The following is a 54,732-nucleotide window of genomic DNA, read 5'->3' as shown; positions in this document are numbered from 1 at the left end:
TGGCGTCGGGCCTGGGATCGCGTGATCCCCTTCTTCGCGTTTCCGCCAGCGGTTCGCAAGGTGATCTACACGACCAATGCCATCGAAAGTGTCAATGCCCGGCTACGCAAGATCGTCAAGACGCGTGGGCACTTCCCGACGGACGAGGCCGCGACCAAACTGCTATGGCTGGCCTTGCGCAATATCACGGCTGACTGGAGCCGTGCCGCGCATGACTGGAAAGCCGCGATGAACCAGTTCGCGATCCTCTACGAGGATCGCTTCACAAGGAATCATTTGTAGAATGCAATTGACGAGCCTGCCAGATGGCAGGCTTTTATCTGCCTTGCACACAAAAATTCAGACACTCCCCCCCGCACAGGGGCGACGCGTGAAACAGGCTAACAAATCGCGGATGCCAGCGAAAACACTAGCAAACCAAACCGCCTCCGGCATAAAAGCATCAAACCCGGATGCCACCGCAAAGGCAGAAAAACCCAAACCGCAAATGCCATTGCGAAACGGCAAAAAAACTCAGCGCCGCAGGCACATCACTCCGCCGCATAAGTCTTCTGTTGCTGCTCCCCGAGCCCTTCAATCCCGAGCTTCACAGTCTGCCCCGGCTTCAAATAAACAGCCTCGGGCTTCACACCCATCCCAACCCCCGGCGGCGTGCCCGTAGAAATCACATCCCCCGGCTGCAAGCTCATACACTGCGACAGATAAGAAACAAGCTTCGCGACACCAAACACCATGGTCTTGGTGCTGCCATTCTGATACCGATGCCCATCCACCTCGAGCCACAGCTTCAGATTCTGCGGATCCGCAACCTCATCACGCGTAACAACCCAAGGCCCGATCGGCCCAAACGTATCGAACCCCTTGCCCTTATCCCATTGCCCGGCGCGCTCGATCTGCCACTCACGCTCGGACACGTCATTGATCACGCAATAACCCGCCACATAGTCGAGCGCATTCGCCTCATCGACATACTTCGCTTCCTTGCCGATCACGACGCCCAGTTCCACTTCCCAATCGGTCTTCTTCGAGCCACGCGGAATTTCAATCCCGTCGTTCGGACCGACAATCGCGCTAGTCCACTTGTTGAAAACAACAGGCTCGCTCGGCACGGGCAGATTCGACTCGGCGGCATGGTCCGCATAGTTCAGCCCGATACACACGAACTTCCCGATCTTGCCGACACACGGCCCAATGCGCGGATTGCCTTCGACAACCGGCAGCGTCGCCGGATCGATCGCGCGCAATTTGCCAAGCGCCACATCCGTCAACGTGCTGCCGTCGATATCGCCGACCACTTTCGACAGATCGCGAATCTTGCCTTGCGCATCCAGCAAGCCCGGCTTTTCCTGGCCCTTCGGTCCATAACGAAGCAGTTTCATCGCTGCAGTTTCCTCTGTTCAGTGATTCCGTGGTTCATAAACGTGGTCCGTGCTTCACGCACGCGCTGCGTGGCTCAGTTCGACCAGCCGCCGTCGATCACATGCGCCTGGCCCGTCGTGAACCCCGACTCGTCCGACGCGAGATACAAGGCCAGCGCCGCAATCTCCTCCGGCTTGCCGACACGGCCCATCGGCTGACGCGCGACGAACGCGGCATGCACCGCTTCGACCGTCGCGCCCTGCGCCTTCGCCTGCTCGGCGATCCGCTGCTCGAGCGAAGGCGAGTGTACCGTGCCCGGGCAGATCGCGTTACAGCGTACGCCCCGCGTGACAAAATCCGCGGCGATGGCCTTGGTCAGACCGATGACGGCGGCTTTCGATGCGCCATACACGAAGCGATTCGGCACGCCCTTAATGCTCGACGCCGCCGACGACATGTTGATGATCGACCCGCCGCCCTCCTCCAGCATCGCAGGCAAAAACGCGCGGATCATCCGGTACATCGCCTTCGCGTTCAGATCGAATGCGAAGTCCCAGTCTTCCTCGCTCGCTTCGAGAATCGAGCCCGCATGCACGTAGCCCGCGCAATTGAACAACACGTCGATGGGACCGAGTTCCTGCGCAAGCGCCTTGATCGCCGCGCCGTCGAGCACATCGAGCTGGCGCGCTTCGACGGGCTTGTCCTTGAGCGCGTCGATGCGGATGTCGGTGGCGATGACGCGCGCGCCTTCACGCGCGAAAAGCTCGGCCGTCGCAAGGCCGATGCCCTGTCCCGCTGCCGTGATCAAGGCCGTCTTGCCGGCCAGTCTTTGTACCATTTAAGGCTCCCGTTGGATTGGCGTTTGGGTCATACCGGGTATTGCAACGGCTGCTCACCGGCGCGAATGTTGAATTCCAGTTGAACCGTCACAACCGGTAGAACGCCGCCGCATTGCCGCCGAAAACCGCATCGCGTTCGGCATCGGATATCGATGCAAGCAGCTCTGTCGCAATCGAATGCCACAGCAGGTAGTCGCCGTTCAGGTTCAGCACCGGCCAGTCGCTGCCCCACATCAGGCGCTTCGGCCCGAACGCGGCAAGCAGATGATCGACGTAGGGACGCAGCGTCGCTTCCGTCCAGCCTTGCGCGGCTTCCGTCGCGAGGCCCGACAGCTTGCAATGCACATGCGGCAGTTGCGCGAGCCGCGTGATGCCTTCGGCCCATGCGTGCCAGCCCGCGCTGCCGTCGCGGATCGGCGGCTTCGCGCCGTGATCGATCACGACGCGCAGTTGCGGAAAGCGCTTGATGAATGTTTCCAGCGCATCGACGTGACGCGTAAAAATCAGCGCATCGAATGCGAGGTCGTGGGCGATCAACGCATCGACGGCGGGCTTCAGCGCGGGGTTGGCAATCCAGTTGTCGTCGGGCAGGTCTTGCAGCATCGGCCGTACGCCCTTGAATTTCGGATCACGCGCGAGTTCAGCGATCAATGCGGGCGCGCCTGCATCGAGCATCGGCACCCAGCCGACGACGCCCGCAATCGACGCTTCATTGCGCGCGAGATCGAGCAGATAGCGCGTCTCGTCGACAGTCTGCGCGGCCTGCACGACGACCGTGCGCGACACGCCCGCACGTTCGCGCAGCGGCGCGAGATCGTCGGGACCGAACGTGCGGTAGAGCAGCGCGAGATCGGGCGTCAGCCAGCCGTAGTCGCCACGCTCGGGGTTCCAGTAATGCTGGTGTGCGTCGATTTGCATGATGTGATCGAACCGCTAGTCCTTCGGCACGGGCGCGCGTGGATCGAGCAAGCCTTTGTCGCGCAGCGCCTGCCAGAGTTCGGCGGGAATCGGCTTGTCGAACGAAGCCACATTCTCGCGCAGTTCGCCCGCGTTGCGCGCGCCCGTCAACACCGTCGCGATGGCGGGGTGCGCATACGGAAACTGCAACGCGGCAGCAGCCAGCGGCACGCCATGCACCTTGCACACCGCTTCCAGACGCGCGACGCGCTCGATCACTTCCTTCGGCGCCTCGCCATAGTTGAACTTCAGATCGCCTTCGACGCCGCGCGCGAGAATCCCCGAATTGAACGCGCCGCCCAACAGAATGCTGACGTTGCGCTTTTCGCATTCGGGCAGCAGGTCGTTGAGCGTCGCCTGTTCGAGCAGCGTGTAGCGGCCCGCGAGCAACGCGCAATCAATGTCGAATTCGCGCATCGCGTCGAGGATCGCCGCGCCTTCGTTGACGCCGAGACCGACGGCTTTCACAGCGCCTTGCGAGCGCAGATCGTCGAGCGCGCGGAAGCCGCCGCCTTGCGTGAGCTGTTGCCAGTAGTACGCGTTGCGCTCGCCATGCGTGACGACGCCGATGTCGTGAATGAGCAGAATGTCGATATCGACGATGCCCATGCGCTGCTGGCTGTCTTCGAACGAACGCAGAATGCCGTCGTGCGTGTAGTCGTAGATCGCTTCAAACGGCAGCGGGTTTTGCCAACCTTCGCTGCCGTCATACGGGTTCTTGCGCGGCACGAAGTGACGGCCGACCTTGGTCGACAGCACGAACTCGTTGCGCGGATAGCGCCGCAGCGCATCGCCCAAGCGATGCTCAGCCTTCGTGTGTCCATAGTGCGGCGCGGTGTCGAAGAAGCGCACGCCCGCGTCCCACGCGGCCTGAACCGCGCCGAACGCTTCTTCATCGGACAGATCGCGATAAAGTCCGCCGAGCGGCGCGGTGCCGAGCCCCAGCCCCGTGACTTCGAGTGCGCGGCCGCCGATGCGGCGCCGCTTGCGCACGTTTGAACCCGCCGCGTCCGTCATCGTCTCGCTCTCCATGTTGTGTTTTATGTTCAACCCAGCGCTCACCGCAACGTTCACTGCGCGGCCACGCTGACCACCCGATGCGGCAGCGCCGCATTCGACGGCAAGCACGCCGGCCCGACGGGCTCGAACGTCTTGTACGTAAGGATAAACTCCTGATGCCCAAGCGACTCCGATTTCGACGCCGCGCCCTGCGCCACGGCGAGTGTGACGTCGAACACTTCGCGGCCCACTTCGTCGAGCGTCGCGCGGCCTTCAAGGATACGCCCTGCGTCGACATCCATGTCGCCGGACAGGTTGCGGTAAGTATTCGGATTCGCGCAGACCTTGATGACGGGCGAAATCGCCGAGCCGACCACCGAGCCGCGTCCTGTCGTAAACAAAATCACATGCGCGCCGCACGCGATCAGTTCCGCGATCTCCGCGTTGTCGCTGATGTTCGGAAAGCCGAAACGCGGCTCGCCATCCGGCACGACGTCGAGCAGATAGAGACCGCCCGTGGGCGGGACATCACCGGGCTTCACGATGCCGACGATCGGCGACGCCCCGCTCTTCGCATACGCGCCGAGCGACTTCTCTTCCTGCGTCGTCAGGCCGCCGTCCGCGTTGCCGACGGCGAAGCTGCCGTGGCCGAGTATCGAGTAATAGCGCGCGGCCTTCGCGACGCACGCAACGAGTTCATCGCCGAGATCGTCGCGCGCCGCGCGGCTTTTCATATGAAACTCGCAGCCGACCAGTTCGCCCGTCTCCTCGAAGATGCAGGTCGCGTCATGCTCGATGAAGTGATCGAACGCGCGGCCCACGGCGGGATTCGCCGTGATGCCGCTGGTGCCGTCCGAGCCGCCGCAGATCGTGCCGATCACGAGTTCCGACAGCGCCATGGGCACTTTCTTTTGCTTCGCGAGTTCGCCTCGCGCTTCGCGCACCCAGTCGACGCCGTATTGAATCGTGCTGCGCGTGCCGCCCTTTTCCTGGATCGTCAGCACGTGTACCGGGCGGCCGCTCGCGCGCACCACATCGACGAGGTAATGCTTGTTCATGCTCTCGCAACCGAGCGACACGAACAGCACCGCGCCGACATTCGGATGCGTCGTCAGCTGTTCCATCATCTTTTCGGCGTAGCTGTTCGGATAGCAGCCCGGAAAGCCGATCAGATGAACGGGCGCTTCCAGCTCTGCGGAAGCGTCGTCGAACGCATCGAACGAAGGGCGGAACTGCGCAACGATCTCGCGCGCCACGTGATGCGCGCATTCGACCAGATAGGCGACGGCGACCACGTTGCGGATGCCCTTGCGTCCATCGCTGCGCAGATAGCCCTGCAGCACGGGCAGCATGGCTGATTGCGCGGTATTTGCTACGGAAATGTCGGTCATGTTCTGTTGGCCCGCGTCAGTGATGGACGAATGCGTGGCCTGCGTCGTGCGTATAAGTGGGCAGGTAATCGCTTTCGAGGTTGTGCGTATGCAGATGCTCGCCGCGCGCGACATCCGTCGTCACGTGGCCGATCACTGCGCCGTAACGCAGCACCTTCTCTTCGCTGCGCAGTGCATGGCGCGCGACCTTGTGGCCGAGCTCGATCGTCTTCGCGAGCGTCACGTGCTCGCCTTCGATCTCGATTCGCGTGCCGGCTTCGAGCCGCGCGCCAGCGATCAGGCAGTTGTCTTCGGGACTGAGCAGAATCAGGCGGTGGTCCGTCATATGCGTCATGTCAGTTTTGTCCTTCGCCGCTGGCGAGGCGCGCCACCATCAGCGAGCCGAGAATGATCGCGCCGTAGATCGCCTGAATCCAGAACGACGGCACCTGTGCGAGCGTCAGCAGGTTCTGCACGACGCCGAGCAGCAGCACGCCGGACAGCGCGCCGAGCATCGTGCCCTTGCCGCCATCGAGCGAAATGCCGCCGATCACGGCCGCAGCGAACACGGTGAAGATCATGCCGTTGCCCTGGTTCGCGTTGATCGCGCCCACATAGCCCGTCACGACGAGGCCGCCAATCGAAGCGAGCACGCTGCCGAGCACGAACACGCCCCAAGTGATGCGCTCGACACGAATGCCCGCCGCGCGCGCCGCTTCCGGATTGCCGCCGATCGCATACAGCGCGCGGCCCAGGCGGTGATAGCGCAGCATGAACGCCGCGATGCCGAACGCCACAGCCGCCAGCCACACCGACAACGGCAAGCCGAGCACAATCGTGGTCGCGAGTTCGAAGAACGACGGCGGCATGTCGAACAGCGTGCCGCCCTTCGTCGCGCCGACCAGCATGCCACGCAGCACGATCAGCATCGCGAGCGTGACGATGAACGCGTTCAGGCGCAGCCGCACGACCAGAAAGCCGTTGATGAAACCGATCACTGCGCCGACCACGAGGATCGCGAGCAGGCCCGCCGCAGCCGGCCATTCGAACCCGAAGCCCGCGGAAGCCGCAGGCATCACGAGCATCGCGCCGACAGCGGGCGCGATGCCGACCGTCGATTCGAGCGAAAGATCGAACTTGCCCGTCAGAACGATCAGCGATTCGGCCAGCACGACAAGCGCCAATGCCGCCGATGCGCCCAGCACGCTGATCAGATTCGCCTTCGTCAGAAAGCTCGGGCTGACGAACGCGCCGATCACGATCAGCAATGCAAGCGCGGGCACCAGCGCGAGATCGCGCAAACGCGCGAACTCGATGCGCGGACGCGCGGCGCTCGAGCCCATTCCTTGAGCCGATTGAGCCGACGCAAACGCAGGCACACTATTCTTCATGGAGACTGACTCCTTCAACGGATGCGATCAGGTCGTTGTCTTCCCAACCTGCCGGAAACTCGGCCGCGATGCGGCCACGGAACATCACGAGCACGCGATCGCAGACGCGCAGATCGTCGAGTTCGCCCGAAGCGACGATCACCGACTTGCCCTCTTCGCGCACGCGATCGACAACGGCCAACAGCGCTTCTTTCGATTTCACGTCGACGCCCGCCGTCGGATCGATCAGCACGAGCACGTCGGGATCGGTTGCCAACGCGCGGGCCATCACGACCTTCTGCTGATTGCCGCCCGACAGCCCCGACACGACTTGCTCCGGCCCCTGCGTAGCGATGCCGAGCGCGTCAATCATCTTCTTGCCGAATGCATTCTTCTTCGCGGGCGGCGCGATGCCGAACTTGCCGAGCATGCGTGCGATCGTCATCGACGCGTTTTCCGCGACTGATTGCGTGAGCACCAGTCCTTCGTGATGACGGTCCTTCGGCACGCAGCCGATGCCGCGCTTTAATGCAGCGGGCACGTCGCCGAGCGGCAACGCTTCGCCGTCGACGCGAATGCCGCCGCGCTGTGGCTTGCGCAGCCCCGCAATCGCTTCGGCGACGCTCGTGCGTCCACTGCTCGTTGCGCCCGTGAGTCCGATGACTTCGCCGCGCTTCACTGCAAAGGTGACGTCTTCGTAGTCCGCACCCGTGAGCGCTTCGACCTGCAACGCGACGGCCGTCGCAGGAGGTAGAGGTTGGCGGGAAGCCGCGTCGGTGACATTGAGGCCGCCGCGCTCGCCCGTCATTGCTTCGATCAGCTGCTCGCGCGGCAACGCCGACACAGGCGCGCTGACGATATGCCTTGCATCGCGCAGCACGGTGACGGCCTGGCAAATCTCGTACACCTCCTGCAAGTGATGCGAGATGAACAGGAACGTCACGCCTTCGCGCTGCAATTCCTCGATGCGCCTGAAGAGCCGCTTGATTTCGTCGCCGTCGAGTTGCGCCGTCGGTTCGTCGAGAATGATGAAGCGCGCGCCATACGACAGCGCCCGCGCGATCTCGACGAGTTGCCGCGCTTCGACGGTGAGGTCGCCGGCGCGCGCGTCTTCGCGCACGTCGATCTTCCAGTGATCGAGCAGCGCGCGCGCCTCGCGGCGCATGGTGCGCCAGTCAATCACGCCGTTGCGCGTCTGCTGCCGGTTGATGAACAGGTTCTCCGCGACGGACAGTTCGCGGATGATCGTCGAATGCTGATAGACGCACGCGACGCGCTCGCGCCACGCGTCGCGGTCGGCGATGGGCGGCGCAAGCTCGCCGCCGAATCGCACTTCGCCCGTGTCGGACTTGCGCAGGCCGGTGAGAATCGACACCAGCGTCGATTTTCCCGCGCCGTTGCGCCCGACGAGCGCATGCGACTCGCCGGGCAACACGCGCATGCTGACGTCTCTCAGCGCCGCGTGGCTGCCGAAGCGCTTGCCTACGCCAAGCGCCTCGACGACCGCGCGCGTGGATGCGTTCGCGTCGTGGGTCATTTGCTCGCTCACTTGCTTGCTCACTTAGGCGCTCATTTGAGCGTGTTGCCCCAGAGGTTCTTGTCGTCGACATTCGCCTTCGTCACGAGCGGCGCCGGCAACTGGTCTTCGAGAACACCAGGTTGCAACTGCACGATGTTGCTGCCGTGATCGGTGGGACCCGGCTTGAACGTCTGCCCGGCGAGCGCGGCCTTCATGTAGTAGAGGCCGTACTTCGCGTAGAGATCGGCGGGCTGCGAAATGGTCGCGTCGATTTCGCCCTTGCGGATCGCGTCGAACTCTTGCGGAATACCGTCGTTGCTGACGATCACGACATGCTTCGCGTCGCCTGCGGGGAACAGCATCTGCTTGCGGCGCAGCGTCTGCAGCGTCGGCGACAGATAGACACCGCCCGCCTGCATGTAGATCGCCTTCACATCGGGATTCGCGGTCAACAGGCTATCCAGCGAGCTTGCCGCGACATCACCCTTCCAGCCCGCCGGAATCTCCAGCAGCGACAGCGCCGGATAGTTCTTCAGGCACGCGCGGAATGCTTCCGAGCGGTCGCGACCGTTGACGGACGCCAGATCGCCCATGATCTGCACGACCTTGCCCGACTTCACGTGCTCGCCGATGTACTTGCACGCATTCGTGCCGTACGCGCGGTTGTCGGCGCGCACGACCATCGCGACCTTGCCTTGCGTCGGCGCGACGTCGACGGCGACCACGGCCACGTTCTTCGCCGATGCCGAGTCGAGCGCACGGCTGATCGCCGCCGAATCGATCGGCCCGACGACGATGCCCTTCGCGCCCAGATTCACCATGTTGTTCATGTCGGTGATCTGCTGCGCGGGGTCGTTGTTCGAATTGACGGGCGCGAGGATGTCGATGCCCATTTCCTTCGCGTACTTCGGCAGATAGTTGTTGTACGACTGCCAGAACGGCGACGTGAGAAGCGGCAGGCCGAGACCGACCTTGCCTGTGTCAGCCGCCTGCGCGGCCGTGCTGAACGTGATGCCAGCGATGCACGTCGCGGCCACGGCGGCCGTCAGCGCGTTCTGAACGATACGGCGAGCCGCGCGCGGCTCCTTGGCGAAACCCATGCTTGTCTCCTGTGTCGATGGGAGTTAGCGCTTCAGCGCTTACTCCCATCCCATGCACGTTAGTGCGATGGATCGGAGTTGCGCTTGAGCGCTGATCCGCATCCATCTGCGTTGTGGGAAGAGGAACCGGCGAACCGGGTGCATCGACCTTTCACTTTCTTATGGGCATTGGTGCATGCATTCACCAATGAACGTATTATTCATATACGAACATTGACAAGTCAACGTGACACGCGTGGGTGTTTTCCCTGGAGCCGTGCGCCCTGTGTGACAGTCCTCTGACAGCCGATAATCAAATGCGAACGTCAAACACGAACCGACTGCCGACGATGGATGTAGAAGACAAGGACGACGCCGACCGTTATCGCGCGCCTGCGCTGGACAAGGGTCTGGACATACTCGAACTGCTTGCCGAGCAGAAGAGCGGCTTGACGCGTGCCGAGATCACGAAGCTACTGGGGCGCAACGCGAGCGAGATGTACCGGATGCTTGAGCGTCTGGTGGCGCGTCAATACGTGGTGCGGTCGGCGGGGGGCGACCGGTATTCGCTGAGCCTGAAGTTGTATGCGCTTGCGCATCGGCATCCGCCGATGAACCGGCTGATTTCCGAGGCGTTACCGTTGATGCAGCGCTTTGCTGCCGATGCTGAGCAGTCGTGTCATCTTGCTGTCTATGACCGTGGCAATCTGCTTGTGATCGCACAGGTGGATGGGCCGGGCACTTGGGGCATTTCCGTGCGGCTCGGGTCGCGGGTGGGTTTGATCGATACGAGTTCGGGGCGCACGATGCTCGCTTTCCAGACGCCTGAGCAGCGGGAGCATATGCTCGCCGAGCACACCAAGGTCAAAGGCGAAGTGACGATCGATCATGGCGCGCTCGAAAGTGCGTGCGAGACCATTCGCGCGGCTGGGTTTTCGCAGAAGGACAGTCAGCAGATTTTTGGTGTCACCGATTTGACTTTTCCTGTGCTGACGGCGTCAGGGCAGGCGATTGCTGCGATGACTTGTCCTTTCCTTAAGCGGATTGATGAGTATGTGGCGCCTTCGCTGGATCAGGTTACGCAGATGCTGCGGGAGATTGTGCAGGGGTTGTCGATGTTTGCTGAGCCTGAGGTGAGGTCGTAGGTCGGGGTTTTGGTTCTTGCGCTTGCGCAGCGCGGGCGGTTTGGTTGTTCTGGCCTTTGCGCTGGCATCCGCGTTTTGCCTTCGTGGCGCAGCCGGTTTGGTTTGCTTGTGTTTGCGCTGGCATCCGCGTTATGCCTTCGCGCTTCAAGCGTCGCCGTTCAGTGTTTTGCCTTTGCGCTGGCATCCGCGTTTTGTTAGCGTGCTTCAAGCGTCGCCCCTGTGCGGGGCGGCACCTACTTTTCTTTGCCGCCGCAAAGAAAAGTAGGCAAAAGAAAGCGGCTAACACCGCTAATTCTTGTGTTTGCCTGAGGGCCCCCAAAGGTTCTTACGCTTCACACGGCGACCACGTGACCCACGTTCGTTGCCAGCGCTCTTGCGGTGCGCCTCACCCGCTTCGCCCGCCCGTGCTGCACCATGCCGTGCCAGATAGTCCACGGCCGCCCAGGTGGCAAACTGTGTGTAGGCCGTAGTGCTTCGCACGCCTCACTTCGAATCGATAGCGCATGCGTTCCACCCTGTAAGAGCGCTACCCTGTACGACGCGACAACCTACACACTGTTTGCCACCTGAGCGGCACATACCATTCGCTGCCGCTTGCCCGTGCAAATGCATTTGAAGCGGGTGAGGCATTCATTCGAAGCGTTGGCAACGAACGCGAACAGAAATGCTGCCGTGTGAAGCGTAAGACCCTTTGGGGGCCCTCAGGCAAGAAGAAATGTTGGCGGTGTTAGCCGCTTTCTTTTGCCTACTTTTCTTTGCGGTGTGGGGGCCCTCAGGCAAGAAGAAATGTTGGCGGTGTTAGCCGCTTTCTTTTGCCTACTTTTCTTTGCGGCACACAAGAACTGGCGGTGTTAGCCGCTTTCTTTTGCCTACTTTTCTTTGCGGCGGCAAAGAAAAGTAGGTGCCGCCCCCACAGGGGCGACGCCTGAAGCACGAAGGCAACACGCGGATGCCAGCGCAAGGACCGGCAAACCAAACGAGCCCCGCCACGAAGACAAAACACAAACGCAGGCACAAAGCCCCAAACCTCAAACCTCAATGCGATAGAATGTCGCCCCTTCCCAAACCCCAAAGTCCCCTTGCGCCCACGCGCAACCCAAACCTTTATGGCCAAACTTCTGTCCGACCTCGAATTCCAGCGTTTTTCCGAACTCCAGCAGAAGCAGGCAAGCTTCACCATCTCCGGCGAAGAAGCCGACGAGCTCCGTGAAATCGTCTCCCGCGCACAGCAAAAACGCGACGACCGGTCCGCGGCAATGAAGCAGATCGAAACCTTCATCACGCAATTCGACATCACGCCCGACGAACTCTTCTCGGCCGATCAGATCGGCGACGCCGCCCGCAACTTCGGCCTGATTCCGGCCGCAAAGAAAGAACGCATGCTGCCGCCGACAGTCACGTTCAACGGCAAGCCATATCAATGGACGCGCGCGCTGCCCGACGAAGTCCGCGTGCCGCTGTTCGAAGCCTTCACGGCAGGACAATCGGTGAAACCGTTCATCGCGACACCGAAGGACGCAGTGCGCTGTGCAGCAACGATCGCGCGCCTCGAACGCGAAACGGGCGCGACGTACGCCCCCGAGTGGCTCGAAGAACTCTCCGTGTCACGCGAACAGGTAGACGCGGCAGCGATGAAGCTCGCGGCTTAAACACACGCTCAGCTACGCGTAGTACTAGTAGTAGTAGGGGCAGAGGCAGAACACGCAGGCGACGCGCCGAACCCCACGGCGCCCCGTTCATCCGGCTGATCGAGCGCCATCCTGAAGCCGACCACGCCCGGGTCCTCCGTACGCGTCGTCGTGAAGCCGACAGCCGTCGCCAGCCCGATCATCGCCGAGTTCTCGCGCAACGCCTCGCCGATGATCCAGTGCGTGCCACGCGAGCGCGAATACGCGATGATCCGCTCCATCAACAGACGCCCTAGCCCCTTGCCCTTCTGATCCGAACGCACGGCCATCGCGAACTCGGCCGTTTCGTTGTCCGGGTCCGCGACGGCGCGCACGACGCCAAGCGTGTGCGTCGAACCGTCGTCGTTCTGTGTCGTCGCGATCAGCGCCATCTCGCGGTCGTAGTCGATCTGCGTCATACGCGCGAGCTGCGAATGATCGAAGCTGCCGACCGCGCCGAAAAAGCGCAGGCGCAGATCGTCGGGCGTCATCGATTCGACGAAGTCCCGATGCGCCGCTTCGTCTTCCGGGCGAATCGGCCGCACCGTGATGCGCTGGCCGCGCCAGTCGAGTGTCTCTTCGTAGCGCCGCGGATACGGCATGATCGCGAAACGCGTGCGGTTCGCCGATAGCCACAGACGCGGCGCGACGATCGCCGCGCCGTTTCTCATCACGCGCAACGCAAGCTTCAGCGAAACGATCTCGCGTATCTCCGACACCGCCTGCGAAATCGACGTCAGCGTAGTCAGAACGGGCTCGGGCGAGACTTCGCGCGAATACGCCGAGTTCGACAGTATGTCGCCCGATAGCACGGGGTTCAGCGGCGGCAGGCCGAACACGCACATCGGCCGCGCTTCGTCGTGCTCGGGTGGCGCGGTGAAACGGAACACTGGGCCGAAGTTGGCGTCGTCGCGCAGCTCGACCGCGATATCGACTACGGCACCGTCACGCGCTTCGTCGGGCACCGTGCGCACGCCGAAGTGCGCGAGCAGCCGCGCCGCGTCATCCCCTTCAAGTAACGTCACGCCCGACGAGAGCGCCGCGCAAGCCTGCGCCTGCGCAGCGTCAATCGCTTCGGGCACGCGCGCGGGTTGACCTTCGGGTGTCTGCATCAACAGTTCGCGCACGAGCCGATACTCGACGAGACGCTCGAACGCGCGCGCAAGCCGCTGCGGCGTGGTGTGCACAGGGATGCCGTGCTCGTGCAACGCATCGCGCGTCTCGCGCTTCACGCCGCCGAAAAAGCACGCCAGCAGCCCGCGATACGCGTAGCGCTGATTCGCGATCAACGCCTGCGCGACTTCCTCGACGGGCGCGCCGTGCGTCGACGCGTGTACGACGAATGCCGTCCCCGTCAAACGCTGATCGGCGAGCACCTTCAGCGCCGTGCCGAAATGCTCGGCGCGTGCGTCGCTGCCAAGCAGCAGCGGATTGCCCGGCACGGCGCGCGGCAATGCTTGTGCAAGCGCATCGACGGCGCCTGACGGGCACGGCGCTAGCGTGTCGCCGGCGGCCTTGAACGCGTCGGTGGCGAGCGTCGCGACGCCGCGGTCGCTCGTGATCAGCGTCGCCGTTGCGCCCGCCGCGACGCGGCCCACGCCAAGCGTTTCGATTTCATCGAGCAGATCGTCGAGCGCATCGACGCGCACCACGCCCGCGCGGCGGAACGCGCCCGTGTAGAGCGCGTCGTTGGGATCGCTGCGGCCCGAGCGCAACGCCAGCACCGGCTTGTTGCGCGACGCCGCCCGCGCCGCCGACATGAACTTGCGCGCCGCCTTCACGGAATCCACTTCGAGCAGGATCGCGCGCGTGCCGGGATCGCTCGCGAGATAGTCGAGCACGTCGCCGGCATCGACGTCGGCTTCGTCGCCGAGCGCCATCGCGTGCGAAAAGCCCAGGCCGCGCGCATGCGCCCAGCCGAGCACCGCGTTGGTCAACGCGTTCGACTGCGACACCCACGCGACGCCGCCCGAGCGTACCGTCACGGAAGGCGCGCCGAGATGCGCCTTGAGCGCGGGCGTGATGACGCCGAGGCTGCCCGGCCCGACGATACGCAGCAGATGCGGCCGCGCGGCGGCGAGCGTGTGGCGCACGTCGGCGCGGTCGTCATCGCAGCGCGCCTCGCCGACGATGATCGCCGCGCGCGTGCCGCGCCCGCCGAGCGTGTGGACGATGGCGGGCCACGTCGAAGGCGGCGTGCAGATGATCGCAACGGTCGGCGCGTCGGGCAAATCGCCCGCGTTGCCGACGCAGGCGTGGCCGTCGAGCATGTCGTACTTCGGATTGACGGCCCAGACGGGGCCGTCGAAACCGCCTTCGATCAACCGCTTCCATACCATTGCGCCCGTGCTGCCCTCGCGCTTCGAGGCGCCGATCACGGCAATGGATTTTGGGCGAAACAACGCGTCGAGATTGCGTACGGTCACGGGCGCTCCGCGAATGAGTGGGTGCGCGGTCGAGGCGCGCGATTTCATCAGGATAGGCGATGAGCGGGGCGCTGTGGGACGGGTTCGTCGAAGGCAGCGGGGTTCGTCTGACGTTAGCCCGCGCTATAGGCCAAACGGAGCGCTGGCGGACTCGACCGTCGCGCAGGCGCGCCATGCGTCCGCCCACTCCCGCCCTGCGCACCATGTAGAATCGCCTCCACGGCTCGCGGCGCGGCTTTCCGGCTGCGGCGCCGCCTCCGGCTCGCCACGTTCCGCGAATCGATCAAGAAAGCGCATGCGGGTGTAACAGAGAAGAACGATGAGACTGAAGGAAGAGTTATGCGGCGTCTGCCCTCGCTGATCGCGTTGCGCTTTTTCGAAGAGACGGCACGGCACATGAGTTTCAACCGCGCTGCCGTCGCGCTGTGCGTCACGCAGGGCGCCGTCAGCCGGCAGATCAAGATTCTCGAAGAATCGCTTGGCGCGAAGCTTTTCGAGCGCGATCACAAAGGCATCCGCCTGACGAAGGCGGGACAGCAGTTGCTGCCGTGCGTGTCCGAAGCGTTCGACACGCTCGAACGCGGCACGCGCCAGGTCACGACGGCCAAAGGCCGCCGGCGCCTCGTGCTGTCAGTGCCGCCCACGTTTGCCACGCAATGGTTTTCGCCGCGGCTCGGCTCGCTCGCTGTCGAATTGCCGGACGTCGAGTTGTCCGTGCGCACAGGACCCACCGACGACTGCCACTGCAACATCCGCTTCGGCCGCGACGCGCTGCCCGGTGCCCATTCCGAGCTGCTGATGATCGAGCGGCATACGCTGGTCGGCGCGCCTCGCCTTGGCGGCGAGCCGCTGGACAAACTGCTGGAAACGCTGCCCGCGCTGCACGTGCTGCACAACGACGCGCGCCTGAACCTGTGGCCCGACTGGCTCGACAAGGCCGGCCTGCCGGCGCATTACGCCGACAACGGCATCGAGTTCTCGACGCTCGAACAGGCCATCCACGCGGCGCGCAAAGGCGTGGGCCTCGCGATCGTCGATCGCAACATGATCATCGAGGAACTGGGCGAAGGCAGCCTCGCGCCGATGTCGGATATCGAGGTGAGCGGGCCTTATGGCTACTGGCTCGATATCGCCGAGCGGCATGCAACGCTCGAACACGTGCAGGCGTTTGCGAGCTGGATGCGGGAGCAGGTGCTGGGGATGTCGTAAGGCTCGCGATTCGCGGATCGCCTCAAAGCGAAAGGCCGTGTTCGTTGGAACACGGCCTTTTTTTATGGCGAGGAAGCGCGGTTTGTTACATCGCCTTCCTGAACGGCGCACCCGAATGCTCGCGCAGTTCGTTGAACACGATCTTCGGCCACGCCTTTTGCGCGACTTCGATCTCGGAGATGTGCGATGCGAGATACGTCGGCGCATCGGCGGCATCGTAGGCAATACGCTGCGCGTATGAATCGCAGAAGCGGCGCAACTCGGCGGCATCGTCGCAAGTCACCCAGCGCGACATCCGGTAGCGCGCGGGCGCCATCCGCACATCGACCTTGTATTCCGTCGACAGGCGGTGCGACACCACTTCGAACTGCAGTTGCCCAACCGCGCCCAGAATCGTCAACCCGCCCATGACCGGCTTGAACACCTGGATCGCGCCTTCTTCGCCGAGCTGCTTCAGCGCTTCGCCGAGCTGCTTGGAGCGCATCGGATCGACCACTTCGACCGTCTGGAAAATTTCCGGCGCAAAGAACGGCAAACCGACGAATTGCAGCATTTCGCCTTCCGTCAGCGTATCGCCGAGACTCAGCGTGCCGTGATTCGGGATACCGATGATGTCGCCCGCGTACGCTTCGCTGACCGTCTCGCGGCGCTGCGACAGAAACGTCACAACGTTGTTCGCGCGGAACGTTTTATTGTTGCGTGTAACCTTCAGCGCCATGCCGCGCTCGAAGCGACCCGAGCACACGCGAATGAACGCGACGCGGTCGCGGTGCGCCAGGTCCATGTTCGCCTGCACCTTGAACACGACGCCCGTGAATTTCGGCTCTTCCGGCAGCACCGGGCGCTGCACGGTCAGTCGCGCGGACGGCGGCGGCGCGAGATCGACGAGCGCGTCGAGAATTTCCTTCACGCCGAAGTTGTTGATCGCCGAGCCGAACAGCACGGGCGACTGCTGGCCCGCGAGGAATTCGTCGCGATCGAACGAGGGCGTTGCGCCCGTGATCAGGTCGATCTCTTCTTTCGCGCGCACCCATGCGTGGCCGAAACGGCGCTCGCCCTCCTCGTCGCCCGGCGCGCGCAGCGTTTCGACTTCGCCGCCGAGCGTGTCCTGACCCGCGCGGAACACGCGCACCTGATCGTTCTGGATGTCGTAGACGCCCTGGAAGTCCTTGCCCATACCGATCGGCCAGGTGAACGGCACGGCCGACACGCCCAGATGCTGTTCGATTTCGTCGAGCAGATCGAGCGGCTCGCGCACTTCGCGGTCGAGCTTGTTGATGAACGTGACGATCGGCGTCTTGCGGCTGCGGCACACTTCGAGCAGCTTGAGCGTCTGCGCTTCGACGCCGTTCGCGCCGTCGATCACCATCACGGCGGCATCGACGGCCGTCAGCACGCGGTACGTGTCTTCCGAGAAGTCCTCGTGGCCCGGCGTGTCGAGCAGGTTGATCACGCAGTCGCCGTACTCGAACTGCATCACCGAGCTCGCGACGGAAATGCCGCGCTGCTTTTCGATCTCCATCCAGTCGGACGTCGCGTAGCGGTTGCTCTTGCGGCCCTTCACGGTGCCCGCGATCTGGATCGCGCCCGAGAACAGCAGCAGCTTTTCCGTGAGCGTGGTTTTACCCGCGTCCGGGTGGGAAATGACCGCGAACGTGCGGCGGCGTTTGAGTTCGGAGACTGACATTGGCAATTAGGGTCATGGCGCACGCCCTTCTGGCAGGCGGCGATACGGCAACCGGGCGCGGCGACATGCCGGACAGGCCCGCGAGAACCGGCAAAGCCGCGATGATACACGTGCCGGGGCAACCTATAAGTATAGCTGGCGCGAGCCGATGCTTCCCGGGCGGCCAGTGAAGTCCGCCGCGTCTGGCCGGATAAGACGACGACTATTGATAGGACATCGTAAACGTGGCCTTCGCGTTGGCGGACCCCGGATTCATTGCGCCTGTACGGATATAGCTCGCTTTCAGCGGCACAGAATAAACGCCGCCCGTGGTCGGCGACGACGACACCGAAATCTGGTTCACGGTTCCGGCAGCGGAAGAATCCGGCCCGTACAGTATTGGCGTGCCTGCATATGAGAGCTGATACGCAATGCCTTTTGCGGTCGAATCAGCCGTCAACGAAAGCGTGCTGCTTCGGTTCGACGGCGTCGTCAGGTCCGATACTGTCACTGCGACGCGCACACCGGGATCGCAGTTCAGCGACAGACTGAACGGCGTGCTTCCCGTCGTTGCGCCAACCGAAGCGAGATCCTTTGTGTTTGCCTGCGGCATCGTCACCTGGACAGCCGACTGGGTTACCGAGCAGGCAATGCTGGAGAAGTTCCCGCTGGCCGTCCCCGTGAACGCATTGCCCCAAGGAAACGTTCCGCTCTGATTGTTGATGGCATTCGTGATCGACAACGCCGGTATGGTGGTGAGCGTACCTGGCGCAACGGCGCCCGTCTTGACGAACTGCGCGGAAATCGTGACGTTGAAGTCGTAACCGGGCGTTGCACTTGCCCAGATCTGATGACATATAACCTGCCGATACCCATTGGGCACCGTCAACGGCAAGCTGTTGCATGTCGTCGAAGGTCCGTTCGATACGGTGAATCGCACACCGATGCCCGAAAGGTTGGTCGGATAGACATCGCTGTAACCGGCGACGAGCGCCGTCGGCGCTGCATTGAAGTACAAATATATGTCGCGATCACAACAAGGGTCACCCGGACAGTGGAAGCTCAAGGTGTTCGAATAAGCCGGCGTCGTGCTTCCGATGGGCGCATCGCGGCCGAAGCTGGCGGCACCCACGGCGGGAGGATTGCTGGTCTGTCCCGTCACGTTGCATGAGATCGTCCCGGCATATGCCTGAGAGCCGGCTGCGAACAAGGCGATGAACGCGCCCAGCATCAGGACGCTGTGCAGCCGCAGTTTCAACACTACAAGAATCGTGTTCGGTTTCATTGTGTTCTCCCCTTCATCAATCCACTTTGTCGCACTTCTTCTTTACAGCACCGTCGGCGCCGTCACGCTGCAAGATTCTGCGTGGTCGACATCGCCCGGCTCCTTTTCTCTTAACCCGCGCTTGCGCCGGCCGCGGGCACAACTGCCACTGGCGCGATGGAGGAGCCGGTGGCGCAATGCCCTTCCACCGACGTATAAGCATCCGCCTTATCACCCTTCACTGGCAATGCGTACTGAATCCGGCAGATGTCGCCTTCGTTTTCACCAAGCTTTACGACAAGCGTCCCCTTATCCTCGATACCGCGCGCAAAGATCCGGCTGTCCTGAGCGACCACGCCAACGTGATTGCCGTTCGCATCCAGCACATCCGCACCGAACGGCAACGGTGCGCCGTCCATCTGCGGTGCGCGGATCAACGCCGCGCGCCCCGTCACCGTCTTGTACTTCAGCATCACAACCGAGCCCAGCCGCGGCGCAACACGCTCCGACGTCGACACGAACTCGACATCGCTCGACGAACCCTTCGGGTCGATATCCACCGTGTTCATCCCGTATGCCGTGAGGAGCGGCACGACCGCGTAGCCGTGCGAATCCACCTTCACGCCCGACGCGCTCGACACCGTTGCGCCTTCCGCACCTTTCGCCTCGACGATGCCGAACGTATCGCCAACCGTCTGCGAGAACGTCACGCCGCCCGGATGCGCGACGACCGAGCCGCTCACGCCTGCCGAGACCTGCGCCGAATGCGCGCCGCCGCTGGCTGACGCCGTCACCTGCGCAACCGGCGCACGCCAGGTGCCGCTCGCGCCGGCGCTCGCATTGACGCCGCCCGACGAAGCCTGCCCGACCGTGTCGTACACGTTATAAGAATACTGATTGCGCTCACCCGCGGCACCGCCCAGGCTGGTCTGCATGCTCGATGCGCCCTTGCCCGCATTGAGGTTGGTCGACAGCATCGGCGAGTGCTGCGTATGACCGAGCGGAATCGACGTGCTCAGCATCACTTCGTTCGACAGCGTGCCGTCCGCGCTGCGAGTACGGCCTGCCGTAACACTATAGGTGCCATATTTGAAGCCGTTCGAGTAGCCCAACTGATAAAACATGTCGCGTCCCGGCCGGTTCCAGTAGTGCTGCGACGAAACGTTCGCGAACACCGCGCCGCGATCCTTCAGCGTCTGATTGACAGTCAGTTGCAGACGGCCGCGTTCGCGGTCGGCCGCGTTGATGTCGCTGCCATGCAGCGCGGCGTCGCGCAGCCGGGCGGCATCAGCGAGGCCGAGATAGCCGCTGTCCGAGTACCGGTACGCGCCAAGCGCGATGTTGGTATTGGTTGAATCGATGAACTTGCTGTAGCCGATGTGCAGACTTTGACCTTGCTGCGAACCAGCGCCGGGCAACTGCGTGCGCGCCGTCGTGAGGTCGCTCGCGAGCGCGCCGTACTTCGTATTCAATGCCGCGCCGAGATTCGCCGCAACATAGCCGTTCGACGCGATAGCGCCGCCGTAGAGCGTGACGAGATTTGTCAGCCCGCGCTGCACCGTGAACTGTGTGAAGCCGGGTTTCGTCTGCAACGATTCGTCGCGCAGTTGACCGGCCGTGAAGGCGAAGCGTGTCGTGCCCGCGCGCAGCGACTGCGCGACGGCCGCGTAAGGCACGGTGAAGCGCTTCGTGCGGCCATCGGCTTCCGTCACCGTCACGTCGAGGTTGCCGCCGTAGCCGGTTGCGTAGAGATCGTTGATTTCGAACGGTCCCGGCGACACGTTCGTTTCATAGATAACCTGACCATTCTGGCGCACCGTCACGCGCGCGTTCGAATCGGCCGTGCCGCGCACGACGGGCGCATAACCGCGCAGCGATTCCGGCAGCATGCGGTCGTCGGTGGCGATCTGCGCGCCGCGAAACGCGATGCTGTCGAACACGTCGCCTGTAGTTTGCGCGTCTCCGAGCGTGACCTGCGAGCGCAGCTTCGTCACGTCGTGCTGAACGTAGGTGGCGATATTGTCGAGCTGGATCGACTGGCCCGTGCCCGCCGTCACCGACGACTGATGCCGGAAGTGCCATGCGCCAATGTTCACGCCGGCGTTCAGGCCCAGATATTCCTGTGACGCTTGCGTGCCGCCGCTCGCCGTCCGGTAGGCGTTCGCGTTGTAGCTGAGAAAACCCGCGTTGACGCCGTTGTCCCACAGTTCCGGCGCGACGTAGCCGCGCGCCAGGTTGTGCATGTACTTCTGCGGGATCGTGATGTTTAGCTTCTGCTCGTTGAAGTCGAATTCAACCGTTGCGTCCGGCACGCTCGCGCTGACATCGACACATGCGTCTGCGCCCTGATCCGCTGCGTTCGCCAGCTTCGTGAAGTCGACGCCGTATGCTTCGAGCATCTTGCGCGTGAGACAGGCGCGCGCGTTCTCGCCTTCATGCGCGGCGGTGAAGCGCACGCTCTCGCGCGCGACGTGGTTGTCGTTGATCGAGATATCGACCGTATAGGCGCCGGGCGACACGATGTTGCCGCGGCCAAGGCGCGCGACGTCGACCCGTTGCGAGTCGATCTGCAGGAAAGTCGTATCGAACTCGACAGCACCGCCCGCTTCGGCCGCACACGCGGCGCCTGAGCTCATGAAACCCGCCATCGCGAACACCGACAGCACGACGGCCGTGACGGGATTCAGCATGAACGAGCCGGCTGTTGCACTAGCCGGGCGTTGCGATTGGCGTTGGAGTGAGGGTTTCATGATCCGATAACTTCGATTGGCCTGTCGATCAGGCATGAATCGATGTTATGGATTTACGAGATAGGAGTACCTCAGACGATTCCTAATTTTGAGATACTCAAGACCCGCACGCGCAAAGGCTCAGCGCGTGCCAGACGGCATCACGCGGCTACGTTTTTGAGATTCGGGAGAGGGAAAAGCGGCCGGCGGACCCAGCGCCTCAAAGTGAAGGCGAGACGTGTTAAGGAGCGATGTCCGCATCGCCTTCGATCGCACCGCCGAAGTCGTTGATCGCGACGTAGTGAACCTTGCCGGACTTCACGCCGTTCATCTGCGGCACGGCGATGATCTCCTTGCCGCGCGGCGCGACCATGCCGCCGCGGTCGTTTTTGTAAGTGGCGCCATTGGACGACACCCTGATCTCGCTGAACGACACGTGATACGCAGTCGGATTCGACACGGCGAGCGCCTGGCCCTTGCCTTCCGGCGCCGGGACGACCTTCCAGTCAAGCTGGCGCGGCGCCTCGTCCGGCGTGCCCTGCAGCTTCGGCGGCCGCACGAAGACCTTGATCCGCGTGCGATACGCGAATTGCAGCGTATTCGCATCGGCTTTCGCGTCGGCTTTGGGCGGCACGTCAAGCACGTTGAGCCAATACACCGACTCGCGATCCTGCGGCAGGCGATCCTGCGGCAGCGCGTCGCCGCTGTACATGACACGCAGCGTCTGCGACTTGCCCGCGTCCATGCGGAAGATGGGCGGCGTGATGACGAACGGCGCCTTGCTGTCGCCCGGCTTCGTGTCGACGTTGCCGTCGTCCATCCAGACCTGCACCAACGAAGGCGCACGGCTGTCGTTGTTCAGCTTGACGGTCACTTCGCGCTGATCCAGTGGATACACGACCCGTGTGCCGCCAATCGTCACGCTCGCCTGAGCCACGCTTGCGAACAGCGCACATGCCAGACCCACACCAGCCAGCAACCGAGCCATCGTCTTCATCGCCTTCACCTTTACTTATGCGTTAATCGAAACAATGTTGCTGAAGAAGGCGTTTTCCGAAACAAACGCCCCCTTCGATGCCGCTTACTGGTACTGCATTGTGTATTGGACCGACGTGGTGACGCTACCCGGCTGCGCCTTGCCCGTTGCGTAGTACTGCGCGAAGTAGTTCAGCATCGCCGCGCCGCCGGAGATCACCGCGCCGTTCGCGGCTGCGTCGTTGTTCGCGTTGGTCAGGATGTTGATCGGCTGCATCTGGGCGTTCAGCAGGCGCACTTCAACGTTCTGCGCTGGCGAAGCCGATGCCTTGTTCAACAGGTAGCCGCTGCTCTGATCGACGTTCGGGCCGTTTTCGAAGCGTGCGACTGCCTTCGTCGCCGTGCCCGAGCAGCCGCTCAGCGAAAGCTGGATGTCGCCGAAGTTCGACGTGCCGGCCGTCGCGCCAGCCGAGGACAGCGAACCAGCCTGGACGGTCGGCAGCGTCACCGACACATCGGCGGGCGAACCGGCTGCGACACCGTTGATCGAGCAGGTCGTGTCCGACACTGCGCCGTTGATGGTGATCGTGCCGTCGGCGGCGTGCGCCTTCATCGACTGAAGACCGACGATGCCCATTGCGACGATGACGACTGCGGGGATGATGCGCTTTTGCATGTTGATGCTCCTAAAGATCTGATGAACGAATAAAGTCTGCTATGTAAAACCAGCGGCGCTTTCATCTCGTGATGCCGCACCGCTTACGCTGATCGTTGCTGTCCGGTCCGTTGCTTCGTTTGACCGCGTTGTCGCTCAGCACAGAAGCAATCTTAAAATTCGCTCGCTTAGGAATATCTAAGACAACTCCCAAAATAATGAGATGGACGCGCGGTTCGCCTTTCCGGGCAAAGTCAGTCGGCGCAACGGTCCAAAGGCGAACACCCACCTTTCTGAGAGAAGGTACTCATTTTTGAGATCGACTAGATGCATCGCGGCCGTCGCTCCCATTTCTCAAAATTGGAGAATCAGCGGGCTCAAATAGAAAAAGCCCGAAGCACCCTCACGGGCGCTTCGGGCTTCAACCGAAGAATGCGTTCTCTTCTCGATGCGACAGCCGCTACGCCCCGCTCGCCTGATTCAACGTCAGATGCTTCGTCTCCGGCGCCCACGCGATCGAAACGATCATCCCGACCAGCAACACGGCGGACAGCGCGAGCATCGTCGAATGAAAACCGAGTTGCGCGATGCCGAGCGGCAGCAGGAACGTGCCGACGGCCGAACCCAGGCGGCTGCATGCAATCGCGAGTCCGACGCCGCACGCGCGCACTTCCGTCGGAAAACACTCGGGCGGAAACACGCCGACGAGATTCGAGAATGCCGACATCGTCAGCGTGAACACGGCGAAGGCAACGGTCATCCACAGCGCCGCCGATTCCGGCAGCACGCTCAGCGCAAGCAGCGACAGGCACGTCACCGCGAACGAACCGATCAGAAACGCGCGGCGCGACAGCACGATCGTCAGCCAGATACCGAGCAGCGCGCCGACCACGAGAAAGCCGTTGAGCAGGAAATCCGCGCCCGAACCGTTGTCGAGATGAATCGCCTTGAGGATCGACGGAAGGAACGTGTAGATCGCGAAGTACGGAATCACGAGGCACACGAAGAACGCGCAGTTGAAGATCGTGCGGCGGATCAGATCGCGTTTGAAAAGACGCGCAAAACCGCCTTGAGCGCCATGTGCATGGTCGTCATGCGCGCCGTCGATCGTCACGTTCGGCCCGAAGTATTTCAGCACGATGGCCTGCGCTTCCGCCACGCGTCCCTTGCCGTGCAGCCAGCGCGGCGATTCCGGCGTTCCGATCCGCATGACCAGCACCGCGAGTGCAGGCACACCCGCCGACGCGAGCAGCCAGCGCCATGCATCGGGCGACGCATCCGCGTAACACAGGCCGAGCACGTTCGCGACCACATAGCCGATCGTCCAGATCACGCTGAACGAGCCGAGCAGCGTGCCGCGATGCTTGCGCGGCGAGAACTCCGCGAGGATCGCGTGACCGACGGCGAAATCGCCGCCCATGCCGAAGCCGATCAGCACCCGCAACGCGCAGAGCATTGCCGGCGACGACACATAGAACTGCGCGAAAGCCGCGAGCGTGATGATCAGAAAGCTCAGCAGGAAAATGCGCTGGCGGCCCATACGGTCCGACAGCCAGCCAAACACCAGGCTGCCGACGAAAATCCCCATCAGCGCGGAACTGCCGATCATGCCTTGCCAGAACGCATCGAGCGGCATCTGCTTGTTGAGCGACGCGAGCGCATAGCCGATCGTGCCGAGCGCGAAGCCTTCCGTGAAGTGCGCGCCGAACGTCAGCCCGGCGATCTTGATGTGGAAGCCGTTCAGCGGCACATCGTCGAGCGAGACGGTGTTGCGGTTCGTGTGTTGCGAGGTTTTAGATTGGGCCGGCGCTGAAACGCGCGGGGACGGGGATGCGGGGCCGGACGGCCGCGCAAGCAGGTCTTGATCGCTCAAGATGTCTCCTTGTTATCGCGTCCCGTGGTGCGCGCCGGGACGCGTACTTCCTTGCTTTTCCGCCGCGCGTGGCGGACGAAGCATCGACGACTAGCGGCCCAGACCGCCCATCATCATGTACTTCAGTTCGACGTATTCATCCATGCCGTACTTCGAGCCTTCGCGGCCGAGGCCCGACTGCTTGACGCCGCCGAACGGCGCGACTTCCGTCGAGATGATGCCTTCGTTGATGCCGACCATGCCGCTTTCCAGCGCCTCCGCGACGCGCCAGGCACGCCCCAGATCGCGCGTGTAGAAGTACGCGGACAGACCGAACGGCGTGTCGTTCGCGGCCTTGACCGCTTCGTCTTCCGTCTTGAAGCGGAAGCACGCGGCCACCGGGCCGAACGTTTCTTCTTCGGCGATCAGCATCGGTTGCGTTGCGTCGACGAGTACCGTCGGCTCGTAGAACGTGCCGCCCAGCGCGTGACGCTTGCCGCCTGTCAGCGCCTTCGCGCCGTGCTGGAACGCATCGGCAACATGCGCTTCGACTTTCAGCAGCGCGGCTTCGTTGATCAGCGGACCTTGCTCGACCTCGCCCTTCAGCGCATCGCCGACGCGCATCTTCTTCACGGCTTCCGTCAGCGCTTTGGTGAACGCATCGTAGATGCCGTCCTGAACGTAGAAGCGGTTGACGCACACACAGGTCTGCCCTGTGTTGCGGAACTTCGACGCCATCGCGCCCTGCACGGCGGCGTCGATGTCGGCATCGTCGAACACGATGAACGGCGCGTTGCCACCCAATTCCAGCGACAGCTTCTTCAGCGTATCCGCCGACTGCTTGGCGAGCAGCTTGCCGACGCGCGTCGATCCCGTGAACGACAGCTTGCGCACGACGGGTGATTCCGTCAGCGCGCCGCCGATTGCCACGGCATTGCCGGAAACGATGTTGAACACGCCCGCCGGAATGCCCGCGCGCTCGGCGAGCACGGCCAGCGCGAACGCTGACAGCGGCGTTTCTTCCGAAGGCTTGAGCACCATCGTGCAACCGGCTGCAATCGCGGGGCCGGCCTTGCGCGTGATCATCGCGAGCGGGAAGTTCCACGGCGTGATCGCCGCGACCACGCCAACCGGTTCACGCGTGACGATGATCTTCGAATCGGGCTTCGGGCTCGGAATCACGTCGCCGTAGCTGCGCTTCGCTTCTTCGGCGAACCATTCGAAGAAGCTCGCCGCGTAGCCCACTTCGCCCTTCGCTTCGGCGAGCGGCTTGCCTTGCTCGCGCGTCAGCAGTTCGGCCAGTGCGTCGCGATGCTCGAGCATCAGTTCGCCCCAACGCTTGACACGTGCGCCGCGTTCCTTCGCGGTCAGCGCGCGCCAGGCGGGGAACGCGCGCTCGGCGGCGTCGATGGCTTGCGCCGTTTCCTGCGCGCCGCCCTTCGCGACATTGGCGATTACCTCGCCCGTTGCCGGATTGCGAACGGGGTACGTGTTCGCGCTTTCGTACCACTCGCCGTTGATGTAGTGGCCTGTGCGGAGAAATTCACTCATGCTGCTTTGTCCAGATTGCTTGCCACGTCGGCGAACGCGCCTTGTGCGGCACGCGCTTCGCGCGCGATGCGCTTGCCCGCCGTGTAGTCGTTGATCAGATCGCACGGCGTGTAGTTGCGCTCCAGCTCGTGCAGTTCTTCCGCTTCGAGCTTCGTGCCCAATGCGGCCAGCGCGCTGTCGAACTGCGCCGGCGTATCCGCGCCGACCAGCATGCTCGAGATGCCGTCACGTTGCAGCACCCACGCCTGCGCGATCTGCGCTGCGGAGACACCACGCTTCGCCGCCACGCGCGCCACCGATGCCGCGATCTCGCGCGACGCCGTGTCGCCATACATCTGCGCGGTGAAGAAGTCGGTCTGGTTGCGCGTCGATTGCGCGTCGCTCGTCAGAAGACCGCGTGCGAGCGGGCTGAACACTGACACGCCGACGCCCTGATCCTGGCAATACGGAATCATTTCGCGCTCTTCCTCGCGATACGCGAGGTTCAGTTGCAGCTGCATGTTGATCGGCTTGTGCCAGCCGTTGCGCTCGCACACCTGCATGATCTTCGCGAACTGCCACGTGTACATCGTCGATACGCCGATGTAGCGCGCCTTGCCTGCGCGCACGATGTCGTTCAACGCGCCCATCGTTTCTTCGACGGGCGTGTTCACGTCGAAGTAGTGCAGCATGTAGATATCGACGTAATCCATGCCCAGACGCGACAGCGAGCCGTCGATGCCGTCCATGATGTGCTTGCGCGAATGGCCACCCGCGTTCTGATACGTGCCCATGTCATAGCCGACCTTGGTCGTCACGACGATCTCTTCGCGGCGCGCGAGGCGCTTCAGGATGCGGCCGACCACTTCTTCGCCGACGCCCGTCGAGTAGAAGTCGGCGAGGTCGATGAAGTTGACGCCGGCTTCGAGCGCGTGACGCACGATCGGCTCGCTTTGCGCTTCATCGAAAATCCACGGCTTCCATTGCGGCGTGCCCATGTTCATCGTGCCGAGGCACAGACGCGAAACCTTCAGGCCCGACTGGCCGAGGCGAATGTATTCCATTTGCGTGCTTCCTTGATTGCTGACAGGCGTCGGTTGGCTTAGCGCTGCTTCGGCGTATAGAACGGGTTCGACACTTCACGCGCGGCGGCGAACACTTCTTCCTTGTGCGGCAGGCCCTTCATCGCCGCGAGGATCGCGTTCTTGCATGCGCGGTAGTTGTTCTCGAACACGGCGTCGAGATCGTCGGTCTTCGGGTTGACCCAGTTCGCCGACACGACGACCCAGTCGTTCTCCGCTTCGGGCGGCAGCGTGCCGTTCTCCAGCGACTCGGCAACCGCCTTCGCGATACCCGCCTGCGATGCGCCCCACGTCGCGTTGCCGTGGAAGTCGCCTTCAATCTGCGCCTTGTTCACATACAGCGTCAGCGGCTTGGTCGGCACGCCGGGACGCGCGATCACGACGAACGGCGCGTGGCCGGCAGAAGGTGTCGACAGCGCGGTGGCGAATGCCTGGCCAGCGGGGCCGTTGCGCGGACCGACCAGCACGTTGATGTGCGCGAGGTTCACGCCTGGGCCTTCGAATCCTTCGCCGATATACAGTTGCTTCTCAGTGGTGCTCATCTGTCCAGTTCCATCAGGTTGAGTGGGATGGGCTGATTGTGCTGGCCGAAAAGCAGGACGATGAAGCGATGTTTTTTGATCCGGGGTATGAGGCGCACTCAACTCCGGGTTTCCACTGAGTCGTGGCCGCTGACGCAAAAACGCTGAGGTGAGGGTTTTCGGGAGGAGGGAAAATCGGCCGCGAATCACGCTTTAAGCAATGGCGCAGCGTTCTTAAGATACGCGCCAGCAAGGCACGCGAAAAGCGCGTCGGCGTTCCGCGCGGAATGCCACAAACCCTTTATACATAAGGCTTTCACGGCGAACGCCGCAATCATAAGAACGCACGCGCCGCAACGCCGTCAAGCGAATCGCAGGCAAGCGATAGCGAATCCGGCACCCCGCTTCGAACGGGCAGCGCCAGCTAAAGGTGAGAGTTTTCGGGACTCCCGCGACGGTGCGCCTGGCGGCTGCGCTTTCGCTCACTGTACGGTGTACCGGTCAAAGGCCGGCACCGCTGCGGGATGAGAAAAACAGGAAGGAAGCGCAAGCGCACTTATCGGCTAACGGCGACGCGCGCTTGCGCCAGTCTCATTCGTCGATCAGAAACTTGTCGCGATTCTTACCCGCGAGCCAACCCGGCGCACGGCCACGGCCGCTCCAGGTTTCGCCTGTCTTGGGGTTGCGGTATTTCGGAGGCAGCGCAGCTTTGCGCCCCGCCGCGCGCACCTTGCTCGAGAAGCCAAGCTCCTCAGCGGTGATGCCGTAATCGGCGATCTTCTGTTTGATGTCAGCGATCGCCTGAGTCACTTCCTGTTCACGTGCTTGTTCCATCTCCTTCTGAAGCTTTTCGAGTTGGGCGGTCAGCTGTCTGTATGTGGCCATCTGGCGAAGTCTCCTTGCAAAGCTGTACGGCAACTCAGACCGTACCAGACCTAAAAAGTGCCGGGTAGCAGTGTAGTGCTGTCAGAGATCCACGAGCACTGCGCACCGTCAACAAACGTGCGATCAGATTCACGACGGGATCGCGGAACCAGCGGGTGCCGAAGGCGCCTGGCCATCCGAACGATTCGATCGACAGGACGAAGCCGAAGGCTTGCCTCGACCATTGAACGTGTCCGATGGAAGGTATACGAAGCGGGTCGCACGCGCATCGATGCGACCGATCGCGCCGTTGGGCCATGCGAGCGTCACGACGCGAGCCACTGCGCCGCGTTCGACATCGCCTTGCATTGCATCCGTCGAACGCGCGAGACGCGCGGCCGGGAATCCTGCTCTGTCCATGAACGAGTCCTGTGGGCAAGGCCGGGCGCGCGCAAGGTGGCGGCGCTTAGCGCTTGTAACGAACTTCGAGTGCGTGCAACGCGTCGATGAGCCGCTGGACGCGCTTGATCTGAGACGGCACCAGCGTGGCAACCAACACCGATTCGATACGGCTGCGCCAGTATGACAGCGGAATGCCGTCGGCAGCGGAGATGCGCGAGATGACGTGTTCCAGGTGCTCAATATCCTTTTCTATCTGCTCGTGATTCATTGCCTTCCCCGTCGTCCCTCGCAAGGCGCCATCGGTTAGCACGAAATGTGCCGCGGGAAATCGACTGCCGCTCTCTCAATGTCGTTGTATTGCCTGCACACGCTTCCCGGAATCGGATGGACAGCGCATGTCCCTTGCCACGCGACCTCACCCGCTATCAGAAATCTATACGAGGATATCGATGTGTTCCGTTGGGCGGCGCACGGAATCGCCTTGCGCGATGCGCCAGCGCAACGCTCGCGGGCCGCGCGCAGCCATGATGACGAGTGGTTGTTCAGAGCGGTCGAGAAATCCGCCGATGCATGCTTCGATCTGCGCGAATGCTGCAACTAAGACGCAACGGTTCAGGTCGATGCATGTGCATCAACCGCGACATGCAGCGCGCGATATATCGGCGTGACGTGCTTCAGGAAGTCAGCGGGCCGCAAGCGCGGCCCGGCCATGGCGGCAACGCTGCTTACTTTCCGCGGCAGGCGTAGAGCAGGCTGCGCACGCCGTTCTGGGTCGTCGTGCGTATCGTGTCGAACGCGCCGCCACACATCGCTTGCGCCTGCTGATCGCAGTTGTCGGAGCCTGCGGGGCATTGAACGAGCGTGGTGGGCTGGCCATCCGGCGCGAAGAGCGGCGGCGCGCTGCTGCACGCGGCGAGCGCGCCCGTCATCGCGACGACGACAGGAAGCGCCGCGCCGCGAACCCAATGCATGACGCGCGCCGTGGATGTTTGACTGCGTTTCATGGAAAACCCCGTTGGCCACTTGTTTTTCGACGAACGCGATTGTGCCATGGCCGAGTTGCGTTGCGTTTATCGTGTTATTGAGTCTGTGGCTTCGGTTCAGTTATCGGCTCTGCTATCGGCTGTCTGTCGGGTTCCGCAAGCGTCTTGTAGGGCATCGGTCCATGCGTGCTTGCGGCGATGCGCATGAACACCTGCTCGACGTCGGCGATCGCTTCGAGTTGCTGCTGAAACGCGTGCCTGTCGAACGATGCGGGCGCGCAGCCTTCCGCATAGACGAAGCGGCGCTGCACCGTGATCCACACGCTCGTGCCGTCGAATGCATGCGGGTTCGTAAAGCGCGCGTGGATCGCGCTGGCGATGTCCGCGTCGTACAGATAGGAGTTCGGCTTCGTGCATTTGTGCGCGAGCCAGCAGGTCGTGCCTCGCTCCACGCGATAGTGCGCGTCGTCTTCCATCTGTGCGTGCGTCATCATCGGGCCGAGCGGCACGGGGCAGTCGGCGATCGCGTGCGAAAGCGTGAAGAACGGATCGTTGTACCAGTTGCGCCGTTCGCCTGGCGGCGCCGCCGATGACGCCTCTTGCGCATGCAGCACATTGCAGGCGGCGCTCGCGATAACCAGCATGATCCAAACGATCCAGCGTGTCATGGCCAGGTCTCCTTTGGGTTTGCGTTGCTGCCAGCATCACGATCGTACTGCGCGGCGGCGTTGCCCGGCGACGCTCACACTTCGATGCCGTACGCAGCGATCTTCTTGTACAGCGTCGCGCGTCCCATGCCGATGCGCGCGGCCGCTTCCGTGACGCGTCCTTCGCACGCGCGCAACGCCTCGTCGATAAAACGCTTTTCGAACGCGGCCATCGCGTCCGCCCACTGTTGCGGCTGCGCTTCGTCCGATAGTCTGGCCGCCGTTGTCTGCACGTAAGCCGGGGCATCGAACGCGACCTGTCCGCGCACGGGCCCGATGAACGGCGCAAGCGAGCGAGCGTCGATGCGCTCGCTGTCCGACAGCATCACCGCGCGCTCCAGCGTGTTGTGCAGCTCGCGCACATTGCCTGGCCAGCCGTACGAGCACAACAGCCGCAACGCGTCGTCCTGCAGTTCAAAGTGACCGCCGGGCACCTGCGTCGACAGATCTTCGAGGATCGTATAGGCGAGCGCCTCGATATCCGTTTGCCGCTCGCGCAACGGCGGCGCATGAATGGTGAGCACGTTGAGGCGATAGAACAGGTCTGGGCGGAAGCGCCCCGCGGCAACAAGCGCGGGCAGATCGGCCGATGTCGCCGCGATGATCCGTACGTCGGCGCGCACTATCCGGTTCGAGCCGAGCGGCTCGAACTCGCGATCCTGCAGCACGCGCAACAGTTTGCCTTGCAGCGGCAAAGGCATGTCGCCGATCTCGTCGAGAAACAGCGTGCCGCCATCGGCGAGTTCGAACTTGCCGACGCGTCCCTTGCGGTCCGCGCCGGTGTACGCGCCCGCCGCCGCGCCGAAGAACTCGACTTCGAGCAGAGTATCGGGAATGGCCGCGACGTTGACGGTGACGAGCGGCCTGGTCGAGCGCGCGGACGCGCCGTGGATCGCGTGCGCAAGCAGTTCCTTGCCGGTGCCCGTTTCGCCGAGCAACAGCACGGGCGAATCGACTTGCGATGCGCGCCGCGCCTGACGCTTCACTTCGAGACTGGCTGCACTCGTGCCGACGAAGCTCGCGAAGGTGTACTTCGCGCGGCGCGCCTGCGCGAGCGACTGGCGCGTCGCGATCAGTTCCTGTTGCACGCGCGAGTAGTGGGAGAAGAGCGGCGTGAGCGCCTTCATCTCGTCGAACAGCGCAAAGCCGACGGCGCCGACCGTCTTGCCCGCGTCATCCTTCAACGGCAGACGCGTGACGACGAGCGGCTCGCGGTCGGTTTCGAGAATGTCGAGCAGGATCGGTTTGCCCGTCATCACGACTTCGCGCATCAGGCTATTCGGGATCACGGCTTCGCAGTCGCGGCCGATCGCCTGTTGCGGATCGGCAAAACCAAAGCGTGCCGCGTAGCGTTTATTGATCCACACGACGCGCGCGTCGGCATCGACGATGAAGGTGCCTTCGCTGAAGTTCTCGAACGTGCGGAAGAGCGAGTCCATTGCGCGGCGCAGGACTTCGCTGTAGGTCGCGGGCAGGCCCGACCAGTCGTTCATCATGTTGTCGCTGTCTCCTGTCGATACTGGTTAGCGCTTTAGCGCTTACCAGGATCCCATGCAAAGCTGTCGATCATAGTTAGCGCTTTAGCGCTTACTGTGATCCCATGCAAGGCTGATAATTTTTGTATTGTCTCAATTTGTGGACCGATTATCTCACGTACGAGACCTGCAACAACCCCACCGATTAAGGTATGCTTCGCCGAATCGAACTCGACAGACTGCAATTTGTCTCCATTTGGAGACAAATTTGTACTATCGTTCGAATCGTCGCGCGGCTCTTTTCGCCGCCCGGGCCGCAGAAGCCCGGCTGACGGGCATGGCACGGAACCTGCAATATCGGGCGCCTGCCGCCGCGCCCTGTCGCACGCGTCCACGTAGAACAACCAAGCATTGGAGACTCAATTGGCCTTTGTCATCGTCCTCGCCGCCCTGGCGTTCCTGATGTTCGCCGCCTATCGCGGCTACAGCGTCATTCTCGTCGCGCCGATCGCCGCGCTCGGCGCGGTGCTGCTAGTCGATCCCGCCGCCGTCGCGCCCGTGTTCTCGGGCATCTTCATGGAGAAGATGGTCGTCTTCGTGAAGCTGTACTTCCCTGTGTTCCTGCTCGGCGCCGTGTTCGGCAAAGTGATCGAACTGTCGGGTTTCGCCGCGTCGATCGTTCACTCGGCAATCCGTTATATCGGCCGCTCGCGGGCGAATGCGGTGATCGTCGCCGTGTGCGCGCTGCTGACATACGGCGGCGTCTCGCTGTTCGTCGTCGTGTTCGCGGTGTATCCGTTCGCCGCGGAACTGTATCGACAGAGCAATATTCCGAAGCGTCTGATGCCGGGCGCGATCGCGCTGGGCGCGTTCTCGTTCACGATGGATTCGCTGCCGGGCACGCCGCAGATCCAGAACATCATCCCGACCACGTTCTTCAAGACGACGGCTTGGGCCGCACCCGGCCTTGGTATCGCCGGTTCGCTGTTCATCATCGTCGTGGGCCTTTCGTTCCTCGAATGGCGCCGCCGCTCGGCGATGGCGAAGGGCGAAGGCTACGGCACGTCGCTGCTGAACGAGCCGGAGAAGATGGAAACCGACAAGCTGCCGAATCCGCTGCTGGCGATTGCGCCGCTGATTCTGGTCGGCGTCGCGAACTTTGTGCTCACGCGCATGATTCCCGAATGGTACGGCGCGACTTACACCGTTTCGCCCGACGTGCTGCCCGGTAACCACGGCGCGCCCGTAACGGCGACGATCAAGTCGCTGGTCGCGATCTGGTCGGTGGAAGGCGCGTTGCTGCTCGGCATTCTGCTCGTCGTCATCACGGCGTTTGGCAGCGTGAAGGAGCGTTTCGCTTCGGGCACGAAGGCGGCTGTCGGCGGCGCGCTGCTCGCGTCGCTCAATACCGCGTCGGAATATGGTTTTGGCGGCGTGATCGCGGCACTGCCGGGCTTCATCGTGGTCAGCGATGCGCTCAAGAGCATTCCGAATCCGCTCGTGAATGCGGCTGTGTCGGTGAGCTCGCTGGCGGGTATCACGGGTTCCGCATCGGGCGGCATGAGCATCGCGCTCGCGGCGATGTCGGATCTGTTCATCAAGGGCGCCGACGCTGCGCATATTCCGATGGACGTGCTGCATCGCGTGGTCGCGATGGCGAGCGGCGGCATGGATACGCTGCCGCACAACGGCGCGGTGATTACGCTGCTGGCCGTGACGGGCCTCACACACCGCGAGTCGTATCGCGACATCTTCGCCGTGACGATCATCAAGACGCTGGCTGTGTTCTTCGTGATCGGGCTTTACTATGCGACGGGGCTGGTTTAAGTAGGCTGCTGTACTAGACGCAAAAGGGGGCGCACTGCGCCCCCTTTTTTATTGCACTCCACTCACGCACAACCGATCAATGAAACCCGCGTGAGCAGCGTCACGCACGTTCAGCTCGACACGTACGCGACATAGGGCCCAGCACCCGCCGACGACGCCGGCTGACCCGAAATGCCGTAGTACATATGCCGACCGTAAAAGAACGGCATGCCGATGTCGATCGAATTGAACAGCGCAACGCCCAGATTATTGAACGCGTAGTTGCCGGAATTGATCAGCGTCACGCCATTGCTGACGTTGAACTTGACGGTTGCCGTAGCGGAATTGGCCGCCGTGAAGACAGCCGTCATTCCCGTCGGCGCAGCCGGTGTGTAGAAGCCGTTCGATGCCTTGCTCAGCACCGTGCTCTGGAAGTACAGACCGCTCGAGCCTGAATCGAAGAATGCCGTCTTGCTGTACGTGCGTCCTTCGAACACGGCATCCATATCTCCCGCGAGAGTAGTCGGCAAGATTGTCGCGCTGGTGCCGCTTAGCGCATTGTTCGATTGCGTGTCGATGCCGAAGACGAGCGTTCCCGTTGCCGTTGCGGCACCCGTATCGGGCACCTGCGCCATCTCGACGATCACGCCGTTGTTGTCGGTCGTGAACTTCGTCACGGGGTTGGTCACCTGATTGGCGACGGTCACCTTCGCCGGCGTGCAGCTCGAACTCGGGCAGACGTAGTAAGCACCCGCGACGAGGTTGTTCTCACAGTTGAGGCCGCAATCGTTCGGCGAGGTGCCGATACCGAGAATGCCGTTCGCGCCGAGCGCCGTGGGCGTCGTCATGTTGGTGCCGGCGAGGCAACCGTTTACGCCCGTCGGAATGGTCGCGGCCAGCGACGGATCGGCGATCACCTGGATTGGCACGTTCACCGCGACTTCGCTCGACAGGCTCACGTCTGCCGCACGTACCGTGCCCCACGTGTTGCCCGAACCGAACGATGCGCATTCCGCAACGGTTTGACCGCTTTGCGTCTGCTGCGTCAACAGGTTCAACGTCGATGTCGGAATGGCAGAAGCGAACAGACGCAGGCCGAACGACTCTGTATCGACGAGCACGTTGTCGATCGTCGAGCAGGTCACCCCGGTGCCGCCGCTATTCGGCTGGCAAACCTTCACGCTCACCATCGGGAAATTCCGCACGTTGCTAAACGACGAAACGACGATAGGCACCGTATTCGCCGAGCCCGACGACACGGGCGTCGCCGTCGGATCGGCGAACGCGGTGCTCACTGCCGCCGCGGGCGTCGACGTGCCGGACGCGCTGCTGGTCGACGTGTTCGACGAACCGCCGCCTCCGCCGCATCCAGCCAGCGCCACACACATGCCGCTGACGGCAAGAATCCATTTCAATGCACGCATTTTCAGTCCCCTCGCCTTATTGGATATCGTCGCTGCTCACGCCAGCGGGAAGACCCGTCGGCAACCACGCACGTCCGACGTACGCGCCCATATGGCCGCCCGTCTGGACTACGACATCCGAACGCTGCACCGTCGCGGGACCGAATGCGCTGCCCTGCTGCGCATGCTGTTGATTGACGGTGTCGAGGTAGCCCGCAAAGTAGCTGCCCAGCAGCGAACTGAGATCCGGCATGTGAGGGCCGTGCCAGGACACGGCGAAGACCACGCCCGATTGACCGACGTACTCGCGCACCAGCGTGCCGTCGGTGAGCGTCGCTTCGCTGACGGTGTAGGGCACGGCTGTTGCGCTCAGGCGCATGACAGCCTGAGTCGAGCTTGCAGTCGTTGTTGCGGTGTAGGTGGGAGACGAGCCAAGCGCCGCGTGAGCGGCAAGACAATTGGCGAATGCGGCTGCTGCCAACAGGCATTGCAAACGTAACTTCATTCAAGTCCTCGGTTTATTTTTTCTTCGATTGAAGCCAATCCCCGTTCGCTCACGACATGCGAGCGATTTGATATTTTGCTTCCATCACATCTTTAAAGGCACTACTACCACTTAGATCTTCACTCATGCTTTTTGCATTTATCCATGCATTGGCTAAAGCATGATGGAGATCAAATTCTGTTAACGGTATGAGGGCTTTAAACTGAAGGGAGACACGGGAGAAAAGCCGAAGTTCTCTTGCAATATCCGCATTGCAAATCGAGAGTCAATTTCAAACAGACAGCAGAATGAAATGTATAGAAAGATTAAATTAATCTTTTCGACGCCGGGCTCTCGTCATGTAATGCGGCTTTAAAGATGCTTTATCCGTGTGACGAAATGGCTTGAGAAGCGCGCACAAACAACAACGGCGCGCTGCCCGAAAGCAAGCGCGCCGTTTTATTCGTTCTTGTTAGAGAGCCTGAACCGACGGACCATCGTGTGTCGTCAATTCGACGACGATGTCTCCCCGATCATGTTCGACCTTCGCATTGCGATCCAGGTCGGCGCCAACCTCGCGCGTGCCTGAAGCCGATACAGATTCCGTCATGGTGTCCAGGGAAGGCGTGAGATAAATAACGACAGATCGCACAGAAGCTCCGATTGGCACCAAGCGATTATTTTAACGCATGCGGCCGGAGCCGCCCGCGTTTATGCGATCGGCAGACGAACAAAGTCAGGACGACGCCATACGGCGCCGTCTCTAGTGGCGCATCGACTCCGGCAGCGACAGCAACAATGCCGTCACATCCATGTCCTCGTCGAGTTCAGGCCAGATCAGCTGCTGCTTGTCGATCGAAATGGCGAAGTGCTCGCGCTCCGCTTCGGTTGCCGCAGCGAGCGTGGGGAACCAGTTGAGTGGAAACTCGACGGCGCGGCCGTCGGACAGATCGAGAAACAGGTGTGCATTATCGAAATGCACATCGACGGCATCGGCACGCATGATTGCCTCCCGCAGGGGTCCACTCAAACGATAGTCGTGCCAGCCGCTCGCTTCAAGCGCATTGCACGGGGCACGAACAGAAAAATCGCGGCGCAGAAACCGCTTACAGTTCGGGCCGCGCGAGATCATGTTCGACGATATGCTCGCCGTACACTTGCGCCGCAGCGAGCGCTTCTTCTTTCGTTGGATAAGGACCGAGATCGGGCGCGCCGTCGAACGGAAAGAGCAGGCGCCCGTCCGTCTTGCGCACCACTCGCAGCACGCCGAAAAAGCGCCGGTAGCCTGCGAGCTTGGAGCCCGCGCTGACTTCGAAATCGCCCTCGCTCTTGCCGGGCACACTGGGAATGAAACTGCTCATGATGACGTCTTGAATGCATGCACTGTCGTGCGAAAAGCGCTATTTTCGCACGCTCACTGTGAGCAGTTCATGTCAGGAACCCCATACGCATTCAAGCGCGTATTCAGCGGTGCGTCGACGCGTCGCCGGGCCGTTCGTTGATGTACGTCGCGACATCGCGCTGTTGCAGTGCGTCTCCCAGCTTCATGCGCAGGAAGCTGCTCGTCGTGTAGCGCGTCACGCTCGAATAGAACTGGTTGACGAGCTTCGTGATGGTTGTCGAATAGATGTCGATCAGCTCGGGATTGATCGAAAAATTGTCGTAATTGACGATTGCCTGCGGCTTGAACCGCACACCCGACAGTAGCGATGCGACCTGCTGCCAGATCGCGTCGATCTGCTCCTGCGTCGTCACCTGCAAGCCCTCGAAGTTGACGAAGAACATGTTCTTCTCCGCGTCGTAATTGAAGCGCTCTTCGAGCGGCAGGCAAAGCAGCAGCGTGCGCAGTCCCATCGGCGCGTCGCGAAAGATGCGCTCGTCCATCAGGCGCGGCGGGCGCTCGATGATCGGCTTAAAACCCATCTGCGCGACGATATCGTTCTCCACGTCGACGCCGGGCGCCACTTCCGTCAGTTCGAGCCCGCGCGGCGTCAGCGTGAACACGCAGCGCTCGGTGATGTACAGCACGTGCTGCCCGCGCTTCGCGGCATATTCGCCGCTGAACGTGCGATGCTCGACTTCATCGACGAACTTCTGGCTCTTGCCTTCGCGCCGGATCTTCAGACGCCCGTCTTCGATCGCGACGTCCAGATTGCCCGCGTTGAACGTGCCGACGAACACCACGCGCTTCGCACTCTGGCTGATGTTGATGAAGCCACCCGCGCCCGCGAGCTTTGGCCCGAATTTGCTGACGTTGAGATTGCCCTGTCGGTCCGCCTGCGCGAGGCCGAGAAACGCGAGGTCGAGACCGCCGCCATCGTAGAAGTCGAACTGATACGGCTGATCGATGATGGCCTGCGTATTCGTCGCCGCGCCGAAGTTCAGCCCGCCCGCCGGAATGCCGCCGATCACGCCCGGCTCCGTCGTCATCGTGAACAGATCGATCACGCCTTCTTCGTTCGCGACGCTCGCAATGCCTTCCGGCATGCCGATGCCCAGATTCACGACGCTATTGGCCATCAGTTCCATCGCCGCGCGGCGCGCGATCACCTTGCGCTCGGTCAGCTCCATCGCCGCCACGGAACTCGCTGGCACGCGCAGTTCGCCGGCGAAGGCGGCCGAATACGGTTCGGCAAACGTCTGCCAATGATGCTCGGGCCGCGCAACCACCACGCAATCGACCATGATGCCGGGGATCTTCACCTCGCGCGGATTGAGCGTGTTCGTATCGGCGAGCCGCTCGACCTGCACGATCACGACGCCGCCCGAATTGCGCGCGGCCATCGCGATGGCCAGCGCCTCGAGCGTGAGCGCCTCGCGTTCCATCGTGACATTGCCGTTCGCGTCGGCCGTCGTGCCGCGAATGATTGCGACGTCGATCGGAAAGGTCTTGTAGAGCAGATACTCGCTGCCGTCGATTTCCATCAGCCTGACGAGATCTTCCACCGTGCGGCTGTTCAGCTTGCCGCCGCCGTGGCGCGGATCGACGAAGGTGCCGAGGCCGATTGTCGACAGATGCCCCGGCTTGCCCGCGGCGATATCGCGGAACAGGTGCGAAATCACGCCTTGCGGCAGGTTGTACGCCTCGATGCGGCCGTCGATGGCAAGTTGCTGCAGCTTCGGCACCAACCCCCAATGCCCGCCGATCACGCGCCGCACCAGCCCTTCATGCGCGAGATGATTCAGCCCTTTCGACTTGCCGTCGCCCTGGCCGGCGGCGTACACGAGCGTGAGGTCGAGATGCGCGCTCGACGCATCGGGCGTCCCCAATGCGCCCGGTCCGCCCGACGTCGCCGCGTTCGCATCGAAGAAACGCTCTTCGAGCGCGATCGCGACTTCCTCGGCGAAACCGACGCCGACGAAACCGCCCGTCGCGAGCGTGTCGCCCGCACGGATCAGTTCGACCGCGGCGCGCGCGCTGACGACCTTGTTGCGCCCAATCTTGCGCTCGGTCACGGGAAACGGGTACTGGAATACGGCGCGCATGGGGTCTCCTTGTTGTTGACCAGATTCAGCGCTTCAGCGTCCCATGCAAGATGGTTGCTACCGGTTCGTACAACGCCTTAGCGGGTTGCGCCACTCAAGGTGCAACCGGCAGGCGCGCGGCTTTATTTGCGGTGCCTGACCATGCAATTTAGCAAGCCGCAGAGCGATCGTCAGCATTTATTGGCAACGGCGTTCGGGCGTCCGAATTCGCCGAACCGGCGTTCATTTAAAAGCGACTCACCTATTCTTTTCGCCGCATTTTTTCGATGTTGCGAGAAAGCTTAGGTAAGCAGAGCTTTTTCCATTGAGCGTCATTTCTTTGTTAAAACGATGCATGGCGCATTAAGAAAAGATATTCGGCATGCGCGTCGTTGCGTGACCAACGACGAGGTAGTTCTAGCCCCTCAAAAACAGGCACAATCGTATGGGCTAAACAAATGCACCGGCGCGCCGTAAACGTAGAGAGCAGCGCCGTCCGCAAGCGCAGCAACAATTACCGCCGAAGCGGCTGGCCACCATGAAAGGCAAAACACTTCCCCACCCAATCGACGCACGATGCGCGGCGCGCGTGAGTTCACTCACGTCCGTGGCACGCACTGCGTTTATTACGGCGCCGCTTTTGCGCCCGCTCCGCGCATTGCGCGCGCATTAAGGCGAGTCCGGACATGCCGACGAGCCTCACGTTGAAATGGCGCCGTGCGCTGCGCCGGCACGGCGAAGACAGATCGCGCCAGGACCAGCACTTCCTCGCGCTGCTGCTCGACGCATGGTCGAACCGCCGCCCGGTCGGCCCGTTCGGTTTCGCGGTCAGCGTTGCCACGGGAATCGGCGCGGGTGCGACGGGCATCGCGCTGCAAATGGCCCTGCGCGGGCCGGCGAGCGCGCCGTTCAGCGTGCAGGTTGCCGTCGGCGCTACGGCGGGCGCCATCGCGATGATCGTGACGCGCCAGCGCTTCGCTGCGCAAAAGGCGCGGCAGGCGGCAACCACAGCGCTCGCCAGTTCGTTTCTCGATGCGAGCCGCGATTGCGTCAAGCTGCTCGACCTGCAAGGGCACATGCTGCGCATCAACGACTACGGCGCGACGCTGATGGAAGCCACTTCGCCCGTGCAACTGGCGGGCGCGGACTGGCTCGGCTTCTGGAAAGGCGACGACAATGACCTCGCTACGGCCGCTTTCAGGAGCGCGCTGAACGGCACGCCCGCCTCGTTTCGCGGCAGTTGCACGACGACCACAGGCCAGCCGAAGTGGTGGGATTCGCAACTCATTCCTGTGAAAGACCATGCCGGCAAGGTCGTCGCCGTGGTCTGCGCGTCACTCGACATCACGAGCCAGACGCAACTGCTCCAGCAACTGCGCGCGAAGAGCGAGCTGATGTCGGAGATGGAAGCGCACGTCAAACTCGTGTTCTTCTCGTACAGCGCGAATTTCGAGTATTTCCATTACATCACCGCAGGTTCATCGAACGTGTTCGGCGTCGAGCCGGAAGAGTTCATGCGCAACCCGCACGTCTGGCGCGACATGGTCGTGCCGGAAGACCGCGCCGCGCTGCACGCGGAAATGGCGCGCATCATGGCCGAATCGACGGAAGGCCGCGCGCAGTACCGGATCAGAAAAACCGACGGCTCGGTGCGCTGGCTGCGCAGCACCGGCTACCCGGTGCTCGACGACAAAGGCAATGTGCTGCGCATCGTCGGCATCACAGAAGACGTGACGGTCGAGCAGGAGCGCATCGCCGAACTGGACCGGCTCGCGTACACCGATTCGCTCACGGGGCTCGCGAACCGCGCCGCGCTGCTGCGTGAAATCGAAAGCCGCTGCGCGGCGGGCAGGCCGTTCGGCCTGATGTTCGTCGATCTTGACCGCTTCAAGGTGCTCAACGACACGCTCGGCCATCTCGCCGCCGATCATCTGCTGCGTAACGTCGGCAGCATCATTCGCCGCTCGCTGCCGGGCGATGCGTATGTCGCGCGTCTGGGCGGCGACGAGTTCGCGGTGCTGATCGGCAGTGTGGTCGACAAGGCCGGGCTCGAAACGCAGGCGAAGGCGCTGCTCGGCGGGCTGTCGGAGAACCGGCTGCAGGACAGCGCGGGCGCGTTCATCACGGCGTCGATCGGTATTTCGATTTACCCGGAGCATGGCAGCGGCCACGACGCGCTGCTGTCGAGCGCCGACGTCGCGATGTACGCCGCGAAGAAAACCGGCCGCAACGGATATCAGTTCGCGGGCGAGGAGGCGGCGCGGACCATCGGCGACTTCGAACTCGAGCGCGACGTGCCCGAGGCGCTGGCCACCAACCAGTTCTTCCTGCACTTCCAGACCATTCACGAGCCGCATTCGCTCGCGGTGCATAGCGCGGAAGCGCTGATCCGCTGGCAGCACCCCAGGCGGGGCAAGATTTCACCGGGCGATTTCATTCCGCTGCTCGAAGAAACCGGCTTTGTCGAGGACGTCGGCGTCTGGGTGCTCGACAACGCGCTGCGCCAGCTCGCCGCGTGGCGTCAGGCGGGCTCGATGAATCTGGGGGTGTCGGTGAACGTGTCGGCGCGGCAACTGGGCAGCGAGCAGATCGTGCGCGAGGTGGACCGCGCGCTCAAGCAGTTCGGCATTCCGCCCGGCAAGCTCGAAATCGAGCTGACGGAAACCGCGCTGATGAAGAACCCGAAGCAGGCGCAAAAGTCGATCGTCGAACTGAAGCGGCTCGGCGTGCGCATCGCCATCGACGATTTCGGCACCGGCTATTCGAGCCTCATGTACCTCGCCGATTTCGAGCCGCACACGCTGAAGATCGACCGGCATTTCACGTCGAAGATCGAACACGATCCGACGACGCAAACCATCGTCGAGGGCGTCATCGACCTTGCGCACAAGCTGGGCATCGAGGTGATCGCGGAAGGTGTCGAGGAGGCGGCGCAGCTCGAGATTCTGCGCCAGGTGAACTGCGACTATGTGCAGGGCTATCTGCTCAGCATGCCGCAGGCGCCCGAAGGACTGATCACCCCGGCGTGAACTGGGCGTCTGTCAGAACCTGTGCCGCAGGCCCGCGCCGATCAGCACCTGATTGTGGCTCGATGAAGGATCGGTCGTATTGATGACGGCCGGCGCGCCCGACGACGAGCGCTGATAGATCGCCTCCAGATACGTGTCCGTGCGCTTCGAAAACTGATAGTCCGCCTGCACGCCGCCGTTGTGCCAGTGCGAAGTCGATCCCTTCGTGTACGTGTACGAGCCTGCGAGCGCAACCGTCGGCGTCAACTGGTAGACGCCGTTGACTTCGTAGTTGGAAAAGCCGACCGACGGCGCCACGCCGCCCGTGTCGATCACTGTCACGCCAGTGAAGGTGGAACGCGACCACGCCGCCGCCATCGTAAAGTCGCCGATCGCGTAGCTGATGCCGACGCCGTAGGTGTTCTGCGTCTGCACGGCGGCGTCGAATACGCCGGTGGCGTTGGGCAGCACGACGGGCTCATACGCGCCCGTCGACGAATTGCCGCGCCCGTTCGCATGCAGATACGCGGCGCCCGCATTCAGCGCGCCCGCCTGGTAGTTCATGCCGAAGCTGTAAGCACGGTTGTTCGCAAACTGCCCGGCCGCATTCGAAAACGCGTACATGCCGCCGAGCGACAAGCCGCCGAACGACGGGCTCGCATACTTGACCGAGTTCGCCGCGAGATAGGTGTTGTTCGCGTTGTCGTTGTCGAACGGATGGGCGAACGCGGTGCCGCCTGTGCCGCCCGTCAACGTGAACGGCGCGAAATAGTCGTGAACGAGGTCGTACTGATGGCCGAGCGTCAGCGTACCCGCCTGCTCGTTGCCGAGCCCGACGTAGTAGGGGTGGTCGTTGAACATCTCGCCCGAAGTCACCGAAAAACCGCGTTCGAGCCGGAAGATCGCGCGATAACCGCCGCCCAGATCTTCGATGCCCTGCAAGCCCCAATAGCTGCCGTCGACGAGACCCGACGTCGCCTTCCACTGAGAATGCCCGCCAGCGTTGCTGATATACGCGAGGCCCGTGTCGAGCTCGCCGTACATCGTGACACTGCTTTGCGCGTGTGCGCCCGTGCCGAGCGCGAGAAGCGCGGCGCTCACGGCGGCCGCGGCGGCTTTTTTGTTGATCTTGTTCGCGGACATGCTTGGCTTCCCTGAGTTGAGTCGATTCGGCTTGGAAGGCGACTTTTTATAGGAACAACAGCCACACGCACAAGGGGAGCGGGTCAAAACTTCGCGGAACCACTCCGTAAGCTAGATTACGAAATGCAAGTAAGTCCCATTATCGGATTCGCGAGAAACGGAAGTAAAGCGAAAACAATGTGCCGCGCCGCAGTCTGCGCGGGGAATCGCACCAAGGCCCACCAGGACGGGCCCGTCTCGAAAGCGTACGCCCAATATCCGGCGCCCAGCGTTGTTTTCATGCGACGCCAGGCGCTCGTAATCGACGCAACTGCGTCGGTTATGAGGGCAGCAGCACCGAACTCTGTGTTATCGGCGCGAGCGCGATTTACCTGAGTCAAATACCAGGAAAACCCTAAAGCATCAGGGGTCAATGCCGTTAAGCCTTACAGAACCATTCGGATGCGGAGGCATCCGGCAGTCCAAGGAACGTCATGCGCAACAATCAGCCTGTCACCCAGAACGAGTACGACTACCCGTCTTCGCAGATGTTCGTTTCCGCAACCGACCTCAAGGGCAAGATCCAGTACTGCAACCCTGCCTTTATCGCTGTGTCCGGCTACAGCCGCGACGAACTGATCGGCCAGCCGCACAACCTGATTCGCCATCCCGACATGCCGGCCGAAGCCTTCGCCGACATGTGGACGACGATTCGCGCCGGCCGCCCATGGTCGGCGTTCGTCAAGAATCGCCGCAAGAACGGCGACCACTATTGGGTGCGCGCGAGCGTCACGCCCGTCGTCGAGAACGGCACGCCCGTCGGCTACCTGAGCGTGCGCGTGAAGCCGGATCGCAACGAGGTGCGCGCGGCGGAAGCGCTCTACGCGAAGATGCGCGCCGGCGCGGCGCGCGGCGTGCGGCTGCATCAGGGCGTGGTCGTGCGCACGGGGTTGGTCGGCAAGCTGCACGCGTTGATGCGTCTGCCCGTCGCGATGCGCGCCACGATCGGCTACATGGTCGCGCCCGTCGCGCTGCTCGCAGCCGGCCTCGCGGCGTGGGGCGGCACGCCGCCGCTGCCGTTCTGGATCGCGTTCGGTGTGACGGCCGCGGTCAGCGTCGCCGCCGCGCAGTTACTGTCGCGCCACCTCGGTCAACCGGTCGATGCGATGGCGTCGTTCGCCACGCGCATGGCGGCAGGCGATCTGACCGCCGATCTGGCCATCGCGCGTCACGACGATCTCGGCGACGTGCTGCAGGCGCTCAACCAGCTGAAGGCGAATCTCGCCGCGATCGTGTCCGACGTGCGCGCGCAGATCGGCGGAATGCTCGACGCCGCGCACGAGATTTCGACGGGCAATCTGGATCTGGCGCGCCGTACGGAAATGCAGGCGGCATCGCTGGAAGAGACGGCGGCGACCATGGAGCAACTGACGACTACCGTGCAAGCCAACGCCGACGCGACCGTGCGCGCGCTCGATCTCGTCAAGGATGCGCAATCGGCGGCGGCGACGGGCGGCAAGGTCGCGCTGCAGGTCGAGCAGACGATGGCGGGCATCACCGAGGCATCGAAGCGCATTGCCGACATCACGGGCGTGATCGACGGCATTGCGTTCCAGACCAACATCCTCGCGCTCAATGCCGCCGTCGAAGCGGCGCGTGCGGGTGAGGCGGGCCGCTCGTTCGCCGTGGTCGCGAGCGAAGTGCGCATGCTGGCGCAGCGCTGCGCGGCGTCGGCGAAGGAAATCAAGCAGGTGGTCGATACGACGGTCAACGAGGTGGCGCAAGGCACCGAACTCGTCGCGCGAACGACGGCGCAGATGGGCGTGATCGATCAGGCCGTGGCACGCGTGTCGTCGCTGATCGTCGAAGTGGCGAACGCGAGCAGCGAACAGGCGGACGGCATCGGCCAGGTCAATCAGGCCGTGTCGCATCTGGACAGCGCGACGCAGCAGAACGCTGCGATGGTCGAGCAGGCTGCGGCGACGGCGCAACGTCTCGCGGAACAGGCCGACGTGCTTGACGAAGCGGTGCGCCTGTTCACCGTCGCGGGCGCGCAGGACGCGGGCGGCGCGGCCAGCAAAGCCGCGCGCCCGGCGGCCAGGGCGTTGCGCAACCCGGCCGCGCCGGTTCACGTCGCGCGCGCTGCCGTCGACGAAGACGCTTTGGTCTGATGGATCATCGTTACTACCATCTCGACAGCGCGCATTTGTCCGATAAAGATACGTTCGTCAGCGCCCAGGATTGTGTACGGGCCGGCTGACCCGAGTAACAACGGCGTTTACGCGGCCCGCCCTCTTTTGGACGGGCTATTTTTTTGAGTGCGTTCAACCGAACGCGAGCAATTCCAGCTGTTGTGGCGCTTTCGACATAGGCCGCTCCAGCGTCAACAGCGCTTCCTTCCGATGCAGTCCACCCGCGTAGCCGGTCAGATCGCCAGCGCTCGAAATCACGCGATGACACGGCACGATGATCGACACGGGATTGCGCCCGTTGGCCGCGCCGACCGCACGCGACGCGGAAAGCGGCAAGCCGAGCCGCCGCGCGATGCTGCCGTAACTCGCCGTCTCGCCGTACGGAATCTGCACGAGCTGGTCCCACACGTCGCGCTGGAACGCGCTGCCCAGCATCCTTAAAGGCACAGTGAACTCATGGCGCTCGCCCGCGAAATATTCGTCGAGCTGCTCGCGCGCCTGATGCAGCACGCGTGACGCGTTCGCAGCGGCAAGCGCGCCGTCGGCAGCCGGAAAATACTTCTGTCCGACGAAGTACACGCCCGTCAGTGCGTCTTCTTCGGCGCGCAGCAAAATATCGCCCAATGGGCTTGGCATCGACATGCATTGCTTCATGACATCCTCCTGCATGGTCGAAGGCCGCGCGGCAAAGTCATGCGCGGCCTTCTGAATGCGTCCACTGTATCGCACCGGCAAGCGGCGCTGCCTCCCGGATCTTGCTGATCGAAACCCATCACACGCACGCGTCACCGCAATGACAACGGGCAAACGTATGTCGCGACCATGCACGGAGCCCGTGCATATGCGTCCCGAAACGCCGGCCTGCTGCCACGCAAAAAAATCGCGGCACCCCGCCAGGAGCCGCGCCGGCCTTATATTTGCATGCATCGCAGCGTCCCTTCGCTGCATCGCGCACGCCTCGCCCGCATAATCCGGAGAGTGTGAGCGCCACGCGACAGACGGCGCGCGGGCACTGCCCTTACAATGCCTGTTCGGCAACGTTGTTCAATCACGCAAGAGGGAATTTTCGATGCGCACCACCGGGTCTTCCGGGGCAATGGCCCTGCTCACCGAGCACGACGACGCAACGGGTCGCGAACTGCGCACACTGCGCCTCGAATCGACAGAAGACGGGAAAGGCATACTTCTGATCGAAGTCGATGAACGCAAGCCGGGCATTCACCGTGAAGTGCGTTATGAAATCACGCCTGCGGAACTGATCGCAGCCATCCGCGCGCATGGCGCCGAACTGCCAGGCGAGCAGCATAACCACCGTCAATAATTCACTGCAGTCATCAATGGCTATACGAAGAGTGCGCGGCGCAGCTTGAATCAGGCGCCGCGCCTCTTGTTTTTTGCGCAGTCACCATCATCTTTGACGCCTCGACGAACGTCGCATGGCGTTCACCGAGCGTACCAAAGCCTTTCCGCCGAAGACCGAGGCGACAGGCGCTTTTCCCGCATGTCGGCAATACCCGGACGCAAAACGCACCTCTCTTGCACGCGTTGAAAATCCGTCCATAATCTTTTAGTTACTTCCAGTCGTCTTCGAGGCCGAAACGGTCACGAAAGTAAGCCGATGCTACATGATCTCGTTGAGCAGTACGGGCCTGCTATCGTATTCGTCAATGTGCTCGCCGCATCCATCGGGCTGCCCGTGCCCGCGATGCCTTCCCTCGTGCTATTCGGCGCGATGGCGGCGATGCATCCCGGTTCGGTCGGCGCGCAAGTGCTGCCCGTGCTGGTGCTCGCGGTGTTCGCCACGCTGATCGGCGACAGCGCGTGGTTCGCGGCGGGCCGCATCTACGGCGGCAACACGCTGAAAACGCTCTGCAAGCTGTCGCTGTCGCGCGATACCTGCGTGAAGAAAACCGAGCGCTTCTTCGGCCGCTGGGGCGTTCGCGTGCTGGCCGTCGCGAAGTTCGTGCCGGGCCTGTCGATCGTCTCCATTCCGATGGCGGGCGCGATGGGCACGCCGTACCGCATGTTCCTCGCATATGACAGCATCGGCGCCACGCTCTGGTCGGGTCTCGGCCTCGGGCTCGGCGTCGTGTTCGCGCAGCAGATCGACATGCTGTTCGCCGGCGCGAGCCGTCTGGGCAAGATGACGGCCGTGGTCGTCGTGGTGCTGCTGGCCATCTACTGCGCGTACCGCTGGTATCGGCGCCGTCAGTTGATCAAGAAGCTCGCCACGGCACGCATGGACGTCGACGAACTGTACGACCTGATGCTCGACAAGCGCACGCCCGTGCTGTTCGACATCCGTTCGGAGGAAAAGCGCGCGCTCGATCCGTTCGTGATTCCCGGTTCGGTATTCGCGGATGAGCGCCAGCTCCAGGAAATCGTCGAGAAGTATCCGCACGACCAGAAGCTCGTGATCTATTGCTCGTGCCCGAACGAAGTGTCGGCGGCGTGGATGGCGAAGCAATTGGCGGACGCCGGCTTCAAGGACGTGATTCCGTTGCGCGGCGGCCTCGATGCGTGGCGCGACGCGGGCCGCCAGCTCGAACCGCTCGCCGAAGAGGCCGAGCCGACGCTGGATATCGGCATCACGCCGAAGACAGTCTGAACCGACATTGGCTGCATGCCGCCTCCGGCGCGCGGCAAAGCAAGGAGCAAAATCGATGGGTGTAACGCGAGAGGGTGAAGACGCTCAACGCGCCGCCGTCAACGAGGCGCCATTCTCGACGCTTTCGACACGGCGTCACCAGATGTTTCCCATACTCACGCCCGAAGAAATCAAGCGGCTGTGCAAATTCGGCGAACGGCAGGATTTCGAAGCGGGCGAGTTGCTGTGTCGCACGGGTAGCACCGGCCCTGGCATGTTCGTGTTACTGAAGGGCTCGGTCAAAGTCTTTCAGCGCGACGGGCTCGGGCGCGAGATGCTCGTCAACGAACACCATCAAGGCTCATTCCTCGCCGAAGTCGGCCAGCTGTCGGGCAAGCCGGCGCTCGTCGACGGCCTGGCGCTGGAACACGTCGAAGCGCTGCTGATCTCGCCAGAGCGGCTGCGCGCGCTGATCGTCGCGGAAGCCGAACTCGGCGAGCGCATCATGCGCGCGCTGATTCTGCGCCGCGTCGGGCTGATCGAGCGCGGCGCGGGCGGGCCGATCATCGTTGGTCAGAGCAACGACCGGCGGCTGGTGTCGCTGCAAGGTTTCCTGTCGCGCAATGGTCATCCGCATACTGTGCTCGACGAACGCGATGAAGACGGGCTGCGCGTCATCGAACAGTTCGCGGCCGGTCCCGAGGACATGCCGCTCGTGATCTGCCCGGACGGCTCGGTGCTGCGCCATCCGAGCGACCCTGAACTGGCAACATGCCTCGGCCTGATCCCCGATCTCGACTCGGAGCACGTGTACGACGTGGCGATCGTCGGCGCGGGTCCCGCGGGGCTCGCGACGGCCGTGTACGCAGCCTCGGAAGGTTTGTCGGTGATCGTGCTCGACAGCCGCGCGCCGGGCGGCCAGGCGGGCGCCAGTTCGCGCATCGAAAACTATCTCGGCTTTCCGACGGGCATTTCGGGCCAGGCGCTCGCCGGCCGCGCGTTCGTGCAGGCGCAGAAGTTCGGCGCGCACGTCGCGATTCCCGTCAAGGTCAAGCATCTGCACTGCGAGGAACGTCCGTACCGGCTCGAACTGCAGTGTCAGGGCAGCATCCGCGCGCAGACCATCGTGATCGCAAGCGGCGCGGTGTATCGTCGGCCCGAGATCGACGGGCTCGATCGCTTCGACGGCCGTGGCATCTACTACTGGGCGTCGCCTGTCGAGGCAAAGCTGTGCAAGCGCGAGGAAATCGTGCTCGTCGGCGGCGGCAATTCGGCGGGCCAGGGCATCGTTTATCTGGCTTCGCATGCGAAGCACATTCACGTGCTGATCCGCCGCAGCGGCTTCGAGGCGACAATGTCGCGCTATCTGATCGACCGGATCGCGTCGCTGCCGAACGTCACCGTGTATCCGGATACGGAGATCGGCTGGCTCGAAGGCAGCGAAGGCGGACTCGAGCAGATCGGCTTGAAGAACCCATGCGCGGACGGGCGCGACTGCTTCGATTCGCGACATCTTTTCCTGTTCACGGGCGCCGATCCGAATACGGACTGGCTGCGCAGCTGCGGCGTCGAACTGGACAAGAAGGGCTTCGTGATTACGGGCGCGAACTCGGCGTGCGACCTGAACACGTCTGTCGAAGGCGTGTATGCGATAGGCGACGCGCGCGCAGGATCGACGAAGCGTGTGGCGGCTGCCGTCGGCGAAGGCGCACAGGTCGTCGCGCAGATCCACACGATGCTCGCCCAGCTCGCGGGCGAAACGACCGTCGCGCTCGGCGCCTGATCCTTCCGTTTTGCACCGGACTGCGCGCTTCGCCGCGCGGGCCGGTCGCGTCTACCCTCCGTCGATTCACAGCCTGCTTACTGGTTGTTACATAAGCCACCGTCTGCTTGCACCTGTGATGCTTTCTACTTCGTAAGATCAAGTCAGGCTTCAGTTAGCAATCGGCTTGGGACGGATGGAGAACAGCATGATCAAACGTGCGATGGTATTGGTGGCAATCGGACTTGCCGCTGCATGCGTATCGACGGCTGCGTCGGCGCATGTCGGCGTCGGCGTGTATCTGGGCGGGCCTGTCTATGCGGCGCCGCCTGTCGTGTATGCGCCACCTGTCGTGTACGCGCCGCCCCCCGTGGTCTACGCACCGCCGCCGCCCGTCTACTACGGTGGATATGGTGGCTACGGGCCCCGCTATTGGGGCGGCGGTCCGCGCTGGCACGACCATGGCCGTCATCGCGGCTGGGAAGGACGTCACCACCACGGGCGCTGGTAACGGACGACGCACTGCGACGGCAAATGCCATCTGACGGTGCGTTTCCACCGATCACGCTACAGTAGCGACAAGTCCGGCATGGCACGACACCATGCCGCCCCTGGAACGACGCGAGTCGGGTTTCGCTCGACTGGTTGCCGTCCGGATCGCTACAACGCCGCTACAACGCCGACCGCGTGATCACACTGCCCCTGCCCGCCGCCCGCAACCTGCATCTGGCCGCTCAAGGCCTGCTCTCCCCACCGCGCCGCAAGGCGACTAAAGCCGATGTGCTCGACGCCATCCGGCAAATGGCGCAATTGCAGATCGACACGATTCACGTCGTCGCGCGCAGTCCTTATCTCGTGCTGTTCAGCCGTCTTGGACCGTATCAGCCGCAATGGCTCGACGAGCATCTCGCCGAGGGCAAGCTGTTCGAATACTGGGCGCACGAAGCGTGTTTTCTTCCGATCGAGGATTACGGCCTGATGCGCCACCGGATGCTCGATCCAGGCGACATGGGCTGGAAATACGCCGCCGACTGGCACGCGCAGTACCGCGCCGAGATCGACGATCTGCTCGCGCACATCCGCGCAACGGGCCCCGTGCGCTCGGCGGATTTCGCGCGCGAAGCGGGCAAGAGCAATGGCTGGTGGGACTGGAAGCCGCAGAAGCGGCATCTGGAAGTGCTGTTCGCGATCGGCGAATTGATGGTCGCGGAGCGGCGCAACTTTCAGCGTGTCTACGACGTGACCGAGCGCGTGTTGCCGCAGTGGAACGACAAGCGCCACCTGCAACCCGTCGATGCCGTCGCAAAAGAACTGCTGCGGCGCAGTTGCCGCGCGCTGGGTGTCGTGCGTTCGGACTGGGTTGCGGATTACTACCGGATGCCGCGCCGCCCCTACGCGGACGCGCTCCATCAACTGGCGGACGAGGGCGAACTGACGCCCGTGCGCGTCGAAGGATGGAAGCAGCCGACCTTTGTGCATCGCGACGTCGCGCCGATGATCGACGATGCTGCGGACGGCAAGATTGCATCAACGGTCACGACGCTGCTGTCGCCGTTCGATCCCGTCGTCTGGGATCGCAAGCGCGCTGCCGTGCTGTTCGACTTCGACTATGTGATCGAATGCTATGTGCCCGCGCCGAAGCGCAAATACGGCTACTACGTGCTGCCCATTCTGAATCGCGGCAAGCTGATCGGCCGGGTCGATGCAAAAGCGCACCGCGCGAGCGGCGTATTCGAACTGAAGGCGCTGCATCTGGAACCGGGCGTGCGCGTGAGCGGCCGGCTGACGTCGGATTTACGCCGCGCGCTGCAGCGTTGCGCCGACTGGCACGGCACGCCGCAATTGCAGATCACCTCGGCGCCCGATGAACTCAGAGCCGCGCTCGCCGCCGACGAAGACTGAGCGCCTACCTACGCGTTCAGTGCAACGCGGCCCAGGCGAGCGACAACGAAAACATCCCGAGCACGATCGACGCCGCGCGCTGCATCTTCACCGGGTCGAGCCATGTGAGCTTGCCGCTGCCGAGCGCCGCGCCGAACGAGATCCACGCGAGCGCGATGGGCGCGAGCAGACACGCGAACAGCGACATCGCAAAGCCATAGGTTGCGAAGTTCTCGAACGCGATCGACGGGAAGATCGTGCCCGCGAACAGCAATGCCTTCGGATTGAGCAGCGTGGCGACGAACAGCGCGCGCGGCCCGTTCGCCGGTTGCGCCGAGTCGGGCAGCGCCACGGCTGCACGCCACATGTCGACGGCCAGATACGCGATGTAGAGTCCGCTCGCGATGCGCAGCACGGAAGGCAGCCACGGCAGCGTATGCGCCGCGTGCGCGAGAAAACGGCCCCACGCGGAAATCGACACGAGATAGCCGGCCAGTTCCGCGCCGATCAGCGGCAAGGAGCGGCGCGCGCCCTGGCGCAAGCCAGCGGCGGCCAACAGCGTGTTGGTCGGGCCTGGCGTGATCAGCACGACGATGATGCCGAGCGCGAGCAGCGCGGTATCGGTAGGAGAAAGCATCAGGTGAAAACGGGCGGGTCGGAACGAGCGCCCTTTGTATCACAGTCGCGCGAAAGTGCCGAATTGTGTCAAGAAAATGCCCACATGCGGCGTACGCGAAAGCGCCGCCGCATGCAGCGCGACACACGATCAGTGATCGAGTTTGACCCGCAATTCACGCGCCGTTTCGAGCAGACCTTCGTAGCCGGAACGCGCATGTTCCGGCAGGTCCGGGTCGCCGACCAGCGTGCCGAGCGTCTCGATCAGGCTATAGAGAATGCCGCGGGCCGCGCTCGCCGCGATGTTGCCCGACGTCACCATTTCGTTCACATGCGATACGGCTGCGTCGAGGTGTTCGAGGTCCGGCTGACCGCCAGTTTGCTGCTTGTCGGGATCGTCGGGCGTCATGATGAATCGTCGCTCCTGTTATGGCTCGTACACAAAGGGTTCTGTCGTTATATATATACCGATCGTGTGCAGCCGTCCATTCGCACAGACGGCAAGCACTAGCGGCATTTCTCATTCGACTGACGACGATCAAGCCAAGTTCACGCGACGTTCAGGGTGTCCATCGATACATCAGGATTTTGGCGCGCGCATCGTCTTCGAGCAGCACGACATATTCGCCGTTCTCGCGCCGCACCGCGCTGATGCCGAGATACACGTCGACCCATCCCGTCGTGTTGCCGACCACGGCGCCCGGCGTCATATAGCCGACCATTTGCCCCGAGCGTGCGTCGTACACGTCGACCTTCGGCGTGTACAACTCGGCGACGAAGATGTAGTTGCCCGCCACGGCGACGCCCACTGGCGTGACCTGCGGATTGCTGCTCGCATTCCACGGCAGCGCGATCGTATAAACGGGTGTCGGCGAGCCTGAACTCCAGTTGTCGTAGCGTACGAGAATGCGGCCCGCCTCCTTCCAGTGCGTCGCGTCCCACGGCAGGCTGCTCGTGTAGCCGGACACGTACATCGTGTCCGTTTCAGCGATATAGACGATGCGCGCGATGCGATTGAACGGCGCAGGCATCGGGAATGTCTTCGAGCTTGCATACGTGTAGATCGGGTTGCCCACGCTGTCGATGCCCTGCAACGGCGTTTCGCGGATACCGCTCGCAGGCGTCGCGAGCCACACGTTGCCCGGCGTATCGACCCACCAGAAGCCGTTGCCGACCGTGCTTCCCGTCGACGGATTGCCTGTGATCTCGCTTGCGTCGACATGGCCGTCGCCGTTCGTATCGCGCCACATCCATTCGCCGTATGTCGGCTGGCCGACGGGCCAGTCGCCCGGCAGCGGATTCTGCGCGAACAGGCCCGACGGAATCGCCACTTCGTCATGCGCGGCATCGAAGCGATAGACGTTCAGGTAATGCGCGCCCGGATCGAGTGTGTACAGATACGGCTTGCCGTTGATCCGCCGCACCATCGGCTCGCCGCGTACGCCGCGCGGCTGATGAAACGTCGGGTCGTCGGGGAAATCGAAACGGTTGAGTGTGAAACCCGCGTACTTCCCTTCGCGGCCAGGCGGCTGCGCATAGTCCATCGTGAAGCGCTTGGAGCCGGTGTAGACGATGTTCGGCGTCGCGGGATCGAAGGCCGCGCCGTCGACGAAAGTCAGCCCTTGCAGCCGCCAGTTGAAGCCGCGCGTCGCGTACCGGTAGCTTTCCAGCACTGCGCCCTGCCCGACTGTCGCCGATGCGAGCGGACGCGGCCCTTCGCCGTTCTGCGCGACGTAGAGGTTGCCCGCCTGGTCGAAGCCGAT

Annotated in this window: 48 protein-coding genes (1 of these 48 running past the window's edge); 13 read left to right on the top strand and 35 right to left on the bottom strand. The window is 62.9% G+C overall.

Annotated elements, in window-relative coordinates:
- A partial coding sequence (locus tag BLT65_RS22735; RefSeq protein ID WP_143036541.1) for a transposase occupies positions 1–282 on the top strand: 282 nt, incomplete at its 5' end.
- Between the two features lie 248 nt (positions 283–530).
- Here BLT65_RS22735 and BLT65_RS22730 read toward each other — a convergent pair.
- From BLT65_RS22730 to BLT65_RS22690, 9 genes are all read right to left on the bottom strand, one after another.
- Complete coding sequence (locus tag BLT65_RS22730) at positions 531–1,379, bottom strand: ureidoglycolate lyase (RefSeq protein WP_091781158.1); 849 nt, start codon at positions 1,377–1,379, stop codon at positions 531–533.
- A 74-nt stretch (positions 1,380–1,453) separates the two neighbouring features.
- On the bottom strand, positions 1,454–2,197 hold the full coding sequence (locus tag BLT65_RS22725; RefSeq protein WP_091781154.1) for an SDR family oxidoreductase: 744 nt from the start codon (positions 2,195–2,197) through the stop codon (positions 1,454–1,456).
- An 88-nt stretch (positions 2,198–2,285) separates the two neighbouring features.
- Positions 2,286–3,116, bottom strand: a complete 831-nt coding sequence (locus tag BLT65_RS22720) for an amidohydrolase family protein (protein ID WP_091781151.1) — start codon at positions 3,114–3,116, stop codon at positions 2,286–2,288.
- A gap of 15 nt (positions 3,117–3,131) precedes the next feature.
- Positions 3,132–4,172 carry an aldo/keto reductase gene (locus tag BLT65_RS22715; RefSeq protein WP_091781210.1) on the bottom strand — a complete coding sequence of 347 codons (1,041 nt, stop codon included), beginning with the start codon at positions 4,170–4,172 and terminating at the stop codon, positions 3,132–3,134.
- Between the two features lie 53 nt (positions 4,173–4,225).
- The gene (locus BLT65_RS22710; protein ID WP_208545787.1) at positions 4,226–5,545 is read right to left on the bottom strand and encodes a UxaA family hydrolase; all 1,320 of its coding nucleotides are present in this window, start codon (positions 5,543–5,545) and stop codon (positions 4,226–4,228) included.
- Positions 5,546–5,561: 16 nt separating this feature from the next.
- Positions 5,562–5,879, bottom strand: a complete 318-nt coding sequence (locus BLT65_RS22705) for a UxaA family hydrolase (protein ID WP_042316939.1) — start codon at positions 5,877–5,879, stop codon at positions 5,562–5,564.
- Position 5,880: 1 nt separating this feature from the next.
- Positions 5,881–6,915, bottom strand: a complete 1,035-nt coding sequence (locus BLT65_RS22700) for an ABC transporter permease (protein ID WP_079500497.1) — start codon at positions 6,913–6,915, stop codon at positions 5,881–5,883.
- Entirely contained in the window at positions 6,905–8,431 is a 1,527-nt protein-coding gene (locus tag BLT65_RS22695) for a sugar ABC transporter ATP-binding protein (RefSeq protein WP_091781207.1), read from the bottom strand. The genes BLT65_RS22700 and BLT65_RS22695 overlap by 11 nt, the downstream gene beginning before the upstream one ends.
- 32 nt (positions 8,432–8,463) lie before the next feature.
- Positions 8,464–9,513, bottom strand: a complete 1,050-nt coding sequence (locus tag BLT65_RS22690) for a sugar ABC transporter substrate-binding protein (protein WP_091781145.1) — start codon at positions 9,511–9,513, stop codon at positions 8,464–8,466.
- A 329-nt stretch (positions 9,514–9,842) separates the two neighbouring features.
- On the opposite strand from BLT65_RS22690, the gene BLT65_RS22685 reads away from it, so the two are divergent.
- Positions 9,843–10,637: an IclR family transcriptional regulator gene (locus BLT65_RS22685; RefSeq protein WP_091781142.1), complete on the top strand. Its 795-nt coding sequence runs from the start codon at positions 9,843–9,845 to the stop codon at positions 10,635–10,637.
- A 1,106-nt stretch (positions 10,638–11,743) separates the two neighbouring features.
- Complete coding sequence (locus BLT65_RS22680; RefSeq protein ID WP_091781139.1) at positions 11,744–12,286, top strand: hypothetical protein; 543 nt, start codon at positions 11,744–11,746, stop codon at positions 12,284–12,286.
- A gap of 8 nt (positions 12,287–12,294) precedes the next feature.
- On the opposite strand, the gene BLT65_RS22675 is transcribed toward BLT65_RS22680, so the two are convergent.
- Positions 12,295–14,730, bottom strand: a complete 2,436-nt coding sequence (locus tag BLT65_RS22675) for a bifunctional acetate--CoA ligase family protein/GNAT family N-acetyltransferase (protein ID WP_091781204.1) — start codon at positions 14,728–14,730, stop codon at positions 12,295–12,297.
- Positions 14,731–15,069: 339 nt separating this feature from the next.
- Between BLT65_RS22675 and BLT65_RS22670 the strand changes: the two genes are divergently transcribed.
- Positions 15,070–15,939, top strand: a complete 870-nt coding sequence (locus tag BLT65_RS22670; RefSeq protein WP_091781136.1) for a LysR family transcriptional regulator — start codon at positions 15,070–15,072, stop codon at positions 15,937–15,939.
- Positions 15,940–16,024: 85 nt separating this feature from the next.
- Here the strand turns inward: BLT65_RS22670 and BLT65_RS22665 are convergent, their stop codons facing one another.
- The 15 genes from BLT65_RS22665 to BLT65_RS22595 all read right to left on the bottom strand — a co-directional run bounded on the left by BLT65_RS22665 (position 16,025) and on the right by BLT65_RS22595 (position 32,665).
- On the bottom strand, positions 16,025–17,626 hold the full coding sequence (locus BLT65_RS22665) for a peptide chain release factor 3 (RefSeq protein WP_091781133.1): 1,602 nt from the start codon (positions 17,624–17,626) through the stop codon (positions 16,025–16,027).
- Between the two features lie 202 nt (positions 17,627–17,828).
- Complete coding sequence (locus tag BLT65_RS22660; protein ID WP_091781131.1) at positions 17,829–18,890, bottom strand: fimbrial protein; 1,062 nt, start codon at positions 18,888–18,890, stop codon at positions 17,829–17,831.
- Positions 18,891–19,000: 110 nt separating this feature from the next.
- Positions 19,001–21,619, bottom strand: coding sequence for a fimbria/pilus outer membrane usher protein (locus BLT65_RS22655; RefSeq protein WP_244186548.1), 2,619 nt, complete (start codon positions 21,617–21,619; stop codon positions 19,001–19,003).
- Between the two features lie 220 nt (positions 21,620–21,839).
- Positions 21,840–22,595, bottom strand: a complete 756-nt coding sequence (locus BLT65_RS22650) for a fimbria/pilus periplasmic chaperone (RefSeq protein ID WP_091781201.1) — start codon at positions 22,593–22,595, stop codon at positions 21,840–21,842.
- An 84-nt stretch (positions 22,596–22,679) separates the two neighbouring features.
- The gene (locus BLT65_RS22645) at positions 22,680–23,249 is read right to left on the bottom strand and encodes a fimbrial protein (protein ID WP_091781125.1); all 570 of its coding nucleotides are present in this window, start codon (positions 23,247–23,249) and stop codon (positions 22,680–22,682) included.
- 439 nt (positions 23,250–23,688) lie between these two features.
- Positions 23,689–25,101, bottom strand: coding sequence for an MFS transporter (locus BLT65_RS22640; RefSeq protein ID WP_091781122.1), 1,413 nt, complete (start codon positions 25,099–25,101; stop codon positions 23,689–23,691).
- Between the two features lie 90 nt (positions 25,102–25,191).
- A complete protein-coding gene (locus BLT65_RS22635; RefSeq protein WP_091781119.1) occupies positions 25,192–26,631 on the bottom strand; it encodes an NAD-dependent succinate-semialdehyde dehydrogenase in 1,440 nt (479 codons plus the stop codon).
- A complete protein-coding gene (locus BLT65_RS22630) occupies positions 26,628–27,674 on the bottom strand; it encodes an aldo/keto reductase (protein ID WP_091781116.1) in 1,047 nt (348 codons plus the stop codon). The genes BLT65_RS22635 and BLT65_RS22630 overlap by 4 nt, the downstream gene beginning before the upstream one ends.
- 38 nt (positions 27,675–27,712) lie before the next feature.
- Complete coding sequence (gene fae, locus BLT65_RS22625; RefSeq protein ID WP_007747950.1) at positions 27,713–28,234, bottom strand: formaldehyde-activating enzyme; 522 nt, start codon at positions 28,232–28,234, stop codon at positions 27,713–27,715.
- A gap of 570 nt (positions 28,235–28,804) precedes the next feature.
- Complete coding sequence (locus tag BLT65_RS22620; RefSeq protein ID WP_042314676.1) at positions 28,805–29,098, bottom strand: H-NS histone family protein; 294 nt, start codon at positions 29,096–29,098, stop codon at positions 28,805–28,807.
- Positions 29,099–29,227: 129 nt separating this feature from the next.
- Positions 29,228–29,497, bottom strand: coding sequence for a hypothetical protein (locus tag BLT65_RS22615; RefSeq protein WP_091781113.1), 270 nt, complete (start codon positions 29,495–29,497; stop codon positions 29,228–29,230).
- A 46-nt stretch (positions 29,498–29,543) separates the two neighbouring features.
- A complete protein-coding gene (locus tag BLT65_RS22610; RefSeq protein WP_007587705.1) occupies positions 29,544–29,747 on the bottom strand; it encodes a hypothetical protein in 204 nt (67 codons plus the stop codon).
- Between the two features lie 457 nt (positions 29,748–30,204).
- A complete protein-coding gene (locus BLT65_RS22605) occupies positions 30,205–30,483 on the bottom strand; it encodes a hypothetical protein (protein ID WP_052427008.1) in 279 nt (92 codons plus the stop codon).
- 74 nt (positions 30,484–30,557) lie between these two features.
- Complete coding sequence (locus tag BLT65_RS22600; protein WP_091781107.1) at positions 30,558–31,130, bottom strand: BON domain-containing protein; 573 nt, start codon at positions 31,128–31,130, stop codon at positions 30,558–30,560.
- 74 nt (positions 31,131–31,204) lie between these two features.
- On the bottom strand, positions 31,205–32,665 hold the full coding sequence (locus BLT65_RS22595) for a sigma-54 interaction domain-containing protein (RefSeq protein ID WP_091781104.1): 1,461 nt from the start codon (positions 32,663–32,665) through the stop codon (positions 31,205–31,207).
- 402 nt (positions 32,666–33,067) lie between these two features.
- Here BLT65_RS22595 and BLT65_RS22590 point away from each other — a divergent pair, with 402 nt between their 5' ends.
- Complete coding sequence (locus tag BLT65_RS22590) at positions 33,068–34,471, top strand: GntP family permease (RefSeq protein WP_042314672.1); 1,404 nt, start codon at positions 33,068–33,070, stop codon at positions 34,469–34,471.
- A gap of 110 nt (positions 34,472–34,581) precedes the next feature.
- Here BLT65_RS22590 and BLT65_RS22585 read toward each other — a convergent pair whose 3' ends face one another.
- Both BLT65_RS22585 and BLT65_RS22580 read right to left on the bottom strand, forming a co-directional pair.
- The gene (locus BLT65_RS22585) at positions 34,582–35,874 is read right to left on the bottom strand and encodes a DUF3443 domain-containing protein (RefSeq protein WP_091781101.1); all 1,293 of its coding nucleotides are present in this window, start codon (positions 35,872–35,874) and stop codon (positions 34,582–34,584) included.
- A 16-nt stretch (positions 35,875–35,890) separates the two neighbouring features.
- On the bottom strand, positions 35,891–36,358 hold the full coding sequence (locus tag BLT65_RS22580) for a DUF2844 domain-containing protein (protein WP_042314670.1): 468 nt from the start codon (positions 36,356–36,358) through the stop codon (positions 35,891–35,893).
- Positions 36,359–36,728: 370 nt separating this feature from the next.
- Between BLT65_RS22580 and BLT65_RS46535 the strand changes: the two genes are divergently transcribed.
- On the top strand, positions 36,729–36,926 hold the full coding sequence (locus BLT65_RS46535; RefSeq protein ID WP_143036540.1) for a hypothetical protein: 198 nt from the start codon (positions 36,729–36,731) through the stop codon (positions 36,924–36,926).
- 174 nt (positions 36,927–37,100) lie between these two features.
- On the opposite strand, the gene BLT65_RS22575 is transcribed toward BLT65_RS46535, so the two are convergent.
- From BLT65_RS22575 to BLT65_RS22565, 3 genes are all read right to left on the bottom strand, one after another.
- Positions 37,101–37,340: a DUF2442 domain-containing protein gene (locus BLT65_RS22575; RefSeq protein ID WP_042314669.1), complete on the bottom strand. Its 240-nt coding sequence runs from the start codon at positions 37,338–37,340 to the stop codon at positions 37,101–37,103.
- A 103-nt stretch (positions 37,341–37,443) separates the two neighbouring features.
- A complete protein-coding gene (locus tag BLT65_RS22570) occupies positions 37,444–37,698 on the bottom strand; it encodes a DUF6723 family protein (RefSeq protein ID WP_042314668.1) in 255 nt (84 codons plus the stop codon).
- A 103-nt stretch (positions 37,699–37,801) separates the two neighbouring features.
- Positions 37,802–39,823, bottom strand: a complete 2,022-nt coding sequence (locus BLT65_RS22565; protein WP_091781098.1) for an acyl CoA:acetate/3-ketoacid CoA transferase — start codon at positions 39,821–39,823, stop codon at positions 37,802–37,804.
- A gap of 665 nt (positions 39,824–40,488) precedes the next feature.
- On the opposite strand from BLT65_RS22565, the gene BLT65_RS22560 reads away from it, so the two are divergent.
- Positions 40,489–42,831 (top strand): sensor domain-containing protein, encoded by a 2,343-nt coding sequence (locus BLT65_RS22560; protein ID WP_091781095.1) that lies wholly within the window; start codon positions 40,489–40,491, stop codon positions 42,829–42,831.
- 12 nt (positions 42,832–42,843) lie between these two features.
- Here the strand turns inward: BLT65_RS22560 and BLT65_RS22555 are convergent, their stop codons facing one another.
- Positions 42,844–43,953, bottom strand: a complete 1,110-nt coding sequence (locus BLT65_RS22555; protein WP_091781092.1) for a porin — start codon at positions 43,951–43,953, stop codon at positions 42,844–42,846.
- Positions 43,954–44,426: 473 nt separating this feature from the next.
- On the opposite strand from BLT65_RS22555, the gene BLT65_RS22550 reads away from it, so the two are divergent.
- Positions 44,427–46,103 (top strand): methyl-accepting chemotaxis protein, encoded by a 1,677-nt coding sequence (locus tag BLT65_RS22550; RefSeq protein ID WP_091781089.1) that lies wholly within the window; start codon positions 44,427–44,429, stop codon positions 46,101–46,103.
- A 153-nt stretch (positions 46,104–46,256) separates the two neighbouring features.
- Here BLT65_RS22550 and BLT65_RS22545 read toward each other — a convergent pair whose 3' ends face one another.
- A complete protein-coding gene (locus tag BLT65_RS22545) occupies positions 46,257–46,778 on the bottom strand; it encodes a methylated-DNA--[protein]-cysteine S-methyltransferase (protein WP_091781198.1) in 522 nt (173 codons plus the stop codon).
- A 415-nt stretch (positions 46,779–47,193) separates the two neighbouring features.
- On the opposite strand from BLT65_RS22545, the gene BLT65_RS22540 reads away from it, so the two are divergent.
- From BLT65_RS22540 to BLT65_RS22520, 5 genes are all read left to right on the top strand, one after another.
- The gene (locus BLT65_RS22540) at positions 47,194–47,445 is read left to right on the top strand and encodes a hypothetical protein (protein WP_007587731.1); all 252 of its coding nucleotides are present in this window, start codon (positions 47,194–47,196) and stop codon (positions 47,443–47,445) included.
- A 297-nt stretch (positions 47,446–47,742) separates the two neighbouring features.
- The gene (locus BLT65_RS22535; RefSeq protein WP_042314663.1) at positions 47,743–48,732 is read left to right on the top strand and encodes a DedA family protein/thiosulfate sulfurtransferase GlpE; all 990 of its coding nucleotides are present in this window, start codon (positions 47,743–47,745) and stop codon (positions 48,730–48,732) included.
- 55 nt (positions 48,733–48,787) lie between these two features.
- Positions 48,788–50,494 (top strand): FAD-dependent oxidoreductase, encoded by a 1,707-nt coding sequence (locus tag BLT65_RS22530; RefSeq protein ID WP_091781086.1) that lies wholly within the window; start codon positions 48,788–48,790, stop codon positions 50,492–50,494.
- Between the two features lie 187 nt (positions 50,495–50,681).
- Positions 50,682–50,984 carry a hypothetical protein gene (locus tag BLT65_RS22525; RefSeq protein WP_007587740.1) on the top strand — a complete coding sequence of 101 codons (303 nt, stop codon included), beginning with the start codon at positions 50,682–50,684 and terminating at the stop codon, positions 50,982–50,984.
- A 176-nt stretch (positions 50,985–51,160) separates the two neighbouring features.
- Complete coding sequence (locus BLT65_RS22520) at positions 51,161–52,375, top strand: winged helix-turn-helix domain-containing protein (protein ID WP_091781195.1); 1,215 nt, start codon at positions 51,161–51,163, stop codon at positions 52,373–52,375.
- A 16-nt stretch (positions 52,376–52,391) separates the two neighbouring features.
- Here the strand turns inward: BLT65_RS22520 and BLT65_RS22515 are convergent, their stop codons facing one another.
- From BLT65_RS22515 to BLT65_RS22505, 3 genes are all read right to left on the bottom strand, one after another.
- A complete protein-coding gene (locus tag BLT65_RS22515) occupies positions 52,392–52,991 on the bottom strand; it encodes a LysE family translocator (protein WP_091781083.1) in 600 nt (199 codons plus the stop codon).
- Positions 52,992–53,120: 129 nt separating this feature from the next.
- Positions 53,121–53,378: a hypothetical protein gene (locus tag BLT65_RS22510; protein ID WP_091781080.1), complete on the bottom strand. Its 258-nt coding sequence runs from the start codon at positions 53,376–53,378 to the stop codon at positions 53,121–53,123.
- A 151-nt stretch (positions 53,379–53,529) separates the two neighbouring features.
- Positions 53,530–54,732, bottom strand: partial view of an NHL repeat-containing protein gene (locus BLT65_RS22505; RefSeq protein ID WP_091781191.1) — the 3' portion only. The gene runs 981 nt beyond the window's last position; 1,203 of the gene's 2,184 nt are visible here — the last part of the coding sequence; the start codon falls outside the window, past its right edge — the gene reads right to left on this strand; its stop codon occupies positions 53,530–53,532.

This window comes from Paraburkholderia steynii, from assembly GCF_900100565.1.
GTDB lineage: Bacteria > Pseudomonadota > Gammaproteobacteria > Burkholderiales > Burkholderiaceae > Paraburkholderia > Paraburkholderia terrae.
The sequence above is the reverse complement of the archived record's forward strand: the minus strand, read 5'-3'. Positions and strand labels throughout refer to the sequence as shown.

What these genes read in the sequence shown, in the direction of transcription:
- BLT65_RS22730 (WP_091781158.1), bottom strand. Translation starts at nt 1,379, where the DNA reads ATGAAACTGCTTCGTTATGGACCGAAGGGCCAGGAAAAGCCGGGCTTG.
- BLT65_RS22725 (WP_091781154.1), bottom strand. Translation starts at nt 2,197, where the DNA reads ATGGTACAAAGACTGGCCGGCAAGACGGCCTTGATCACGGCAGCGGGA.
- BLT65_RS22720 (WP_091781151.1), bottom strand. Translation starts at nt 3,116, where the DNA reads ATGCAAATCGACGCACACCAGCATTACTGGAACCCCGAGCGTGGCGAC.
- BLT65_RS22715 (WP_091781210.1), bottom strand. Translation starts at nt 4,172, where the DNA reads ATGACGGACGCGGCGGGTTCAAACGTGCGCAAGCGGCGCCGCATCGGC.
- BLT65_RS22710 (WP_208545787.1), bottom strand. Translation starts at nt 5,545, where the DNA reads ATGACCGACATTTCCGTAGCAAATACCGCGCAATCAGCCATGCTGCCC.
- BLT65_RS22705 (WP_042316939.1), bottom strand. Translation starts at nt 5,879, where the DNA reads ATGACGCATATGACGGACCACCGCCTGATTCTGCTCAGTCCCGAAGAC.
- BLT65_RS22700 (WP_079500497.1), bottom strand. Translation starts at nt 6,915, where the DNA reads ATGAAGAATAGTGTGCCTGCGTTTGCGTCGGCTCAATCGGCTCAAGGA.
- BLT65_RS22695 (WP_091781207.1), bottom strand. Translation starts at nt 8,431, where the DNA reads ATGACCCACGACGCGAACGCATCCACGCGCGCGGTCGTCGAGGCGCTT.
- BLT65_RS22690 (WP_091781145.1), bottom strand. Translation starts at nt 9,513, where the DNA reads ATGGGTTTCGCCAAGGAGCCGCGCGCGGCTCGCCGTATCGTTCAGAAC.
- BLT65_RS22685 (WP_091781142.1), top strand. Translation starts at nt 9,843, where the DNA reads ATGGATGTAGAAGACAAGGACGACGCCGACCGTTATCGCGCGCCTGCG.
- BLT65_RS22680 (WP_091781139.1), top strand. Translation starts at nt 11,744, where the DNA reads ATGGCCAAACTTCTGTCCGACCTCGAATTCCAGCGTTTTTCCGAACTC.
- BLT65_RS22670 (WP_091781136.1), top strand. Translation starts at nt 15,070, where the DNA reads ATGCGGCGTCTGCCCTCGCTGATCGCGTTGCGCTTTTTCGAAGAGACG.
- BLT65_RS22665 (WP_091781133.1), bottom strand. Translation starts at nt 17,626, where the DNA reads ATGTCAGTCTCCGAACTCAAACGCCGCCGCACGTTCGCGGTCATTTCC.
- BLT65_RS22660 (WP_091781131.1), bottom strand. Translation starts at nt 18,890, where the DNA reads ATGAAACCGAACACGATTCTTGTAGTGTTGAAACTGCGGCTGCACAGC.
- BLT65_RS22655 (WP_244186548.1), bottom strand. Translation starts at nt 21,619, where the DNA reads ATGAAACCCTCACTCCAACGCCAATCGCAACGCCCGGCTAGTGCAACA.
- BLT65_RS22650 (WP_091781201.1), bottom strand. Translation starts at nt 22,595, where the DNA reads ATGAAGACGATGGCTCGGTTGCTGGCTGGTGTGGGTCTGGCATGTGCG.
- BLT65_RS22645 (WP_091781125.1), bottom strand. Translation starts at nt 23,249, where the DNA reads ATGCAAAAGCGCATCATCCCCGCAGTCGTCATCGTCGCAATGGGCATC.
- BLT65_RS22635 (WP_091781119.1), bottom strand. Translation starts at nt 26,631, where the DNA reads ATGAGTGAATTTCTCCGCACAGGCCACTACATCAACGGCGAGTGGTAC.
- BLT65_RS22630 (WP_091781116.1), bottom strand. Translation starts at nt 27,674, where the DNA reads ATGGAATACATTCGCCTCGGCCAGTCGGGCCTGAAGGTTTCGCGTCTG.
- fae (WP_007747950.1), bottom strand. Translation starts at nt 28,234, where the DNA reads ATGAGCACCACTGAGAAGCAACTGTATATCGGCGAAGGATTCGAAGGC.
- BLT65_RS22620 (WP_042314676.1), bottom strand. Translation starts at nt 29,098, where the DNA reads ATGGCCACATACAGACAGCTGACCGCCCAACTCGAAAAGCTTCAGAAG.
- BLT65_RS22615 (WP_091781113.1), bottom strand. Translation starts at nt 29,497, where the DNA reads ATGGACAGAGCAGGATTCCCGGCCGCGCGTCTCGCGCGTTCGACGGAT.
- BLT65_RS22610 (WP_007587705.1), bottom strand. Translation starts at nt 29,747, where the DNA reads ATGAATCACGAGCAGATAGAAAAGGATATTGAGCACCTGGAACACGTC.
- BLT65_RS22605 (WP_052427008.1), bottom strand. Translation starts at nt 30,483, where the DNA reads ATGAAACGCAGTCAAACATCCACGGCGCGCGTCATGCATTGGGTTCGC.
- BLT65_RS22600 (WP_091781107.1), bottom strand. Translation starts at nt 31,130, where the DNA reads ATGACACGCTGGATCGTTTGGATCATGCTGGTTATCGCGAGCGCCGCC.
- BLT65_RS22595 (WP_091781104.1), bottom strand. Translation starts at nt 32,665, where the DNA reads ATGATGAACGACTGGTCGGGCCTGCCCGCGACCTACAGCGAAGTCCTG.
- BLT65_RS22585 (WP_091781101.1), bottom strand. Translation starts at nt 35,874, where the DNA reads ATGCGTGCATTGAAATGGATTCTTGCCGTCAGCGGCATGTGTGTGGCG.
- BLT65_RS22580 (WP_042314670.1), bottom strand. Translation starts at nt 36,358, where the DNA reads ATGAAGTTACGTTTGCAATGCCTGTTGGCAGCAGCCGCATTCGCCAAT.
- BLT65_RS22575 (WP_042314669.1), bottom strand. Translation starts at nt 37,340, where the DNA reads ATGCGTGCCGATGCCGTCGATGTGCATTTCGATAATGCACACCTGTTT.
- BLT65_RS22570 (WP_042314668.1), bottom strand. Translation starts at nt 37,698, where the DNA reads ATGAGCAGTTTCATTCCCAGTGTGCCCGGCAAGAGCGAGGGCGATTTC.
- BLT65_RS22565 (WP_091781098.1), bottom strand. Translation starts at nt 39,823, where the DNA reads ATGCGCGCCGTATTCCAGTACCCGTTTCCCGTGACCGAGCGCAAGATT.
- BLT65_RS22560 (WP_091781095.1), top strand. Translation starts at nt 40,489, where the DNA reads ATGCCGACGAGCCTCACGTTGAAATGGCGCCGTGCGCTGCGCCGGCAC.
- BLT65_RS22555 (WP_091781092.1), bottom strand. Translation starts at nt 43,953, where the DNA reads ATGTCCGCGAACAAGATCAACAAAAAAGCCGCCGCGGCCGCCGTGAGC.
- BLT65_RS22550 (WP_091781089.1), top strand. Translation starts at nt 44,427, where the DNA reads ATGCGCAACAATCAGCCTGTCACCCAGAACGAGTACGACTACCCGTCT.
- BLT65_RS22545 (WP_091781198.1), bottom strand. Translation starts at nt 46,778, where the DNA reads ATGAAGCAATGCATGTCGATGCCAAGCCCATTGGGCGATATTTTGCTG.
- BLT65_RS22540 (WP_007587731.1), top strand. Translation starts at nt 47,194, where the DNA reads ATGCGCACCACCGGGTCTTCCGGGGCAATGGCCCTGCTCACCGAGCAC.
- BLT65_RS22535 (WP_042314663.1), top strand. Translation starts at nt 47,743, where the DNA reads ATGCTACATGATCTCGTTGAGCAGTACGGGCCTGCTATCGTATTCGTC.
- BLT65_RS22530 (WP_091781086.1), top strand. Translation starts at nt 48,788, where the DNA reads ATGGGTGTAACGCGAGAGGGTGAAGACGCTCAACGCGCCGCCGTCAAC.
- BLT65_RS22525 (WP_007587740.1), top strand. Translation starts at nt 50,682, where the DNA reads ATGATCAAACGTGCGATGGTATTGGTGGCAATCGGACTTGCCGCTGCA.
- BLT65_RS22515 (WP_091781083.1), bottom strand. Translation starts at nt 52,991, where the DNA reads ATGCTTTCTCCTACCGATACCGCGCTGCTCGCGCTCGGCATCATCGTC.
- BLT65_RS22510 (WP_091781080.1), bottom strand. Translation starts at nt 53,378, where the DNA reads ATGACGCCCGACGATCCCGACAAGCAGCAAACTGGCGGTCAGCCGGAC.